The following is a 57,671-nucleotide window of genomic DNA, read 5'->3' on the forward strand; positions in this document are numbered from 1 at the left end:
GCCGGCATCGACAACCCGCTGTTCTACGCCGACCACACCTCCATGCTGTTCGGCGACGCCAAGAAGTCCGTCGGTGCGGTCACCGAGGAACTGAAGGCACTGTAAAGACGCACGACCAAAGGGGCCCTTGCCGTTCACCACGAACGGCAAGGGCCCCTTGCGTTGTGCCAGCGTCACTCCATGCGCAAGGTCCCCGACCGGCCTGGCCGCCATGCCGGAGGGCGCCCGCCGGAATGAGCTTCGCGATCCGCGATACGGCCTTCCGGGCGACCGGCGTGGCTGTCATCGATCCATGGGAATGACTGCGCTGTCACGGTGCCGCCGAAACGCGATCACCCCGCCCGCCGATTTCCGGCGAACGGGGTGATGGTGGTGCGTGCTTAGGTCACTTGAAGCGCTGTGCCAGCAGGTCGAGGGTGGCCATGGCCTCCCGGTAGTCCGGGCGCTTGGCGGTCGCGGGCAGCTCGTAGAGCTGGCCCTTCTGGAAGGCGGGCAGCATGGCCATCGCCGGATCCTGCTTCAGCTGGGCGATGTCGCGGCCGCCGTCGAGCTTGATCACGAACAGCACCGGAGCGTCGACGACGGTGCTCACCAGTTCGGGGCTGAAGGTTACCCAGTCGCCTGCCGCGGCCCGGGGCGGGTTGCCTGCCTTCGCTTCGATCTTGTCGTCGATGGTGATGCCGACGTCGGTGAGCAGCGTGGCCAGCGGGGTGTTCGGGGCGAGCAGGATGGGCTTGCCGTCCGCCTGTGACTGCCACACCGCCGCCGCGCCCTGCGGCAGCTTCAGACCGGACTTCACCTTCGCGACCTTGTCGGTGTACGCGGTGATCATGCCGTCCACCTTCTCGGGACGGTTCACGAAGTCGGCTACCGCCTTCAACTGGTCCTGCCAGTTGGCCAGGTCGGACGCCACCAGCGCGGTGGGGGCGACGGCGGCGAGCTTGTCGTAGTTCTTGATCGTCTGCTGTCCCGGCCAGCCAGGTCCGCCGCCGATGATCAGGTCCGGCTTCTGCGCGGCGATGAACTCCAGGTTCAGGTCGTCACCGGAGGGCACCGCCACGGTGCCCTGCTCCTTGGCGTCCGCGGCCCACGAGGCGGGGAACTCACCGGGCGCGAGCGTGACCCCGAGAATGCGCGGATCGGCGGCTTTCACCTTGGCGTCCAGGTCGAACAGGTAGCCGGCGAGCGCGCCGTTGAGGACCACGATGCGCTGCGGGTCGGCGGGGACGGTGACCGGGCCCTTGGCGGTTTCCACCTGGCGAGTGCCGGTGTCGGCCGCCTGATCGGAGGTGGCGGTGCCGCAGCCCACTGCCGTCGCGGTCACCGCGACGATCAGGAGTGCGACGGCGGCACGCATGCGTGCCGTCATTCGGTGCGCTGACATGGGAGTGTTTTCCTTCTTTCTATCCAGGTGGAAGTTCAGGTGCGGATCGCGGGATCCGCGTCGAGCAGCGCGGCGACCTCGATCCAGCCGGTCGGCATCGCGATGTCGTTGTGGGTGTAGGGAAGTCGCCGGACGACCAGCTGCGCGCCCGCGGCCTGCCAGCCGGTCAGCTGCGCGTGCACGCGTTCGGGTTCGAGGCCGTTGTCCGCGCAGTACAGGGCCATCGGGCCGCGGTAGCTGGGGGACTCGGACCGGGTGACCATGCGCAGCAGCTCGGTCGCGGCATTGCGTACCACCGCCGCCAATTCCGGTGCGTACTCGGCGATCTCGGGCAGCAGCGCGTCCATCCCGGACGGGTCGGCCAGGGTCGCGGCGGCCCGATCGGTCAGGTTCGACAGCGGATGCGAGTCGAGCAGACCCACATAGCCGACCTGCTCGCCCTCGGCCTCCAGGATGGCGGCCATCGCGTGGGCGAGGTTGCCGCCCAGCGAGTAGCCGAGCAGGTGGTACGGGCCTTGCGGCTGGATGCGGCGGACGGCGGCCAGGTAGAACCGGGCCAGATCGTCGAGCGTGCGTGTCTGCTTGTCCGGCTCGGTGAGCTGGGGCATCTGCAGGCCGATGATCGGTCGCTCGGCGCGCAGCAGCCGGGCCAGTGGAGCGTATTTCCAAGCGGTGCCGCCGATTTGGTGGATGCAGAACAGCGGTGGGACCGATCCCCCGGTGCGCAGCTCCAGCACCGGATCGAGGCGGCGGCCCAGACTGGCCAGACCGTCCGTCGGTCGCGGTGCGCTGGGATCGACCGCGCTGATGCGCGCCGCGAGCGCACGCGGCGTGGTCGCGGAGAAGACGTCGTCGAGGACCACCGGCAGGTCGACGCGGGTCAAGCGGCCGACCAGCCGCACCGCGAGCAGCGAATGCCCGCCCTTGTCGAAGAAGTCGTCGTCCGCGCCGATCTCGGCGACCGACAGGACGGCTGCCATGGCCTCGCGAATGATGTCGAGCAGCTCGCCGTCCAGCGCGGTGGCGCCGGGCTCGGCGTGCGCCGTGCCGACCGTCGCGGGTCCGGGAACAGTTCCCGGGCGCGCATCGACGGCGGTGATCGCCACGGATTCCGGCGCGGGCAGCTCCTGCCGGGCGATCTTCTCGGTCGCGGTGCGCGGAATGTGATCCAGCACCACGAAGGCGGCGGGAATCATGTACGCGGGCAACGCCGTTCGCAGCTGCTCGCGCACCGCGCCGGTGTCGAGCGTGATTCCGGACTTGGCGATGAGATAGGCGACCAGGCGCTGGTCACCGGGTGTGTCCTCGCGCAGCAGCACCACCGCGTGAGCCACACCGGCACACGTGAGCAGGGCCGATTCGATGTCGCCCAGTTCGATTCGCTGGCCGCGCAGCTTCACCTGGCTGTCGGTGCGGCCGACGTACTCGAGTTCACCGTGCGGATTCAGTGTCACCAGATCGCCGGTGCGGTACATCCTTTCGCCGTTCCCGAACGGGTCGGCGACGAAGGCAGCGGCGCTCAGATCGGGACGGGCCAGATAGCCGCGCGCCAGCCGGGCACCGGTCATGTAGAGCTCGCCGATGGTTCCCTCGGGGACCGGCCGCAGCTGGTCGTCGAGGATGCGGACGGCATCGGCGGGTGCGCCGACCGGGACCGACGCGGTGTCGGCATCGACGGTCTCGTGGAAGGTGAAGCCGATCGCGGCCTCGGTGGGGCCGTAGAAGTTGTAGACGGCGGTTCCGGTCAGTGCGCGCATGCGGTGCGCCGTCGCGGGCGGCAGCACCTCACCGCCGGTGAGTACGCAGCGCAGATCAGCGCACCCCGACAGGTCGGCCTCTTCAACGAGCACGGTCAGCATGGAGGTGGTCATCCACATCGCGGTCACCCGCTCAGCGCTCATGAGCCGCGCCTGATAGTAGGGATCGCGGTGACCGCCGGGCCGGGTCAGCACGATCCGGGCGCCGACATGCAGCGGCAGGAACATCTCCATGAGCGAGGCGTCGAAGATCGGCGGCGTGCGGAAGAGCATCGTGTCGCCAGGACCGAAGCGGCATTCGCGTTGCAGCCACTCGAACGTGGAGATGATCGCGGCGTGCGAGAGGCTCACGCCCTTGGGCACACCGGTGGAGCCGGAGGTGAACAGCAGGCACGCGGTGTTGGCGGGGCGCAGCGGCGCGCGCCGGTCAGCATCGGTGAGCTCCGCATCGGCGAATCCGCTGGTGTCCGCGTCGTCCAGCGAGTACAGAACCAGGGCGGGAGCGGCAGTGTCGAGTATCTTCTCGACGCGCTGCGCGGGCTGCTCCGGGTCCACCGGAAGGTATACGCCACCGGCTCGGCAGACGGCGTGTGCCGTGACGACCGAATCGATGGTGCGCGGCATGGCCACGGCCACCACGGTTTCGGGTCCGACCCCGCGCGAGATGAGCCATCGAGCCAGGCGATTCGCCCTGGCATCGAATTCCCGGAAGTCGATCGTGACGCCCTCGGCCGTAATAGCCGGTGCCGTGGGATCGACGGCGGTGCCCCACTCGGCCAAGGTCGCACCGCGCGGGTCCGGCTGTGCCGTGGTCGGCGCGGTAGTCGGCGTCGGCCAAACGGCAGTGGACGGCGCGAGCGGCTCGAGGAAGGCCTCGGGGCGGACTTCTGCCGTGGCGGTGATGGCTGCCAGGATCGCGCCGATTCGATCGGAGATCCGGGCGAGCGTGGTGTCGTGGACGGCGGCGCGGTCGTACCAGATCACCAGTTCCAGTCGGTCACCAGGCGGGGCGATCAAGGTCATCGGATAGTGCGTGTTGCCGTGGTTGTGGAACTCACCGCGGCGCAGCTCGTGCGACTCCGGCTGCCCGGCACCGGAATTCGGGAAATTCTCGAAGGCGACCAGGGTGTCGAAGAGGGTACCGATGCCCGCGATCCGTTCGATCTCCGCGAGTCCCGCGTAGTCGAACTCCTGCATGGCGAACTGGCTTTCCTGCAGATCGGCCCACTGTTCGAGCAGCGTGCGATCCGTGTCGAAGGCGCAGCGCACCGGCACGGTGTTGGCGAACAGTCCGACCATGCCCGCCACGCCAGGCAGTTCGGCGGGCCGACCGGAGACGGTCGCGCCGAACGCGACGTCGGCGCGTCCGGTGAGCGCGGCGAGCACCAGCGCCCAGGTGCCCTGCACGAGGGTGTTCATCGTCAGGCCACGACGGCGGCCGAGCTCGGCCAGCGCCGTGGACAGCGATTCGGGTAGCGGAACCTGCCACTGCCGGAACTCACGCTCGCGGGAGGTCTCGGTGCGTACCAGCGTCGGCACTGCGAATCCGGCCAGTCGCCGCGACCAGGCCGCGCGGACGGCCGCGCGGTCACGGGTGCCGATCCAGGCCAGGTAGTCGCTGTAGGAGGCGGGCGAGGGCAGCTCGTCGCCGTGGTAGGCGGCCAGCACCTCGCGCAACACGATCGGGGTCGACCAGCCGTCGATCACCAGGTGATGGGTATTGAGCACGAGGCGGTGCGCGTCACCCGGCATGCGAATCAACGTGGCGCGCAACATCGGTGACCGGTCCACCGTGAACCGGTGCCGGGTCGCCTCGGTTTCCAGCCGGTCGGCGGCGGCCCGCGCGGCGCGCAGCGGCAACCCGGACAGATCGACCTCACGCCACGGCATGCCGACTGCCCGGGGGACCGCCTGCACCGGCTGGTCGAGGCCCTCGTAGTGGAAGGCCGCGGCCATGGTCGGGTGCCTGCCGACGACGGTGTCGAAAGCCGCCGACAACCGTGGACCGTCCAGTGGCCCGTGCAGGTCGACGCGGGCGCTCAGGGTGTAGACATCGTCGGCGCCATCGCGAATCGCATGGAACAGCAGCCCCTCCTGCAAGGGCGACAGCGGCAGCAGCTCGGCCAGCGGGCCGTGCGCGGCTTCCAGCGCGTCGATGGTCTCCTGGGCGACGGAGATGCCGGGGGCGTCCGACGGCGTGAGCCCGCCGGGGAACAGCACCGCGTGCGCGGCGAACGCCTCCAGCGCGAATGCGAAGTGCCGCTGGATTTCCGCGACCTGGTGCGCACCGAGAATCCGGCTCGCCGCGGTCCACTCCACGGCGAGCCGGGGAGCACCCGGCTGCCCGGTGGTTGGTTCGTGCACGAAGACGTTGAGCGAAAGCACTTCCGTGAGCGCCTTTTCCGGCGGCTCCGTCACCGCGAACGGGTCGTGTTCGGGCAGGCTCCAGCCGAGGGCACTACCGCCGCCGAAGCGGCCGAGGTAGTTGAGCAGCACCTCGGGTGCGCGCCGCCCGGTGAATCGCGCCGCGGTCTCCGGATCGAGCCTGCGCAGCACGCCGTACCCGACCCCGTTGCCGGGGACGGCCCGCTTGGCTTCCTTGACCGCCCGCAACAGCCGTCCGGCCGCCGCACCACCGGCCATGGCGTCGGCGAGCCCGTCCGGGTCGTCGATGCCGGTCGCCGGTGTCCACACCGGGAACTCGCTGGTGAACCAGCCGACGGTGCCGGCGAAATCGGTATCGGCACGCAGGGCTTCGCGCCCGTGTCCCTCGACCGTGACAGGCCTGCCCGCCTCGAGCGCTTCGCCACGCTCGTGCCGCCAGGCGTTGAGGGCCAGCATGAGAGCCGCGAGCAACACCTCGTCGGTCTTGGCCCGATAGGCCGCGGGAAGTGTGGTGAGCAGCGCTTCGGAAACCGCCGCATCGGCGAAAGTCCGTGTCCGGTCCGCGCTCTCGACGAGATCAACGGCATGGTCGAGCGGTCGTTCCCCGAGGGTCGCGACCGCGCCGTCGCCGAGCGCGCCTTCCCAGTGCGCCAGTTCCGGGCGATGATCGCCCGCAGCGCCCGCCTCGGCGAGCAGGGTGGCGAACCGCCGCCACGAACTCCCCTTGGCCGACAGTCGCACCGGACGTCCGTCACGTGCCGCCGCGCACGCCGCGTACAGCTCGGGCACCAGGATGCGCCACGAAACACCGTCCACCACCAGGTGGTTGGCCACCAGGACCAACCGATCGGCAACCTCCGGTGCGGTGCGCACCAGCGCCGCGCGTATCTCGACACCCGCAGCGGGATCCAATTCCGCGGCCAGTCCGGTCGCCACCGACTCGATCAGCGCATGGCTCGGACGTGGCGCGTCGAACGACAGCTCGCGGACCAGGTCCGAGGCTCGCACCGTACCGGTGCCCGCGATTTCCAGCCGGTCCGATTCGTGGAGGATCAGGCGCAGGGCATCGTGGCGGTCGAGCAGGGTTTGCAGGCCGGTGGTCAGGTGGTCGAGTGTGAGGTCTTCGTTCAGGGTCAGGGCGGTCCATTGGGCGTAGCCGGCGATGGCCGAGCGGGTCGGGTTCGGCTCGAGCAGTGCGCCCACCATGGGCGGGGCCGGGACGGCGCCGGTCGCCTCGTCCGGGGCCGGGGTGTCGGCCTGTCGGTCGACGACCTGGGACGCGGCGGCGATGGAGGCCAGATCGCGTTGAGCCAGCAGTGTTTTCGGCTGAACTTCCCAGCCGAGTGCGCGCAGGCGGCTGCTCACGCCGATCGCGGTGATGCTGTCGCCGCCGAGTCCGAAGAAGTCGTCGGTGGCGTTGACCTGGGGCACGCCGAGGACGTCGGCGACCACACCGCACAGTGCCCGTTCCTGCTCGGTGCGGGGCGGCCGTCCGGTCGAGGTCAGCTGAGGTGCGGGTAAGGCCGCGCGGTCGAGTTTGCCGTTGACGGTGGTCGGCAGGGCGTCGAGCACTACGAGCGCCGAGGGCACCAGGTGATCGGGCACCAGGGTGGTCAACCGGTGGCGCAGCTGGTCGGCGTCGAGGGTGCGGCCCGCCTCGGGGACCAGGTAGCCGACCAATCGGGTGCTGTCGCCGGACCTGCGGATCGTGGCGGCCGCGGCGGCCACGCCGGGCAGTGCGCCGAGCGACGCTTCGACCTCGCCCAGCTCCACGCGATAGCCGCGCACCTTGATCTGCTGGTCGGCGCGGCCGAGGTAGTCGTAGCCGTGGCCGGGTAGCCAGCGCGCGCGGTCGCCGGTGCGGTACATGCGCTCGCCCGCCGCGAACGGATCGGCGACGAACCGCTCGGCGGTCACGGCGACGCGTCCGAGGTAGCCGCGGGCCAATTGCGGTCCGGCCAAATACAGTTCGCCGATCTCGCCATCGGGGACGAGTTGCAGCGCACCGTCGAGCAGATAGGCACGGGTACCGGCGAGCGGACCGCCCACGTGCGGTTGCGCGCCTGCCACCGGCGCGCTGAGCGCGTCGACGGTGGCCTCCGTCGGGCCGTACATATTGCGGGCGGCCACCTTCGACGCGACGATGACCGACCACAGGGCGGGCGGGGTCGCCTCGCCACCGAGCAGCAGCAGCTCGGGACGGTGCGCGCTGCCGAGCAGCCCGTTGTCGATCAGGGCGGTCGCCATCGACGGGGTGGTGTCGACGACATCGATGTGATCGGCGCCGAACGCGGCGACCTGCGCGGCGGCGTCCTTCTGAATGTCGGTGTCGTACAGATGGATCCGGTGCCCGCACCACAGCCACAGCAACTGGTCCAGTGCGGCGTCGAAGGAGAAGGAGTAGGTGTGCGCGATGTGCAGCTGCCGCCCGCCCGCGCGCTCGGCGGTGTCGGCGTAGACGGTCGACCGGTGGTGGTGCAGCAGCTGGGCCATCGCTCCGCAGGAGATCTGCACGCCCTTGGGCTTTCCGGTGGATCCCGAGGTGTACACGACGTAGGCCAGATGCGCGGCCGAGCGCGGGGCGGCGAGTTCGGCGGCGGTCAGTGGGCCGCTCGCGAAGCCGCCGATGGATTCCCGAATCCCGCTGTCCGACAGCCGGATCAACGCACAGGGTCGATGCGCACGCTCGGCGTCACTCGGCGTGGCCGACCGATCTGCGGACACCACGTCCGCAGGCTCGTCGGCGAGCGGGATCAACGCCTCGGATGAAGTGGCGGGCGCCTCGTTCGCGCCCTTGTCGGTGATCGGGTTCAGCGGACGATCGGTGGGCTCGACGTCCGTGGCATTGTCGGTGATCAGCGACTCGCATCGGTCGGCAAACACCGTGTTCGCGACCGCGTCGTCGGTGAGGATCACTATCGGTGCGGCGTCGTCGACGATGTCGGCGAGGCGCTGGGCTGGATACCCGATGTCGAGGATCAGATACGCCGCGCCCGCGTGCCGCACCGCGAGCAGGGCGACGACGAGGTCCACCGTGCGTGGCAGTGCGATGCCGACGATGTCTTCCGGGCCTACGCCCCGGCCGCGCAGGTACCGCGCCAACCGGTGCACCCGGGCGCCCAGGTCGGCGGCGGTGAGCTGGTTGGCTCCGTCGACGAGCACGATGTCGTCCGGCCGCGCCGCGACCATGCGGCCGAAGACCTCGACCGCGTCCTCGGGGCGACCGGGCAGTGCGGCACCGGCCCGATCGACAGCGATGTGGCCGCCGATCTCGGTGGGGTACAAGGTGATCGCGCCGATGGGCTTGTCCGCCGCGTCGACCAGTTCGGTGATCAGCGCGACCAGCGCGTCCATCCGCCGCCGTGCCGTCGCGGCGTCCAGCGATCGGGCGTCGACCTCGAAGCCGAGCTGGATCCGGTCCTCCGACAGCGGGGTGACGGTCAAGCCGAGATCTTCGGGCGGGCCACCGGCGACATTGCGCAGAGTGCCGGTGGCGCCGTCGAAATCGAGGGCGAAGTCGAAGGCCTTGAGGTTGATGCCGATGCCGTGCAGCAGCGCTCCGGTCTGCGCGCCGCCGAATTCGCGGGCCAGGTCCTCACCGCGGAATCGCTGGTGGGCGCGGACCTCCCGCAGTGCGTCGGCCACTCGTTTCCCGAGCTCGCCGAGGCGATCGGCGCTGGATACCGAAATCCGCAGCGGCAGCACGTTGACCGCCATGGACGGGGTGGTGAGGGCCGTCTTGCCGACGCGCGCCATCACCGGCAGCGCGATGACCACATCGGTCTCGCCGAGCAACCGGTGCACGAATCCCACGTATCCGGCGACGAGCACATCGGCCCAGGTGATGCCTGCCGCCGTGGCCGCCGCCTTGACGCGTGCCACGAGATCGGCGTCGAGGACGGCGCGCGCCTCGTGGGTCTGCTCGACCACGCCCTCGGGCGCGCGGCCGCGTCCGTCCAGCGGTGGCAGCGGCGTGAGCCGGTCCCGCCAGTAGTCGCGGTCGTGCTGATGTGCCTGGCTCGCACGGTATTCCAGGTCCTCGGCGACGAGCGTCTCGATCGAGCCCCACCGCAGGCGCGGCACTTCGCCGCCGCGACGGAGCGCGGTGTAGTGGGCGGCGACCCGGCGCGACACCATGGCCGCGCTGTAGCCGTCGATGATCAGGTGGTGGTAGAGCTGGATGCACCACACATCGTTGTCGGTGAGGCGCAGCAGGGTATAGGTGTAGAGCTGCCGGTCGACCATGGCCCGGCAATACGTGGCGGAGCGTTCCCGTTCGGCCGCGACCAGCCGGTGCGCGGCCGCGACCGGGTCGGTCGCGCCGCGCAGATCGACCAGCGGCCGCAGTTCGGGTTCCAGTTCGGTGATCCGCTGGCACGGTCCGTCGGCCGTGTCGTCGAAACGCAGTCGCATGGTGTCGGATTCGGCGATCGTGCGGCGAATCGCGATGTCCAGCAATGCCACATCGATGGGTTCGGGGCCGGAGATCTCGAGCACCTCGCCGACCATGTAGCTCAGCGAGTCGGGGTCGAGGCGCTGGGCGTTCCAGATGCCGAGTTGCGCTCCGGTGAGCGGCAATCCGGGATGTTCGGCGCCTACGTCGTCCCGTTCCACCGAGCCCACAGCAACTCCTCCACATCAACGTTCCCCGACGCCTCCCTCGTGCCGGCCGGGCTCGATGAGCCCCAGCAGGAGGGAGGCGAACGTAGGTGAGCCTAACTTTACTTTCAATGGCAGATTATGTCCCGCGTCACGCGGGCGGGTCAGGCGTCGGCTTCGATCCGGGCAGGGTCGAGCTGACGCAGCAGCTCGTCGGTGCCGGTGACCGCACCGCATCGCCGGGCGACATAGTTCAGCGCCATCACGTGTTCTTCGCGGCTGAAGTCCGCGGTCGCGTCGTGGACGAGGAACGGGCGCACGTCGCCCATGAACGCCTCGGCGGCACTGAGCATGCAGCCCATGTGCGTGTAGACCCCGGTGACCAGGAGCTGGTCACGCTGGTAGTAGCCGAGCAGCTCGCGCAGGTCGGTGCGCTGGAACGCCGAGTAGCGCCACTTGGTGACCTGGATGTCCTGCGATTCGGGGGAGAGGGCGTTGATGACCTGGGTGTCGGCGCCCTCGGCCATGCCGCTGCCCCAGAAGTCGGCGAGAATGCCGCGCCGGGACGGATGCTGGTTGCCGGGCTGCATCGTGTAGATCACCGGGATGTCGAGCTCGTGGCAGCGGTCGCGCAGCCGGGCGATGTTCGCGATCAGGGTGCGGGCTGGATCGCGATACAGGTCGTAGGCGTCGAGGAAGTACTGCTGCATGTCGTGGATCAGCAGCGCGCAGCGCCCGGGTTCGGCGGTCCAGTCGACCTGGTCGGCGGTGAACTCGTCGGCACCGGGCATCGGATAGGGCGCGATCGGGGGGATAGGCATGACGGTCTCTCGTTCGGGTGGAAAGTCGGCGTCAGCCGACGGTGACAGGCAGATCCGCGATACCGAGCGGACCGAGGATGCGCTGGAATTTGCCGGTGGTCTCGGCCAGTTCGGCGGCCGGATCGGAGGCGGCGACGATTCCGCCGCCCGCGTGCGCGAGCAGGGTGGTGCCGTCGGCGGACAGTTCGGCGCAGCGGATGCTGACCATCCACTCGCCGTTGCCGTCGGCATCGCACCAGCCGACCGCGCCCGCGTAGAAGCCGCGCTCGCCTTCGAGTTCGGCGATCAGGCGCGCCGCCGCGCCGGTCGGAGTGCCGCAGATCGCTGGCGTCGGGTGCAGTGCCACGGCGAGCTCCAGCGCGGACGGCCCGGCGAGGGGCACGGTCGCCGAGATCGGTGTGCCGAGGTGCCACATCGCGGGTGTTGAGGTGAGTTGCGGTGCGGGAGTGTCGACTTCGGCGCACCTGTCGCTCAGTACGGCGGCGACCTGGTCGACGACGTAGCGGTGTTCGGCGTGGTCCTTGGCCGAGGTGAGCAGGGTATCGGCGGCACGGCGGTCCGCCTCGGCATCATCGAGAACGCGGCGGGCGGAGCCTGCCAGCGGATGACTCAGTACCTCTTTGCCGATGCGGCGCACCAGGATCTCCGGGCTGGACCCGACGAGATGTCGACCGGGATAACGCCCACCGGCGGCGGAGAGGTCGACCAGGAAACCGTTCGACAGCGGGTCGGAGGCGACCATCAGGTCCAGGATGTCCAGCGCTCGAACAGGGTTCGCCGCGACCGCGCGCAGTGCCCTGGCCAGCACGACTTTGCGCACCGGATGCGTGGGACTGCCGAGCAGCTCGACGGCGGTGGCGACGCGACGCTGGTGTTCCTCCGGCGCGGGCACCGCTTCGTCGAGCTCGAACCGGGGCACCGTGACGTGCGGCCGGGGCGGGTGCGGCGAGTCGGTGACGGTCACCGAGTCCGGCGCCCACAGCGCCGTCGGCGCGCCGGGGGTGAAGGGCAGTGCGCCGACGATGTGGCTGATCCGCCCGCTGCGCAGCGCGGTCACCGCGTCGTGCGCCGACCGGAAGATCGTCCCGCCCGCGGACGCGGAGACGGTCCGTTGCGGACGGGACAGTACGAAAGCGGGGTCTGAACTGTCGGTACTGATGGTGATCACCCTTTCGGTCACATATCTAGCGTTGCGCCACCGTCGACCCGCAGGTCATGCATGGTGATGTGGCGGGCGCCGTCGGACGCCAGGAAGTGGACGGCCGACGCGATGTCGGCGGGAGCGGCGATGCGGCGCAACGGGATTCCGAGCCGGTAGGCGGCGGGATCGCCGTCGAGCAGCGCGGTCTCGGCGGCATCGTCGAGTGGTGTGCCGCCGAACATGTCGCGCAGCATGGCCGTGTCGGTGGAACCGGGGGACACCAGATTGACCCGCACGCCCAGCGGAGCGACCTGCAGGGCGAGCGATCGGGTGAACGCGGTGGCGGCGGCCTTGGCGGCGCCGTAGGCGGCCATCCCGACCCGGGGCGCGGCAGCGGCATTGGAGGAGACCACGACGATCGATCCGCTGCCCGCGGCGGCCATGTCGGTCGCGGCGCGCTGGGTGACGAGCATGGTTCCGGTGGCGTTCACGGTGAGGCAGCGGGTCCAGTCCGCCGGGGTGAGCTCGAGTGCGGTGCCGCCGACCATGACGCCCGCGGCGTGCACCAGCACCTCGACGGTGCCGTGCTCGGCGGTGAGCCGGTCGAAGGCCGCGCGCACGGCGTCGGCATCGGTGATGTCGACGGTCACCCCGTGCACGGCGGCACCGTGTCCGGATACTGTTGCCGCCCTGGCGCTTCCGCGGTGGACCGCATCGTCGAGTGCGCGGGGGTGCGCCGTAGTCGCGGCGATGGCCGCGGCGGTCTCGTGCACCGCCGGATCGAGGTCCCACAGCGAGACCACGCGGTCCTCGGCCACGAAACGCGCGGCGATCGCGGCCCCGATACCCCCGGCGGCGCCGGTGACGACGACGATCCGCGCACTGGAATCCCCATTCAACATGAGGTTAGCCTAACCTGAATCTGCCGCCATTTGGTTAGCTTCCCTCATAACCTCGGGCGGCGATACCGGAATGCCCGCTGGAAAGAGGTGCACGACTTGACCGAACCCGTACTCCCCGGCTACACGCGGTGGCCCGCTGACCTGGCGCAACGCTACCGAAGCCAAAACCTCTGGGCTGGTGAGACATTCGGCGATGTCCTCGCCGCGCGCGCCGCCGCCGCACCGGATCGGACCGCGGTCCTCGACACCGTGGGCCGCTGGACCTACGCCGAACTCCACCACCGGTCGCGCTCGCTCGCCACCGGCTTGGCGCGGCTCGGGATCACGCCCGGCGACCGGGTGCTGGTGCAGCTGCCCAACCGCGCCGAATTCGTCGAGGTGATCTTCGCGCTGTTCGAACTCGGCGCCCTGCCGGTGTTCTGCCTGCCCGCGCACCGCGCCGCCGAGCTGGTGCCGATCGCCAGGGCCGCCGCGGCGACCGCGATGATCACCAGCGCGACCCATCAGCGCTTCGACTACGCCGCACTGGCGGAGTCGGTGCGCGCCGAGGTGCCCAGCCTGCGGCACGTCCTGCTCGTCCTCGACGCGGGGCAGACGGCGCCGGACGGGACCCATGACATCGCCGAATTCCGTGACGAGCCAGCGGATTTGCCGGGCCCGAAGTCCGGCGATGTCGCGTTTCTGCAACTGTCGGGTGGCAGTACCGGCATCCCGAAGCTCATCGCCCGCACCCACGACGACTACCTCTACAGCGTGCGCCGCAGCGCCGAGATCTGCGCACTCGACAGCGACACGGTCTATCTCGCGACACTGCCGGTCGCCCACAACTTCCCGATGAGCTCGCCGGGGATTCTCGGCGCGCTGTGGGCCGGTGGCGCGGTGGCGATGACGCCCGATCCCACGCCGGCGACGGCCTTCCCGCTGATCGAGCGGTTCGGCGTCACCATCACCGGCCTGGTGCCGCCCCTGGCGCGACTGTGGACCGAGCGCGCGGAAGCGGGCGAGACGCCGGATCTGTCCAGCCTGCGGGTGCTCCAGGTGGGTGGCGCGCGCTGCCAGGACGAACTGGCCCGCCGGATCGGGCCCGCGCTCGGCGTCACCCTGCAGCAGGTGTTCGGGATGGCCGAGGGCCTGGTCTGCTACACGCGGCTCGACGATCCGATCGACGTGGTGGTGAGCACCCAGGGGCGGCCGATGTCGGAGTTCGACCAGATCGCCGTCGTCGACGACAACGGCGACGAGGTGGCTCCGGGCGCGCAGGGCAATCTGATCACCCAGGGCCCGTACACGATTCGCGGCTACTACGACAATCCCGAGGCCGATGCCCGCAGCTTCACCGCCGACGGCTGGTACCGCACCGGCGACATCGTCTCGGTGCGGCCCGACGGCAATCTGGTGGTCGCGGGCCGGGCCGGTGACTGGGTGAACCGCGGCGGGGAGAAGGTCTCGGCCGAGGAGCTCGAGGCGCACCTGCTCGAGCACCCCGATGTGCGCGACGCGGTGATCGTCGGCACTCCCGATCCCGTTCTCGGCCAGCGCATCTGCGCGTTCGTCCAGCCCGTCGACCCGGCGCAGCGGCCCACCCTGACCGCGGTGCGCTCGTTCGTGCGCGGTCGCGGGGTCGCGGCCTGGAAGATGCCCGACGCGGTGGTCGTGGTCGACCAGTTCCCCGAGACCGGCGTCGGCAAGACCAGCCGCAAGGAGCTGCGGCAGCTGCTGGCCGACGGCGCGCACGGGAACTGAACCAGCCGGGGGTGGCGTGCCTGGCACGCCACCCCGCGGCTCAGGCCAGCAGTTCGATCCAGGACCCGAGGACGGGATCGCCCGCGAGCGTGGGGAAGTCGATATCCGCATGTCCCGCCGACCGCCATTTCTCCACCAGCGACATGATGCGCACCGAATCGAGCCCGGCATCGAGCAGATCGGTCTGCGCGGTCAGTTCGGCCGGGTCGACACCCAGCGCTGTGGCCACGTCACCGATCACCTGTTCGTCGGTCATCTGTCAATCCTCTCGATCGAAGTCGGCGACGCCGCGCTTCCAGTAGCCGGCGATGAAAGAATCCTTGGGGCCGATGCCCAGGTCGTTGCGGATGATCTTGCGGACCCCGCGCAGGCAGCCCGCCTCGCCCGCCACCCACGCGTAGACGCGGTGTCCGGCGGGCACTTCCACCTCGCGCACGGCCTGCTCGAGGATGTCGCTGGTGCCCGGCTCCAGCTCGCCGCGGTGCAGCCAGCGCACGGTGACGCCGACGGGTCGGTCGAGCGGGATCTCCTCCGCGGGCCCTGCTACCTCGATGAACGCCCAGCCGGTGGTCTCGCGCGGCATGCGCTCGAGCCAGCGGGCGATGGCGGGCAGCGCGGTGATGTCACCGGCGAGCAGATAGTCGTCGTAGGTCTCCGGGATGACGACGCCGCCGGGCGGACCGGCGATGTGCACCTTGGTGCCCGGGGTGACCGAAGCCGCCCAATCGGAGGCGAGGCCACCGGGATGGATGACGAAATCGATGTCGAGTTCGCCGTCTTCGACGCTGTGGCGGCGCACGGTGTACTCACGCGAGATCGGTCGCGGGTTACCCCACTCGAGCATCGTGCCCTCGAGCTTGGGCAGCCGGATCACGCCGTCCTCGCCAGGGAAGATCAGGCGCACATGCTCATCCGGCACATAGCTGTGGAACTCGGCGATGTCCGGGCCGCCGAAGGTGATCCGCCGCAGCGCCGCGCCGACGGGGACGACCCGCAACACCTCCACTTCCTGCAGGCCGATCGGGTACGGAACCTTGGCGTAGTGCTCGCCGGCGAGCACCTCGGCGATGTTGTCGGCGTAGGCACTGCGATCCTTCACCCTTGTTCCTTTCTGTGCAGCGGCCCGGCGACGAGCGCCATCAGGCCGGTGAGTACCAGAACCGCGACGCCGTAGAGCACGAGCGCGCTTCCGGGAGCGAACATCTGGCCGACGACACCGGCCACCATCGAACCGACCGCGGTACCCGCGACCGACTGCACCATCAGCAGACCCGACATGCGCCCACGCATGTGGTCGGGCGCCGCCTGCTGCAGCATGGCGTAGCGCAGCACCATGTTCACCGCCCTGGCCAGGCCGAACCCGGCCAGTCCGAGGAACACCAGCGCCGCGTGCGACCACAGCCCGGCCGCGATGACGCCGATCGGCATCAGCGCCAGCGAGACCAGCAGTGCCAGACCGGTATTGACGCGGCTCATCCAGCCGCTGGTCAGCGTGCCGAGCACCGCACCGGCACCGGGCGCCGCGTAGAGCAGGCCGAGGGTGCCCGGCCCCGCGTCGAGTTCGACATCGGCGAAGGCGGGGAGCAGCACCAGTGGTCCGCTGACGAGCATCCCGATCAGGCCGGTCAGCAGGATGAGCCGGATGGATTCGTGGCGCACCGCGAAGGCGATGCCCGCCGCCAGCTCGCGCACCGGATTCTGCAGGTCGCGCTGCGGTGGCGGCGACGGTCCGATCGCGGTGATCAGCCCCACGGTCGCGGTGGTCGCGAGAGCGCAGAGGAAATAGGCCGTGGCCACACCGGTTTTCGCGACGAGCAGACCGGCGATCGCCGGGGTGAGCATCGTGCCGAGATCGGTGGTCAGCGAGACCAGTGCGCCCGCGGCCGCCACCTTCTCGCGGCCGACCAGCACCGGAACCATGGCCATCAGCGCCGAACCGCTCACCCCGCCCGCGAGGCCGTCGATGACGGCGGCGAGATAGATGGCGGACAGGAACGGATCCGGCAGTACGGCGTTCACCCCGAGCAGCAGGAATCCGATACCCGCTGCGCTGCGCGACCATTGGATCACCGTGCGGCGGTCGTACCGGTCGGCGACCACACCGCCGGCGAGACTGCCGACGAACAGGGCCGCCGCGGTCGTGGTGGCGACCCCGGCGACCTGCACACTCGAGCCGGTCAGCTGATAGACCTGCAGCGGCAGAGCCACCATGAGCAGCCCGATGCCGAGCACCGACACCAGCCGCGCCGCGAACGCGCACCGGAACGGGCGCGAGGCCCGCAGCGGGCTGAGGTCGATGAGCAGTCCGCCTGGGGCGCTCACTGGAAGCGTTCCACGAGCAGATCGAGGGTGGTCATGACGGTGCGGTAGTCGGGCCGCGAGCTGGTGGCGGGCAGTTCGAAGACCTTGTTCCCCACGAACGCAGGCAGCGTCGCGTACATCGGGTCGGCGCGCAGTTCCTCGAGCGAACGACCGCCGCTGAGCGGAATGGTGAACAGCACGGGCGCATCGATCACGGTGTTCAGCAGTTCGGGGCTGAAGCTGATGAAGTCGGCGCTCTGCTCCTTGGCGGGGTTGCCCGCCTTGGCCTCCACCGCGGTGTCCAGGGTGAAACCGACCTCGGCGAGCAGGGTGGGCAGCGCGGCGCTCGGCACGAAGAGGGTCGGCTTCTGGCTCTTGATCGACTGCATGACCGCGGTCGCGCCGGCGGGCGCCTTGATCTTGCTCTTGGCCTCGGCCAGCTTGGCCTGGTAGTTCGCGATCAGGGTGTCGACCTTGGCGGGCTTGTCGACCGTGGTGGCGATGAACCGCAGCTGGTCCTGCCAGTAGGTGGTCTCGGTCGGCAACAGCACCGTCGGGGCGATCGCGCTGAGCTGGTCGTAGGCGTTGACCGACTGCTGGCCCGGATAGCCCTGGCCGCCGCCGATGATCAGATCGGGGCGCTGCGCGGCGATGAACTCGAGGTTGATGTTCTCGCCGGACGGCACGGCCTGCGTGCCCTGCTTCTTCGCGTCCTCGGCCCAGCCGGTGGGGAACTCGCCCGGCTTGTTCGGGACACCGAGCAGGCGCGGATCCGCCGCGACGACCGTGGCCTCGAGGTCGTAGAGATAGCCGGCCAGATTGCCGTTGAGCACGACGATGCGCTGCGGGGCGGCGGGCACCTTGACGGGGCCCTTCGCCGAGGCCACCTCACGCGGGCCGGTGCCGGCGGCGTCGGAGGACGAGTCGCCGCACGCGGTGAGCACCGCGACCAGCGCGAGAACCAGCAGGGCGAGGGCGGCGCGGAGCCTGCCCGAAGATCGGTTGGTGAACATGGACGGGGAATTCCTCATTTCTTGCGACGGTGGCGCCGGGCCACCTCAGTGCACCTGTGCGGCGTTCTCCGCCAGCGGAATCACCAGTGGCGTACCGGTTTCCGGGTCGTCGACGATGCGGCACCGCAGCGAGAACACCTCGTTGACCAGTTCCGCGGTGACGATCTCGGCGGGTTCCCCGCAGGCGACGACCCGCCCGTCGCGCATGGCGATCAGGTGGTCGGCGTAGCGGAAGGCATGGTTGAGGTCGTGCAGGACCGCGACGACCGTTCGCCCCGAATCGCGATGGAGCGAGCGGCACAGATCCAGCAGCTGGATCTGGTAGGCGATATCGAGATAGGTGGTCGGCTCGTCGAGCAGGATGATGGGCGTCTGCTGGGCGAGCACCATCGAGATCCACACCCGCTGCCGCTGACCACCCGACAGTTCCTCGACCGGACGCGCCGACAACTCGGCGACGCCGGTGGCTTCCATCGCCGCCGCGACCGCCTCCTCATCGGTGCGCGACCACTGTCGCAGCAGCGTCTGATGCGGATAGCGGCCGCGTGCGACGAGATCCGCGACGCGGATGCCGTCGGGCGCGGTCGAAGCCTGCGGCAGCAGGCCGATCTGGCGGGCCAACTCCTTGGCCGGATAGTCGGTCACCGGCTTGCCGTCGAGCAGCACCGTGCCGGATTCGGGGGCGAGCAGCCGGGCCAGCGCGCGCAGCAGCGTCGACTTGCCGCAGGCGTTCGGGCCGATGATCACGGTGAACTTGCCGTCCGGGATGTCCACGGAGAGTTGATCACTGATCGTGCGGCCCTTGTAGCCGAGCCGGACCTGGTCGGCGCGCAACCGCGCGTCGTGAGAGTCGTTCATATCGCTTCCCTATTTCCGTCGCGCTTCGGCGACGAGCAGATACGCCAGGTACAGGCCGCCGATCGAGCCGGTGACGATGCCGACCGGGATGGTGGTCGGCGCGAAGGCGTGCTGGGCGACCCAGTCGCAGGTGATCAGCAAGGTCGCGCCCATCGCCGCGGCGGGGACCAGCGCGATCGACGGGGTGCGGGTGAGCTTGCGCGCCAAGTGCGGCGCGGCCAGCGCGACGAAGGCGATCGGCCCGGCGACAGCCGTTGCCAGCGAGGTGAATCCGACGCTGAGCGCGATCAGCCAGCCGGTCGCCTTGCTCGCGTCGAGCCCGAGGGCGCGCGCGGTGTCGTCACCGAGTTCGAGGATCTGCAGGCGGGGCGCGGCCGGGATCAGCGCCAGCGCCAGCACGGCCAGGATGATCATCGTCGGTGCGACCTGTGGCCATGACAGCCCGTTGAGCGAGCCCGCACCCCAGGCCGCCGCCGACATCGCCGCGTCCAGGTCGGCCCGCATGATGAGCCAGGTGTTGACCGAGGCGAGCATCGCGCTCACGCCGATGCCGACGATGATCAGCCGGAAGCCGGTCACGTTGTGCCGGAAGGCCAGCAGGTGGATCACCAGGGCGGCGCCGAGGCCACCGATCATCGCGCCCGCCGCGGTCTGGAAGCTGCCGCCGCCGAGGATCAGGATGACCAGCAGCGCACCGGTGTAGGCGCCGGTGCTGAACCCGATGATGTCGGGGCTGCCCAGCGGATTCCGGGTGACCGACTGCAGGATCGCGCCGCTGACGCCGAGCGCCGCACCGAGCGCCAGCGCCATCAGGATGCGTGGCAGCCGCCAGTCCCACACCACCAGCCGGTCGAACCGCTCGTCGCCGACGAACAACGCGCGAAGCACGCGCGGCGCCGGAATCGGGAAATCGCCGCTGCCCAGGGCGAATACGGCGGTGGCGAGGGCGATCGCCAGCAGGATCGCGCACACCACCACGGTGCGCACGCCGATCCTGGTGGTCAGACCGAGACGCCGCCGGCGCACAACGAGCATGCTGCGCCCGAAATCAATTCTGGTACTCATGCCGCCGCCCCCACTCGTGAACGGCGCGCCAGCCAGATCAGCATCGGCGCGCCGAGGAACGCCGTGACCAGGCCCGCGGGCACCTCGTCGGGACGAATGACGATGCGGCCTAGCACATCCGCGGTGAGGACCAGCAGTGGCGCGAGCACCAGCGAGTAGGCGAAGATCCAGCGCTGATCGGGGCCGACCAGCCAGCGGGCGATATGTGGCACCGCGAGACCGACGAAGGCGATCGGGCCGACGGCCGCGGTCGCGGTGCCGCACAGCAGCACCAGCGCCAGCGCGGTGAGCAGCCGCGTTCGGGTGACGTGCACGCCCAGCGAACGGGCCAGATCGTCGCCGAGGGCAACGGCATTGAGCGACCGCGCGCAGACCGCGGCGATCAGGAGCCCGGCCACGATGAACGGCGCGGCGCCAGCGATGATGTCGAACCCGCGGCCGGTGAGCGAACCGGCGTCCCAGCGCCGCATCTCGTCGAAAGCCTTGGGGTCGAGCAGGATCAGGCCCCGGGTGAGTCCGCCGAGCACCGCGGTGGCGGCGACCCCGGCCAGGGTCAGGCGGATCGGATCGGTGCCGGTGTGGCCCGCGGTGCCGAGGCGGTACACGATCACCGAGACCAGCGCGGCGCCGGCGAAGCCGAACCAGACGTAGGACGTGATCTCACTCACGCCGAGCACCCCGACCGCGACCGTGATCGCGAAGGCGGCGCCCGCGTTGACACCCAGTAATCCGGGGTCGGCGAGGGGGTTTCGGGTCAGGCCCTGCATCAGGCAGCCCGCGACCCCGAGGGCCAGTCCGGCGAGCAGTCCCAGCACCGTTCTCGGCAGCCGGTATTCGGTGACGGTGACGTGGTCGGGCGTGGTCGCCGGCTCGGTCAGTGCCAGCCAAACCTCGCCGACGGGAATCGATTTCGTGCCGACCAGCAGGCTCAGCAAACAGGCCGCGATCAGCAACGCGACTGTCAGCAACCAGCCGCACCAGCGCGGACTTCTCATCAGGGAAATCTCTCTCGAGTCGAACTACGTCGCTTGGGAGGTTAGCCTAAGAAACGGTTAGATAGGTGAGCCTTGCCTGACTTGCAAAGAGTTTAGCTAGGGCAAGGTCTTGATAGGTGAGGCTTACCTAGCTATGGTTCCGCTTCGTTCGGTCCGCAGCTTCTGCGCCGCGCAGTTCACCACGAGGAACACGAAAGGTTCACCCCCGTGAAAATCACCAAGTTCGCCCTGCTGGCCTCGACCGTCAGCGTTGCCCTCGGCATCGCGGCCGGTACCAGCCACGCAGCGCCCGCCGCGGACCCGAACGCGCCGATCAACTACACCGCGAGCACCACCGAGGATGCCACGATCATCGGCACCGACGCGGGCTCGATGGTTGTCGAGGACGGTGTGTTCAAGATCAAGGCGGCCGACGGCACCACCGTCGCCGGCACCGAACTGTCTTTCCGCGTGGACGAATTCGTCTTCCCGATCGCCGCCGAGATCTCCGGCCGCACCGCCACCCTGACCCCGAAGTTCGACCTCGCGCACGCCACCTACAAGCCGGTCGCGCTGCCCTTCGAGAGCCAGGCGCCCTGGAAGAGCGAGTACGACCGTGAGGTCGCGGCATGGGGCCGGATGACCGGCACCATCTCGCTGGGCGCCAGCATCGCCACCCTCGTCGGCGGTCTCGGCGGCGCGGCCGTCGGTTGCGTCCTCGGCGGCATCCTGTCGGCCACCGTCATCATGGCGACGATCGTCGGCCTGTTCGGTCCGTTCCTGCCCGCCGCCGCGGTCGGCTGCATCGCGGGTGCGCTCGTCGCGGGCCCGGTCGGCACCCTCGCCGGCCAGATCTTCATCACCGCGCCGATCGCGATCATGGCCGCCGCCCAGTACTTCACCACCATCAACTCCCCGATGCCGAACACCCCCGCGCCCGCCAAGTAGGCCGCACACCAAGAACTCTCGTGGAGGGGACAACTCGACGAGATGACGAATCCCGCCCGATCCGCATCGGGCGGGATTTCGCCGTATCTTTGCCCACTCGTTGATAACTCGACAGACTTCGCGGGTTCTATCGTCTCGGCGCAGACACGCCTTGGGGGTATTCAATGGATCCGCAGCAACAGCCCTACTCGCAGCAGTCGAGTTTCCCGCAGCAGCAGGGCGTTCCCGGGCAGCAACCGGTGGTCGAGACGATCGACGTCTCGTATGTGTGTGACGAGCACACCGCCCGCCGTCTGAGTCGTGTCAGGGCGCTCGTGATCTGGCGCAGGCCGAGCGATTGGGCATCGATGGCGTTCGGTGTCTGGGGTCTGGCGATTTGCACGGCGGAGCTCCTGTCCGTCGTGGGTGGAGTCGAGGGCGGCGCGTTCCTTATCGGGCTGGCTATCGCTCTACCCGTGTTCGGACTGTTCTTCTACGCCATGCCGGCCCGGGTGAATCGGGGTCTCCGGGTGGTCGCTGGGCCCGGTTGCCGGATGGTGGCCCACTACACCGCCGACGCGGTGAAACTCGAGCAGACCAGTGGCCGGTTCTTCCTCCGCTATAGCGGTATCAAGAAGGTCATCGTCCGCGGCGATGTGGTCTTCCTGCAGCCCACAGGTTTCCACTTCGAGTCCATATACGACTACGGCATCTTCCTGCCCCGCGAAATCGTCCCCGACGAGGCCGTCGCCCGCATCCGCGCCGCGCGCGGCTGAGCATGCCGCCGGTGACGAATCCCGCCCGATGCGTATCGAGCGGGATGCCGACGTGTCCTGACAGCCGTCAGCTCGGGTCGGTGTCCGCGGCGTTGGGCGTTTCGTTCGGGGCGGGGATGTGGCGCAGGAGGACCATCACCAGGGCGGCTGCGACGGCGGTGAGGCCGATGGCGACGAAGGAATTCACCTGGAGCGCATGGGTGTAGGACTGGCGGGCGAGTGTGCTGAGTTCGGCACCCAGCGCTTCGGGCAGTGCGGCGGCGACGTGTAGCGCGCCGGCCAGGGTGTCTTCGGCGGCGCGGGTGACTTCCGGGGGGAGGCCGTCGGGCAGGGCTTCGGCCATGCGGTCGCGGTAGACGGCGGTGCCGATGCTGCCGATGACTGCAACACCAAGGGCGGCCGAGAGTTCCTGGCCGGTTTCGGAGATCGCCGAGGCCGCACCGGCTCTGGCCGGGTCGACCGCGCCGACGATCAGGTCGAGGCCCAGGACGAACATCGGGCTGAGGCCGAGGGAGAAGACCACCATGCCGGTGACGATCAGGGCGAGGTCGTCGGCGCCGGAGAGCTGGGTGAAGATCGCGTAGCCCGCCATGGCGATCACCAGGCCGACCGCCATCAGATACGCGGGGCGTACCCGGGGCGCGAGGGCGCTCACCACGCCGGCGGCCACGACCATCGCCGCGGCCTGCGGCACGGTCCACAGTCCGGCTTCGAACGCCGACAGGCCGAGCACCAGCTGCAGATACTGGGCCAGCAGCAGGAACAACCCGCCCATCGCCAGCATGGCGACCATCAGCGCGACCAGCGATCCGCTGAATCGCACATTGCCGAACAGCCGCAGGTCGATCAACGGATCGGTGAGCCGTTGCTGGCGCAGCACGAACACCGTGCCGAGCACGAAACCGGCGACCAGCACGGCGACGGCATCGATCGCCCAGCCGTCCTTGGCTAGCTCCTTGATGCCGTAGATGACGGCCATCACCGACAGCAGCGACAGCAGCGCGCTGAGAATATCGAGCTTGCCGGGGTTCGGGTCCTTGTATTCGGGCAGCAGGATCGGACCGCTCACCAGCAGCAGCACCATCGCGGGCACCGCGACCAGGAACACCGAACCCCACCAGAAGTTCTCCAGCATCGCGCCGCCGACCAGCGGACCGATCACCATGCCGATCATGAAGCTGGTCATCCACACGCTGATCGCGGTGGTGCGCTGGCGATCGTCGTGGAACATGTTGCGGATGAGCGCCAGCGTGGACGGCATCAGCGTCGCGCCCGCGATGCCGAGCAGTGCGCGCGTGCCGATCAGCATGCTCGCGCTGGTGGAGTACGCGGCGACGATCGAGGCGAGACCGAAGGCGAGCGCGCCGATCATCAGCAGCTTGCGCCTGCCGATCCGGTCACCGAGGGTGCCCATGGTGATGAGGAATCCGGCGACCAGGAAGCCGTAGATGTCCAGAATCCACAGCAGCTGTGAGCTGCTCGGCTGCAGTGCTTCGCTGATGTGCGGGATCGCCAGGTAGAGGACGCTGAGGTCCATCGAGATCAGCAGGGTCGGCAGCGCGAGCACCGCCAGCCCGATCCACTCCTTGAGCCCGGCCGTCGCGATAGATTCGCCGGTGGCCTGTTCGCTCTGTGTGGACGTCACCGTGCCGACGTTACCGACGGATCGGTGGCACGTGCCAGGCATTTTTCGGCGTCGCGCCCGGTGCGCGGACACAGAAGTCATTGGACATTACCGGGCAGGTCCCACGAGGATGGGCGCGGTGTCCACACGTAATGAACAGCTCAGGCTCGTCGATCCGCCGCGTCAGCCGGAGGATCCGGGTGAGCGTTTTCCGTGGTCGGCGGCCATCGATTCCACCTATTCGACCCGCGACGCCATCGACGCGCTGGCGCTCGCGCCGTTCCTGCGCGGTGACCAGTCCTTCGCCCGCCAGGCCCACCTGGACCGGGTCCGACCCGACGCGCCGCTGCGGCCAGCCGACTCGCGGATCGTGCGCTCGGTGGCCGACGACGACAGCAGCGCGATGCTCGCCGAAGGCGAGGGCTGGTCGCTGCGGGCGGTGCGCTGGGCGGGCGGTTCGGCCACCGTCGAGGTGACCGCCGTCAGCGACGAACTCGCCGTCGACGTGCTGGCCATGGCCACGGCCGAAGCCGTGCAACCGCCGGGCGCCGGCTCCACCGTGGAAATGGGGTTCTGGCACATGGATGTCCGGCGGCCGCTGCGTAGGCGCCGCCAGATCAGCGCGCCCGCCTGGCCGGAGATCCGCGGCAACTACGCCGCGGCGGTGTCGGCGAGCATGGATCGGCTGATGGCGCTCGAGGTCGCCGAGATCAGGGGCAGGCTGGTGCTGCTGCACGGCGAGCCCGGCACCGGCAAGACCACCGCGCTGCGTGCGCTGGCGCGGGCGTGGTCGTCGTGGTGTCAGGTCGACTGCGTCGTCGATCCGGAGGAACTGTTCAGCAATCCCGGCTATCTCATGGAGGTGGCCGCGGGCGCCGATGGCGACGACGGCAGCCGCTGGCGCCTGCTGGTGCTGGAGGACTGCGACGAACTCATCCGCGGTGAGGCGAAAGAGGCTGCGGGACAGAAACTCTCGCGACTGCTCAACCTCACCGACGGCATGCTCGGCCAGGGCCGCAATGTGCTGATCGCGGTCACCACCAACGAGGATCTGTCCCGCCTGCACCCCGCCGTGGTGCGGCCCGGCCGCTGCCTGGCCCAGATCGAGGTCGGCCGGTTGTCGCCGCCCGAGGCGCGGGATTGGCTGGCCGCGCAGGACTGCCCGCCGGGCGAGTCGATCGGCCGGGAGGGCGCGACGCTGGCCGAACTGGTCGCCCGCCGCGACGGCGAGATCCAGATCCAATCGGTCACCCAGGACGCGACCGAGGTCGGCATGTACCTGTGATCACGCCGGGATATGCGCCTTGACCAGCTCGGTGAGGTGACGGCCGACGCGGTCCAGCGGCTCGGTGCTGTGCTTGGCGAGCGACATCACCACCGCGCCCTCGATCGTGGCGATGACCGTCGTCGCCAGGGAACGGGCGGTGTCGGGCGCGATGTTCTCCGCGCACAGCCGCGCCTCGAGCGCCTGCTCCCAGTTGCCGAACGCCTCGCCCGCGGCGTCGGCGGCCGCGGGTGACTCCGAGCGCCCGAGCGCGGCGGCCACGACCGGGCAGCCGTCGAGGAAATCGCTGGACTCGACGACCTGTTTCCATGCCTCGGCGAAGGCGGCGATGGTCTCCTCCGGCTTGGCACTCTGGCTGAAGGTCTCGATCAGCGTCGTCATCGCCCGCCCCGCGACCCGGGTGGCCTCGGTGATCAGCTCGGATTTGCCGCCGGGGAAGTTCAGGTAGATCGTCCGGCGGGAGAGCCCGCTGTGGTCGAGCAGCTGCGCGACACCGGTCCCGGTCACGCCGTTGCGGCGCACCAGGTCGATCGCGCTCTGCACGAGTCCGTCGCGTGCTGCCATCGGCGTCCTTTCGGTCGGTCCCATTGAAGTATACCGATCGGTGTACTACCGTCGGGTAAGTACACCGATCGGTGTACTCGACGCGATCCGCGGAGGAGCCGACCGATGACAGCCCTGAGCGATCAGCTCGCCCTGCCCTGCGGCCAAGTGCTGCCCAACCGGCTGATGAAGGCCGCGTTGAGCGAGGGTCTCGGCACCGCTGCCGGCGCGCCGGACGAACGCCTGGAGCGGCTCTACAGCCGGTGGGGCACCGGCGGTTTCGGCCTGGTGGTCACCGGCAATGTGATGGTCGATCACGATCATCTCGGCGAGCCGGGCAATGTCGTCATCGCCGACGAACGCCACCTCGACGACCTGTCCCGCTGGGCACTGACCGCCAAGTCCGGCGGCGCCCGGCTCTGGATGCAGATCAATCACCCTGGCCGACAGGCGAATCCGCTCGCGACCCGGACCCAGCCGGTGGCGCCGTCGCCGATCGGTCTCGGCCTGCCCGGTATCCCGGCGCCGCGCGCGCTCACCGATGCCGAGATCGTCGACATCGTGGAACGCTTCGCCACCACCGCGCGGATCGCGGAGCGCGCGGGCTTCGACGGCGTGCAGATCCATGGCGCGCACGGCTATCTCGTCTCCCAGTTCCTCTCGCCACTGGCCAACCAGCGTGACGACCGCTGGGGCGGCGATCCGGACCGGCGGGCGCGTTTCGTGCTCGAGGTGGTCCGCGCGATCAGGGCCGAGGTGTCGGCGTCGTTCGCCGTAGCGATCAAGCTCAACTCCGCGGACTTCCAGCGTGGCGGCTTCACCGAGGACGAGTCGCGTGCGGTGGTGCGGCGGCTCGCCGCCGAGCGGCTCGATCTGATCGAGATCAGCGGTGGCAGTTACGAATCGCCCGCGATGATGGGCAGGCCGGTCGCCCGTTCGGCGAGCACCGTCGCGCGGGAGGCGTATTTCCTCGAGTACGCCCAGTCGGTGCGGGCGGCCGCCGGGTCGGTGCCGCTGGCGGTCACGGGCGGGTTCCGGTCTCGCGTGGCCATGGTCGACGCGGTCGAGTCGGGGGAGTGCGATGTGGTCGGCCTCGGCCGTCCCAGTGCCGTCGCCCCCGGCGCGGCCGGTGACATCTCGCACCGCCGAACCGAGCGGCTGCATTCGCCGAGCATCTCGCTCGGCCTGCCCGCGCGGGTGTCGACGCTGCCCAATGTCAAGAGCCTCGAGGGCGCGCTCGACCTGCAATGGCACACCGACCAGCTGCACCGCATCGGTGCGGGCGCCGACCCCGATCCCGCGCGCACGCCGTGGCTCACCGCGGCGGCCATGCTGAAGCACCACGGTGTCGACGCGTTCCGGAGCAGAAGGAGTTCCACCGTGAAGGATCCAACGCTGCGCAAGTTCGAGGTCGAACGCGCGGTCGGGCGCTATCTCGCCAATCCGGCGGTGCGCGCGCTGAGCCGGCTCGGCATCCGCACCTCGTTCGCGACCGAGCTGGAGACGACCGGCCGCAAATCCGGGCTGGCCAGGACGGTCCCGGTGTCGGTGGCCTTCGACGACACCGGCGCGTGGGTGATCAGCCAGCACGGGACCAGGTCGGGCTGGGCGGCCAATATCGGCGCCGAGCCGAAAGTCCGGGTGCGCCAAGGCAATCGGTGGCGGGCCGGAATTGCGGAGCTGCGCCCGGCCGACGATGTCGTCGCGCGGGCTCGCAGCTTCGCGCCCAATCCGGTGCTCGCCGGGCTGACGGCGGCGACCTTCCGCGCGTTGCAGAGCACCCCGGTCTCGGTCCGGATCACCTTCACCGACTGACGACCTTCGCCGCGGCCGCGCAGGCCAGGGTGAGCGCCAGCGGAACGGCCAGCGCCGCGGTGAGCGGGATGACGGCGGTCAGCCACCCGATCGCCGCGGGGCCGGCCAGTAGTCCCAGATAGCCGATGGTGAACACCCGGGACATGTCGGTTGCCGCGGTCGTGCCGCCGAGATTGCCTGCGGCGGTGAAGATCTGGGGAACACCACCGGCGAGACCGAGGCCGCACATAGCCCAGCCGACGAGGGTGAGCGGCAGCCATGGTGACGCGATGACCACGCCGAGCCCGGCGGCGGCGAGCAGACTGCCGAACCGCAAGATGGCGACCGGCCCGATCGCCCCGCTGACCCGGTCGGCGAGGAACCGGCCGAGCGTCATGGTGGCGGAGAAGGCGCCGAACGCGAGGGCGGCGTCGGATTCGGACGCGCCGAGATGCTCACGGACCTGCAGGGCACTCCAGTCGGCTGCCACACCCTCGGCGAGCAGCAGGACGAAGGCGATCATGCCGAGCGAGAGGACTTCGCGGGTGCGCTCGTGGTCGCCGCGCTGCGTCTTCGACAGTTCCTCGGTCACCAGTGGGGACGGCTCGGCGGCGTTGTCGCGGGAGGCTCGCGGACCCGTCAGTGGATCCCGGCCGGTCGTCGGTACGGAGTCAGCGTCGGTCGTGGGACGGCCCTGAGGCGCGCCTTCCGTCTCGAGCTCTGTCAGGCCCGCGTCGTAATGCTCGGGCCGCGAACCTGTTTCGGGGTGGTGGCGCCGGATCAGGTGGGGGACGAGCACGGCGGTGACGACGAGTCCGGCGATGCCGGCGCAGGTCAGGGTCAGCTGTGGCGACCAGCCCGCGCGCTGGGTAGCGGCGCCGACCAGTGCGCCGACGAAGCCGCCGCAGGAGAACATCGCGTGGAAGGCCGACATGATCGGGCGGTGGTAGGCGCGTTCGACGTGCACCGCCTGGGTGTTCATCGAGACGTCGAGCGCGCCGTTGCCGAGACCGAAACAGGCCAGTGCGATCGCCAGGGTGACCGGATTCGTCGCCAGTGCGGGGCCGACCACCGTCACCGAGATCGTGGTGGCGGCCAGGGCGACGAGCGTCCGGCTGCCGAACCGGTCGGCAGCCGGACCCGCGAGCCGCATTCCGATGAGCGCGGCCCCGGCCAGCAGCAGCACGAACATCCCGAGCAGCGAGGACGACACCCCGGCCCGATCGGTGATCGCCGGAATGTGCACCACCCACATGGCCAGCAGGAACCCGTTGAGCGTGAACGCGGCGAAGACCGCGGCCCTGGCCAATCGAAGTTCGCGGTCGATCGTCGCTGGGGTCACCAATTCGACGGTACCGGCACCGACCCCACTGCACGACGAACCGGGATCACCGCGCTCCGGTGACGGTCGGCTCGCGCGCGATGCCGCCATCGGAGCGTGGTGATCCGATCACGCCTGGGGTGTCCACACGCCGGTCGCCGCGACCTCCTTCACGTACTCGCTGAAGTCCCGCGGTGCGCGGCCGAGCGCGCGCTGCACACCATCGGCGGTCGCGACGTTGCGGCCGTCGAGGATGGTGCCGAACAGGTAGTCGAGCAGGCTGATCACATCGCCGGGCAGCTGGTATTCGGTCAGTGCCGCAACGAATTCCGGGCGCGAGACCGGGATGAAGGCGATCTCGCGGCCGGTGGCCGTTGCGATCTCGCCCACCGCCTCGGCGAAGGTCAGCGCCCGCGCACCGGTGATCTCGTAGATCTCGCCCGCGTGGCGCGGATCGGTGAGCGCGGCCGCGGCCACCTCGGCGATGTCGTCGGCGTGCGCGAACGGTTCGGGCACATCACCGTTGGGCAGGGCGACGGCGCCGGCCAGCACGTCGCCGAGGAAGGCGCCCTCGCTGAAGTTCTGGGCGAAGAAGCTGCACCGCACGACGGTCCAAGCCAGGCCCGAATCCTCCACGATCAGTTCGCATTCGCGCGCCTCGGGCTCGCCGCGACCCGACACCAGCACCACCGATCGCACGCCGGCCGCCCGTGCGGCCGCGGTGAACGCGCGGATGACGTCCGGTGCGCCGGGGACAGCGAGATCCGGCTGGTAGGAGAGGTAGATCGAGTCGACGCCTGCCAGCGCGGGGCCCCAGGTCTCCCGATCGGTCCAGTCGAACGGGATGGGGGCGGTGCGCGAGCCGAGCCGGACCGGGTGGCCCGCCGCCTCGAGGAGGCCCGCGACGCGGCTTCCGGTCTTGCCGGTGCCGCCGGTGACGAGGGAAAGCTGCTGGTGAGAAGCGGTGTTTGTCATGAGATAAGTACATCGGTTCGCGGCCTCGCGCGACATCGTCGTGCCGCTCGCGAACATGCGCGGTCGTCTACGGTGGATGTGTGGATGCGTTAGCCGGATTGCTCGAAGGTCCGCGTGCCCGTGGTGCGTTCCTGATGTGCTCGCTGCTGAACCCGCCGTGGTCGCTGCGGATCCAGGACGAGGCGCCGCTGACGGTGCTCGCGATGATCCGTGGAAAGGCCTGGGTCAGTACCGATTCCGCGCCGCCGCGGCAGCTCGGTGCGGGCGATGTCGCGGTATTCCGTGGCCCGCAGCCGTATACGGTGGCCGACGATCCGGCGACCGAACCGCAGATCGTCATCCATCCCGGTGAGGTGACCACCACGCCCGACGGCGAGATCCTGTGCGAGACACTGAGTCTCGGCGTTCGGCAGTGGGGGACCGATCCCGACGGCGAGACGCTGATGGTCACCGGCACCTACGAATCGGCGGGGGCGGTGAGCCGGCGGCTGTTGCGGGCGCTGCCGCAGGTCGCGGTCCTGCCGCGCGGTGACCTCGACACCCGTCTGCTCGACCTGCTCGTCGACGAGGCGACCAAGGACCTGCCCGCGCAGACCGTGGTGCTCGACCGCCTGCTCGACCTGCTGCTCATCGCCGCCCTGCGCGCCTGGTTCGCCCGCGACGACGCCCCCGCCTGGTACCACGCCTACAGCGATCCGCTGGTCGGCAAGGCCCTGCGCCTGCTCCAGCACAATCCGGCCCATCCCTGGACGGTGGTCGCGCTGGCCGAGGCGGTCGGCATGTCCAGGGCCGCGCTGGCCCGCCGGTTCACCGAGCTGGTCGGCGAACCCCCGATGACGTTCCTGACCGAATGGCGGCTGTCCATGGCCGCCGACCTGCTCGCCGAATCCGATGCCACGGTCGAGACCATCGCCCGCCAGGTCGGTTACGGCAGCGCCTTCGCCCTCAGCACCGCGTTCAAACGGCACTTCGGGGTGAGTCCACGCGACCACCGGCAGGGGAGTGTCGCTGCGCTATCGTCAGCCGGGTGAGCTATCCCGTCATGTGGCCGATGCCGACCCGGTGGGCCGACAACGACCAGTACGGCCACGTGAACAACGTGACCTACTACTCCTACTTCGACACCGCGGTGAACGCCTGGCTGATGCGGGCCACCGGCATGGACATCACCGCGCTGCCCGCGCTCGGCGTCGTCGCCCAGACCTCGTGCCGCTTCCAGGGTTCGGTCAGCTTCCCCGACCAGCTCCAGGTCGGGCTGCGCATCGCCCGCCTCGGGAACTCGAGCATCACCTACGACCTGGCGATCTTCAAGGAGACCGAGGCGGGTCTCGAACTCGCCGCGACCGGCGATTTCGTGCACGTCTACGTCGATGCCGAGACCCGCAAGCCGGTGGCGATCCCCGAGGTGGTCCGGACGGCCGCCGCCGAACTCGTCACCGGCTAGCGGTCTGCTCTCACCCGCGCAGCATCGCCTGGAACCGGCGCATCCCGGCAATCCACCGGTCGTAGTCGGCGCCCTTGTTCCGGTACATCTGCAACACCTCCGGGTGCGGCAGGATCAAGAAGTGTTCGGCGGCCATCGCCTCGACCACGGTGTCGGCGACCTCCTCGGGCGAGAGCACCGCGCCCGCGGTCGTGACCGCCTTGATCGCGAGCGCCGCCGCCTCAGGCGAGCCGGGAATCAGATCGCCGCTGAGCAATCTCGTGTCCACACCCATCGGGCACAGGCAGCTCACCCGAACGCCCTTGTCGCCGTAGGTGACCGCGAGCCATTCGGCGAAACCGACGGCCGCGTGCTTGGTCACCGAATAGGGCGCCGAACCGATTTGAGTGAGCAGCCCTGCCGCCGACGCGGTGGACACGAAGTAGCCGCCGCCGCGCTCCACCCAGCCGGGGACGAGCAGTTTCGCGGCGCGAACGTGCGCCATCACGTTCACATCGAAGGCGGCTGCCCACTGGTCCTCGGTGCTGTCCAGCCCGGGCCCGCCACCGATCCCCGCGTTCGCGAAGTACAGATCGACCGGCCCGAACGCACTCTCGGCGGCCTCGATCAGCGCGGCGACCACCTGCTCGTCACCGACATCACCCCCGACCGCGACCGCGCTGTCGCCCAGCTCACCGGCGACCTTCGCGGCGGTGTCCGTATCGAGATCGGCGACCACCACCCGCGCTCCACCAGCGACGAGACGGTGGGCGAGCGCGGCGCCGATACCCGCCCCGGCACCGGTGACGATGGCGACTTTTCCTGCTATCTCCATGGCCGCACCCTAACGGCGACCAAGTCGCGTCGCACCCGATCGCCAGGCGCGCAGCCGCCCGGTGTGCCGACGCCGCGCCGGCGTGCCGATGCTCGCCACCCGTGCGGTGAGGGATCGGCGAGAGCGCTCAGACGCGGCTGAGCAGCGTCAACGGATCCTCCAGGAAGCCCGCGGTGGTCGCGAGGAAGCGCGCGCCGAGCTCGCCGTCGATCATCCGGTGATCGAAGCTGAGCCCTAGCGTTGTCACCCAGCGCACGGCCAGCTCGTCGCGAAATACCCACGGCCGCTTGCGGATCGAGCCGAGGCACAGGATCGCGGCCTCGCCCGGGTTCACCAGCGGTACCCCGGTGTCGACGCCGAACACCCCGACATTGGTGATGGTGAACGTGCCGCCGCGCAGATCGGCGGTGGTGGCATTGCCCGAGCGGGCCAACTCGGCCGCATAGGCGATCTCCCGGCACAGCTCGCGCAGGTTCAGCGACTGCGCGTCCTTGAGGTTGGGGACCAGCAGCCCGCGATCCGAGGCGACCGCGATCCCCAGGTTCACGTAGTGCCTGGTGACGATCTCCTGGTTCGGTTCGTCCCAGGCGGTATTGATCCCCGGATACTCCGCGACTGCCGCCAGCGCGGCCTTGGCGACCAGGGCCAGCGGGGTGAGGGTGAGTCCCTCGAAGGATTTCGTCGTGCGCAGGTGGTCGAGCAGTTCCATCGAGGCCGTGCAGTCGACCGTGACGAACGTGCTGGCCTGCGGGATCGTGCGGGCGCTGGCCAGCATCGCGGCGGCGGTGCGCTTGCGGATGCCGGTGATCGGCGTGCGTTCCTCGCGGGCGGTCGGCTCGATCAGGCCGCCGTCGGCATCGCCGGAATGCCCGTTCGCCCGTGCGGGCGCCGCGTCACCGAGCCGGGCCGGTGTGCGCGGCGCCGTCACCGGAACGGCCGAGCGCACGTCCTCGACGGTGACCGCGCCCTCGGGGCCCGAGCCGGCGACGAACCACAGATCGATGCCGAGTTCCTTCGCCAGCTTGCGCGCCGCAGGCGTCGCCGCCGCCCGGTGGGTGCTCGGCGTGTTCGCCGCCATCGCGGCGGCCGGGACGGACTTACCTCTGCGCGAAGTGGATTCGGCTTCCGGGCCGTAGCCGACCAGCACGTCGTTGCGGGCGACGGATTCCGCGGTCGGCGGTGCGGTGACCTCGAGATCGTTGCGCACTCGGATCAGCGGCGCGCCGACCGGCACGGTGTCACCCGGCTGGGCCAGCAGTTCGACGACAACGCCGGAGAACGGCGACGGCAGCGCGACGACCGCCTTCGCGGTCTCCACCTCCGCGATGGTCTGGTTCAGTTCCACCGTGTCGCCGACCGCGACGGCCCACGACACCAGGTCGCCGTCGGCGAGGCCCTCGCCCAGGTCGGGGAGGCGGAATTCGAGAACATGACCGTCGTCGTCGGCGGCTTGTTCCGGCACGGTGGCACCTTTCGTCACGCGGCTAGACAGCGGTCGACCGCCGCCAGAATGCGGTCGGGGTCGGGAATGTGGTGCTTTTCGAGCTTAGCCGGGGGGTAGGGGATGTCGTAGCCACCGACGCGCAGCACCGGCGCCTCGAGGTGATAGAAGCAGCGTTCGGTGACGCGGGCCGCGATCTCGGCGCCGAGCCCGGCGAAGACCGGCGCCTCGTGCACGATGATCAGCCTGCCGGTCTTGTCGACCGATTCCGCGATCGTGTCGACATCGATCGGCGAGAGACTGCGCAGATCGATCACCTCCAGCGAATGCCCTTCCTCGGCCGCGATCTTCGCCGCCGTCAGCGCGGTGGCGACGGTGCCGCCGTAGGCGACCACGGTGGCGTCGGCGCCGCGGGTGCACACCCTGGCGTGGTGCAGCGGCAGATCCGGTTCGCCTTCGAAATCTACGTCGGCTTTGTCCCAATAGCGACGTTTCGGTTCGAAGAAGACCACCGGATCGTCGAGGGAGATCGCCTGGCGGATCATCGAATACGCGTCGGCCGGGGTGCTCGGGGAGACGACACGCAGTCCGGCGGTGTGCGCGAAATACACCTCGGGCGATTCCGAATGGTGCTCGACCGCGCCGATGCCGCCGCCGAACGGGATGCGAATCGTCAACGGCGCCTTCACCTTGCCACCGGACCGGTAGTGGATCTTGGCGACCTGGGAGACGATCTGATCGAAGGCGGGATAGACGAAGCCGTCGAACTGGATCTCCACCACCGGCCGGTAGCCGCGCAAGGCCATGCCGAAAGCCGTTCCGACGATGCCGGATTCGGCGAGCGGGGTGTCGATGACGCGGTTGTCGCCGAAGTCCTTCTGCAGCGTGTCGGTCACCCGGAACACGCCGCCGAGCCTGCCGATGTCCTCACCGAGCAGCACGACTTTGGCGTCGTCTTCCATCGCCCTGCGCAGGCCGGTGTTGAGGGCGGCGGCGAAGGTGGTGATCATGACTGCGCTCCTTCGGCGAGGTAGGCCGAGAACTGGTGCGCCTCTTCGGTGATCAGTGGGTGCTCGGTCGCGTAGACGTTGTCGAACATGCGCACCGGGTCGGGGTCGGGCATCTCCATCGTCGCGGTGCGCACGCGGCGGGCGATGTCGTCGGCGGTGTCGGCGACGCGGCGGGCGAACTCGGGGTCGAGGTGGCCTTCGCGGTCGAGCAGCAGCCGGATGCGCTCGATCGGGTCGCGGTGTTCCCAGTACTCGGTGTCGGCGGCGGTGCGGTATCTGCTTGGGTCGTCGGCGGTGGTGTGCGGGCCCATCCGGTAGGTCATCGCCTCGATGAACGTCGGGCCGCCGCCGGTGCGTGCCCGTTCCACCGCCTGGCGGGTGACGGCCAGGACGGCGAGCACATCGTTGCCGTCGACCTGCACGCCCGGGATGCCGTAGCCGTCGGCCCTGCGTACCAGCGGCACATGACTCTGCACCGTGACCGGTTCGCTGATCGCCCACTGGTTGTTCTGGCAGAAGAACACCACCGGCGCGCTCCACGCGGCCGCGAAACCGAGCGCCTCGGCGATGTCGCCCTCGCTGGTCGCGCCGTCGCCGAAGTAGGTGATGGTGGCGATATCGGCGCCGTCGAGGTGGGCGGCGTAGGCGTAGCCGGTGGCGTGCAGGCCCTGGGAGCCGACCACGATGTTGGCGTTGGTCATGTTCACCGCCGCCGGGTCCCAGCAGTGGTGGGCGACGCCGCGCCACAGGGTGGTCAGCTGCTCGGGCGGTACGCCGCGGCAGTAGGCCACCGCGGTCTCGCGGTAGGAGCAGAAGACGTAGTCGTCGGGGTGCAGGGCATGCGCCGAGCCGACCTGGGCGGCTTCCTGGCCGAGCAGCGGCGGCCACAAGCCGAGCTGGCCCTGACGTTGCAGCGCGGTCGCCTCGACATCGATCCGGCGGGTCACGACCAGGTCCTGATAGAGCTGCCGCAACCGTTCGGCATCGATGTCGGCCACCAGCGCCGCGTGCTCGCGATCGAACACGCGCTTGCCGTCCGGCTGCACCAACTGGACCGGGTAGGTCTGTTTCTCCGACATCGAGATCGCCTCCTCGGCACCGCGCCTTGTGGGCCCGATGCAGGTACGACAAACGCTGAGTGCGATGTGTATCACTCAGCATCCACGATAACGCCGACTGCGCAAGCGATCGACATGGGAATGAGCAGAGTGCATGGTCTGGACCGCTCGAACACTGTCATACTGCGTTGTATGACAAGTCGCGAACCCGACGCCGTGACTCTGGACGCCACCGACGCGCGGCTCCTGCGCGAGTTGATCGCCAACCCGCGGGCCACCGGCGTTGAACTGGCCGCCCGGCTCGGCTTGTCACGCAACACCGTGCAGGCGCGGCTGGCCCGCTGGGACAGCGGTGGAGTGCTCGGCAGCTTCGAGCGCAGGGTGGAACCGCGCGCACTCGGCTATCCGCTGGCAGCCTTCGTCGCGGTGGTCGTGGATCAGCATCAACTCGATGCCGTCGTCGACGAGTTGGCAGGCGTCCCCGAGGTCACCGAGGTCTGCGGCATGACCGGTTCCACCGACCTGACGGTCCGCATCGTCGCCCGCGACGCCGACGACCTCTACCGCATCGCAGGCCAGATCCTCAAGATCCCCGGCGTCGAACGCACCAACATGGCCCTGGTCATGCGCGAACTCGTCGGCCCGCGCACCGGCCCGCTGCTGGACCGGCTCGCGGGCCCGAGCTGAGTCGCGACAGGGGTGTCGACCATCGAGCAGTCGTCGGCAGACCGGTTGGCGTTCTTGTCGGGGGACCGCGATACTGTTGTCCGAGAGTCGGTTCGGTAGGTCCGGGCCTGAAGACGGGGTGGGAATTTATGTCGAAGCGCAGTGTTTTCGTCGTGTCCGTGGCCGCGCTGGCGGTGACGGTTGCCGGTTGCGCGAGTTCGGATCTGTCGAGCGGTTCGGCGGGCACGTCGAAGAGTTCGGCCTTGGCCGCGCCGGTGGTGCCGTCGATGCCTGCTCTGCCGCTGCTGGATCGGCGTGCGGGCAACGGTGAGATCGTCCAGCAGGCCGGCTTGAACGGCGCCGGGACCTTGCAAATCGACAACGGCAACAGCGACGACGTCGCCGTGGTGGTGGCGAACGGCAATCCCGCATCGCCACAGGCGACCATCTACGTGCGGGGTAACTCGAAGGCCACCCTCAGCGGCATCGCCGGAACCTATTACGTCTATCTGAAGACCGGTGCCGACTGGGACCAGGCCACGCTCAGCTTCACCCGCGACCGCCAGTTCCAGAAGTTCGACGACTCCTTCGACGCGGGCTCCGACTGGGAGATCACCCTGCAGCCCTCGATCGGCGGAAACGCCAGCACGAGCGACGTTCCCGCGTTCTGATCCAGCCCACCTGACGGTTCGGGCACTCAGGTGCCGTTGGGCAGGAAGCGGCGGACGATCAGGCCTGCGATCAGGGCCCAGAAGGCGCCGCCGATGCCGAACAGGGTGGTGCCGGAGGCGGCGACGAGGAAGGTGACCAGGCCTGCCATGCGGTGGTCGGGGTCGCTGAGGGCGCCGGTGAGGGCTGCGGCGAGGGTGGCCAGGAGGGCTAGGCCCGCGACGGTTTCGAGGGTGCCGGCGGGGGCCGCCGCGATGAGGGTGACCAGGGCGGCCGAGGCGAGGCCGAGGATCAGATAGGCGGCGCCCGCGGTGGCGGCGGCGATCCAGCGGCGTTTGGGGTCGGGGCTCGCGCTGGGGGCGGCGGAGAGGGCCGCGCTGATCGCGGCGAGATTGATCGCGTGGCCCCCCGCGGTGGCGCCTGCGATGGTGCCGATTCCGGTGACGAGCATGGACGCGCGCCACGGCACCTGGAAGTCGAACGAGCGCATCACCGCGACGCCGGGGATGTTCTGTGAGGCCATGGTGACGATGTAGAGCGGCACCGCGATGCCGACGATCGCCTGCCAATGCCAGTGCGGCGCAGTCCATTCCACGGTCGGGACCATGGCGGGCAGATCCAGGTGCCGGTCGCGGACCGCGATGTCGATCCCGGTGCCGATCGCCGCCGTGGCGAAGGCGACCAGTACCGCCCACTTCGGCGCGTACCGTTGCAGCACCAGCCAGACCACGATGACCGGCACCACCACGGCGGGCGAGGTGGTCAGCGCCCGCACCGGCGCCAGGCACAGCGGGACGAGCACACCGGCCAGCATCGCCTGCGCGATCGGCACCGGGATCGCCGCGACCAGCGAGCCGAGCCGCTGCCACAGTCCGGTGATCACGATCAGCACCCCCGTCACCGCGAATGCCGCGACCGCGCCCGGCCAGCCGCCCGCGACCAGCCCGGTGCTCGCCAGCAGCGCCGCACCCGGTGTCGACCAGGCCAGCGTGATCGGAATCCGGTACCGGAAATTGAGCAACAGGATGCCGATGCCCTGGGTGAAACACAGGATCATCAGCCCGGATGCCGCCTGGGCCGGGCTCGCACCCACCGCCCGCAAGCCGCTCAGCACCACCGCGAACGAACTGGTGAACCCGACCAGCGCCGTAATCGCGCCCGCTCCGAGCGGCTGGGCAATGCCCGCCGGCTGCTCGGCGACAACATCGGGCGGGGTGGTGGTGACCTGCGACATTGTGCCGATATTGCCCGCAGGTCGGGCCGGTGTCGCCTGCCAGTACCGCGAAAGTGGACTGATCTGCGTCCGCTGCGATCGGTCCAGTTTGCCGCGCGCGCCAACTCGGAGCAGGGCCGGTTCGGGTCAGCGCCTGTTTCGAAGCGTGGGCCGACCGAGGCGCTGGTGCGTCGCACGCCGGGGAGGCCGCGGGCTAGGTCGTCGAAGCGGTGGTGCCGAGGTAGGGGTCGCGCACGGGCCGGGTCGCTGTCGACGAACGTTCACTATCGCGCTGATCGGTCGAAATCGGGACCATCGCAGGGTGGCGTGAATGCTCAGCGAATCCCCGCAGTCCGCCGGTGTGGGCCACTCGCGGGTGGCGAGCGAGCGCGCCGTGGTCGAGGGGTGCGTTCGGTTCGGTACCGGTGGGCCGGTCCTACTGCGTAGGGTGGCGACATCGGGGGCTTCGGCAGGTGCGACGGTGGTGAGGAGCGGGCGTGAGTGCGGTATTGATCTCCCAGGAGGAACTCCGGGAAGAACTGGCGGACAAGAAGATCCATCTGCTCGATGTGCGGTGGGCGCTGGGTGATCCGGATGGCCCGCAGCACTATCTGGACGGGCACATTCCGGGCGCGGTGTTCGTCGATCTGGAGACCGAGCTGGCCGCCGCGCCCGCGCCCGCGCGGGGCAGGCATCCGCTGCCCGATGCCGGCACCTTCGAGAAGTGCGCGCGCAGCTGGGGCCTCGGCACAGGCGAGCCGGTCGTCGTCTACGACGCGACCAGCGGTATGGCCGCGGCGCGAGCCTGGTGGCTGTTGCGCTGGGCAGGCGTCGATGATGTCCGGATCCTCGACGGTGGGCTGCCCGCGTGGATCGCGGCGGGCGGCGAGCTCGCCACCGGCGCCGAAGCGGACCCGGTATCCGGCGACTTGATGATCCGCCCCGGCTCGCTGCCGGTGATCGACGCCGACGCGGCCGCGAACTGGTCGGGCGTGCTCCTCGACGCCAGAGCGGGTGAGCGGTATCGCGGTGAGGTCGAACCGGTCGATCCCCAAGCCGGCCACATCCCCGGCGCGACAAGCGCCCCGACCACCGAGAATCTGGACGCCACCGGACACTTCCGTACCCCCGAGGAACTGCGCGCGCGGTTCGCCGAATTCGGCACGGGCCCGGTGGCGGTGTATTGCGGCTCCGGCGTGACGGCCGCCCACCAGATCGCGGCCCTCGCTATCGCGGGTATCCCGGCCACGCTGTACCCGGGTTCATGGTCGCAGTGGTCGAACGATCCGAAGCGACCGGTCGCCACCGGCGCCTGACGAGGCGTCGCCTACCGGGAAATCCGGCATGCCGCGCGGTTGACGAGGCGTCGCCTACCGGGTCCGGCATGCCGCGCGGTTGACGAGGCGTCGCCTGCACAGAAATCCGGCATGCCGCGCTGAACGGTGTCGCTGCGATCGGTGGCCACTGGCGGCTAGCCGGGCGTCGCCTGCCGCAGCGGACGGGTACCGCCCGGGTTGGGTGCGCCGAGCGCTTGCCGAACTGGTGGTCGATCACGGACACCCGCGCGCGACCTGGTGGAGTGCGGCGTTGTCGGCGGCGGTGATCGGCAGGTCGTAGTCGAGGGCGACGGTGAGGTATTTGGCCGCGTAGAAGCAGTGGTTCGGGCGGGCGGGCGGTAGCCAGTCGCCGGGGGTGTCGTCGCCTTTGGACTGGTTGGTGGACGCGCCCGTGGCGAGCAGGTTCACCGACAGGTCGTTGGCGAAGCGCAGCCTGCGGTCGGGTGGCCAGTGGGCGGCGCCCATGTCCCAGGCCGCGGCCAGCGGGTAGACGTGGTCGATCTGGATGCGGCCGCCGTCGGACTTGCGGAAGGTGAGGTCGGTGCCGGTATACGGGTCGGTGAGCACGCCCTCGACGACCACGCACCGGCCGCGCCGCACCACCTCCCGCAGCTGGGCGGCGAGCACGTTGTTGCGGGTGTCGCAGCCGTCATGGCCGCCCGGCGCGTCGGTGTCGTCGGACCAGGCGGTGCCGAACACACACGCCTGGCCCGACTTGCAGCCGCGTTCATAGCCGCCGGGGCGTGGCCGGGCGGCGATCACCCGCACCCGGTCGAGCAGCGCGCTCACCTCGGCGTGCGTCGGACTGCCGGGCGCGGGCAGCACCGGATCGTCCGGTGTGAGCACAGCGCAACCGGAGACCGCGAGCACCGTGCCGAGCAGCCAAGCCCATTTCCGCATACCCGCAGGTTGTAGCCGGTGGTACCGACAGATATGCCGACCGGGCTACAACCAGGCGCGGGCCAGGATGTCGTCGGCGGCCACTTCACTGGCATGGGGTGGGAACCGCGTCGCCGCGATCGAGGAGATGTGCGTGCCGTCGTGGCCGACCAGCCACGAACCGCCACGGTCCTCGCACTCGGCGATCTTGGCGAAGACGGTGAGCAGGAAAGTGATCGAATCGCGCGGATCGACGGTGTGCGCCAGCCGCTGGGATTCGCCGGGTCTGGACAGGTCGAGCCACACGCCGGACTGGCCGTCCAGACGCATGCCAACGATCTTTCCGGTATCGATGAACGTGAATTTGCGCCGTTCCCACGGGGTTGTCGGGGTATAGCTCTGCTCGAGAACCTGGAGCAGAATCGTCATCACTGCCCTCCGCACGCATACAAGGGGTTCATCGGCCGAGCCGGAGCGAGCCCGGTTCGCCTGGGTCGGTATGTAGTTGTCGCCGGTGGGTGGTCCGGCCCGTGACCAGGGGATACCCCAGTATGTTCCGGGATCGGCGAGAAATCCAGGGGAGGCGGGCCGCGCCGGGTGTCGGTGCCGCCTGCTTGGATGGTCCCCATGCTGCACGGTCTGTGGTCCCCCGGGGCAGGCCTGCTGCTGTGGCACGACGGGGAACCGGTCGCCGTCGGTTCGGTGCTCGGCGACATCCTGGAACGGGCCAGGTTCCGGCACCGCGCCCAGGTGCTCGTCGTCGATGCCGCAGGGCACGCCGACACCGCCGAGGTACGCGCGCACGCGCTCGCGCCGCCCACGGCGGCCGTTGTGCTGCGCAGCAGATTGCCCCGCGAGAACATCTCCGGTGATCTGCGCTTCCTCGGGCACGTCGCTCGCGGCGTGGAACGGTGGGTGCGGGCGGGCCGGGTGGTGCCGCAGGTCGAGCGGGCCGACGGTCAGTGGTGGGTGCGCTGGCGGCTGGTCGGCGGCCAGCGACAGCGGGCGTGGCTGGCCGAGCTGGCCGCCGCGATGCCGGCGGCGCTGCGGGTCGCCGGGTCGCCCGCCGCCGTGCTCGACGACCTGGTCGCCGAGCTCACCGACCCGATCGCCCGCGAATACCTCGCGCACCGCACGATGACGCACCCGATCCTGCAGGCCCTCGTCGGTGACACCGCGCTCGACGTCGGCTCCTACCGGCTGGCCGAGACCCTGGGGCAGTGGCGGGCAGGCTACGCCGCCGACGAACCCGAACTCGTCCTGCGCCTGTGCGAACCCGACGGCGAATTCGGCACCGCCGACGACTCGGTGGCGCTGTGGCGGTTGCAGGTCTGTCTGCGCCCCGTCGACGACGCGCCGAAACCCATTGCGCTCGACGATGATCCGGTCCTTGTTCGCACCGCTGCAGAAAAGCTCGGCCATGCGCGCAAGGCCTACCCGCGCCTGCGTGATCTGCCCACCGACCCGCGCGGTCTCGACCTGCTGCTGCCCACCGAGGTCGTCGCCGACCTGGTCGCCCACGGTGCGCACGCGCTGCGGGAGGCGGGAATCCGGCTGCTGCTGCCGCGCGCCTGGAATATCGCCGAACCGAGCATGCGGCTGCGGGTGAGCAGCCCGGCCGCCGCCGAATCCACCGTCGGACTGAGTGGATTGCTGTCCTACCGCTGGGAATTGGCGCTCGGTGACCTCGTGCTCACCAAGCCCGAGATGGAACGGCTGATCCGCAGCAAGTCGGACCTGGTGCAGCTGCGCGGCGAATGGGTGCAGGCCGACCACCGGGTGCTGGCCGCGGCCGCCCGCTATGTCGCGATGCACGCCGACGACACCCCGATCACCCTGGCCGACATGATCGGTGAACTCGCCGCCGAACGCGTCGACAATGTGCCGGTCACCGAGGTCACCGCCGATGGCTGGGCGGCCGAATTGTTCGCCAGGGAGGGCGAACCCGAGCCTGTTCCGGTGCCGATCGGCCTGAAGGCCGAGCTCCGCCCCTACCAGGAGCGTGGGCTGAGCTGGCTGGCCACGATGAGCAGGCTGAACTGCGGCGCGATCCTCGCTGATGACATGGGCCTGGGCAAAACGGTGCAGGTGCTGGCGCTGCTGGCGCACGAACGGGAGTCGGCGGCTCAGGTCGGCCCGACATTGCTGGTGTGCCCGATGTCGGTGGTCGGCAACTGGCAGCGCGAAGCGCAACGGTTCACCCCGGATCTGCGGGTGCTGGTCCACCACGGGCCAGGACGGCTGACCGGTGCGGAATTCGCTGCGGCGGTGGCGGATTCGGATCTCGTTGTCACCACCTATTCGCTGCTGGCCCGCGACGCGACGCTGCTCAGCGAGCAGCAGTGGGAGCGGATCGTGCTGGACGAGGCCCAGCACATCAAGAACGCCGCCACCCGGCAGTCGCGGGCCGCGCGCGCACTGCCCGCACGACATCGGCTGGCGCTCACCGGAACTCCGGTGGAGAACCGCCTGGAGGAACTACGGGCGCTGTTCGACTTCGCGATGCCGAAACTGCTCGGCAGCCCGCAATCCTTCCGGGCGAAGTTCGCGGTGCCGATCGAACGCGAACGTGACCAGCAGGCCGTCGACCGGCTGCGGCTGATCACCGATCCGTTCGTGCTGCGCAGGCTCAAGACCGATCCGGCGGTCATCAGCGACCTGCCGGAGAAGCTGGAGATGACGGTGCGGGCCAACCTCACCGTCGAACAGGCCGCCCTCTATCAAGCCGTGGTCGACGACATGCTCGCGAAACTGAAGGACGCGAAAGGCATGGCGCGCAAGGGCGCCGTGCTCGGCGCGCTGACCCGGCTCAAGCAGGTCTGCAACCATCCCGCGCACTTCCTCGGCGACGGCTCGCCGATCCTGCGGCGCGGCAGTCACCGCTCCGGCAAGCTGGCCCTGGTCGAGGATGTGCTCGACGCGGTGATCGCCGACGGCGAGAAAGCCCTGCTGTTCACCCAGTTCCGCGAATTCGGCGACCTGGTGCTGCCGTACCTCACCGAGCGCTTCGGCACCCCGATCCCGTTCCTGCACGGCGGCGTCACCAAGCAGCGCCGCGACGACATGGTGACCGGATTCCAAAGCGAGAACGGCCCGCCGCTGATGCTGCTCTCGCTCAAGGCGGGCGGCACCGGCCTCAACCTGACCGCCGCCAATCACGTGATCCACCTGGACCGCTGGTGGAATCCGGCGGTGGAGAACCAGGCCACCGACCGGGCGTTCCGGATCGGCCAGCAGCGCGCGGTGCAGGTCCGCAAGCTGGTCTGCGTCGACACCATCGAGGAGCGGATCGACGAGATGATCAGCGGCAAGAAGCAATTGGCCGAGCTGGCGGTCGGCGCGGGGGAGAACTGGATCACCGAACTGAGCACCGACGAGCTGCGCGAACTGTTCACCCTCGGCGCCGAGGCGGTGGGTGACTAGTGGCCGATTTCAGTCAGTTCGGTCCGCGCAGGCCGGTCACCGGCGGTGCCAAGGCCCGCGGCGGCTTCGGCCGGACCTGGTGGGGCAGGTCGCTGCTGGAGGCGGTGGAGAAGGTCGCCGACGCGGGCAGGCTCTCGCGCGGGCGCACCTACGCCAGGGTCGGCCAGGTGGTGAACTACCGGATCGAACGCGGCGCCGTCACCGCGGAGGTGCAGGGCAGCCAGCCCAGCCCGTTCACCTCGGTGCTGGCGATGCGTCCACTGCGTGACGAAGAGGTCGAGCTGCTGCTCGCCGAGATCAGGGAGGCGCCGGGCATGCTCGCCGAGATCGCCTCCGGCGCACTGCCACCCGCCCTCGGCCCGCACCTGCTGCCGACCACCGCCGCCGAACTCGACTTCTCGTGCAGCTGCCCGGACATGGGCTGGCCGTGCAAGCACGTCGCCGCGGTCTGCTACCTGCTCGCCGAACGACTCGACGAGCAACCGAGCGAGATCCTCACCCTGCGCGGCCTCGACCTCGACACCCTCATCGGCGGCGTCGAGAAGTCCACCCGCACCACCGAAGCCGGCGACCCCTACGGCGACGAGCTCACGCTCCCGGAACTACCCCGCGTCGAATTCCACGCCGTCATCGAGGATCTCGACCCGGTCCCGCTGCGCCGCGCCCTGCGCATGTCGGCCGAGGACGAGCAGACAGCGGCCATCGGCCTGCGCGAATTACGTTCGCTCTACCCCGAATTCGACAGCTGAGGTCAGGGGAGTTCGTACTCGAACCAGATATGGTGGCCGCCGGTGGCATCGACGTAGAGCGCGCCGGTGCCGGTGATGCCGGTGAGCTCGCCGGTGCCGCTGGCGGGCGCGATGTGGAAGAACTCGTCGGTGCGATCGGTGCCGCCGGTGGTGGCCGAGTGGACGAAGTTGAAGGCTCCGGTCTTCCCGTGCAGCGCGCCGTCGAACGACTCCATCGCGATGTAGGTGCCCGCACCGGTGGACATGTCGAACGCCGCGGTGAACAGCGTCGCCGAGGTACCCGTGATCTCCCCGGCGTAGACCTTCGTCATGAGGGTCACGCCGACCGGCAGCCCGGTGCTGATGGGTGGCTGCGGTTGCAGGTCGGTGGGGTCGAACGCGGTGACTTCGAATGTGCCGGTTGCCTTCATGGGGCGATGCTAAACCGGGCCACCGACACACATCGGGACGCTCGACCGCGGCGATTCACGATGCGGTATCCACCCGGTACACACGGGTGGCATTGCCGCCGAACACCTTCCGCAGCGTGTCCCGGTCGGCGCCCGCCTCGGTGAGCGCGGTGGCCACGGTCTCGACCGCGCCGGTGATGCTGGTGATCGGCTTGTCGACCGGGAAGTTCGAACCCCAGATCAACCGGTCGGGACCGAACACGGCCAGCGCGTGGGCGAGCAACGGCCGCACCCGCTCGACCAGCTCGGGCACCGGCGTCGGGGCGCCGCGCGGTGGCACCGGATGACCGAGCACCGGCATCATCAGCCCGCTCACCTTGGCCACCACGGCGGGCTGCGCGGCCAGATCGGTCAGGTCGTCGCGCCAGCGCTCGAACAGCGCCTGCCGCTGGGCGGGGGTGTGCCCGGTGTGCTTGCCGACCGGCCCGAAGATGCCCGCGGGTGTCCCCAGATGGTCGAGCACGATCGGCACCTCGGGGAAGCGCTCGGCCAGCGCCGTCACGTCGGGGAGCTGCACCGAGTACACCCAGGCGTCGAAGGACAGGCCGCGCTGGGCGAGCTCGGGGAAACCGTTCAGGAAGGCGGGGGTGGTGAGTGCGCTGTCGTTGGGCGCGAACGATTTCACGGCCGGATCGGGATGGTGGGCGACCATGGTCCTGATCCCGCGCAGCAGCGGCGAGGCCGACTGATGCGCGTCGAGGACGGCGCCGAAGTCGGCGGCGGCGGGATCGGCCGACGCGATGATCGCGGCGAGGGCAGGGGTGTCGACGCCGAACGGCAGGCTGGCCACCCAGCGGGTTTCGTCGGGCTTCCAGCCGGTCCATTCCACTTCGATGTGCGCGATCGCGTCCACCCGGGTGCTCCCGAGGTCGGCGCGGTAATCGGCGGGCAGATAGGGACCGAGGTAGGCGGACGGGTCGCCGACGAATTCGCGGTCGCCCCGCGGAGCCAGTTTCGCCGCGATATCGACCGGTAGCGGGAGATACCGCAGCAGGGCGGCGAGCTTGCTGAATTGGCGAGGTGTCGTGCGCGGATCCCACTGGTGGATGTGCGCATCGATGATGTCGAGGTCGGTCAGGTCCATGCTGTGCGTCCCATCGCCGCCGCTGCTTTGTGCTGGCGGCAATTGTCACACGCGGGCGCGGGGTGTGCCTGGATTCGCGCTCGCGGCGATCGCTTCAGACGGTCCGTCGATACTGTCCACCGACAGCGAAGAATGTGTCGGTGACCTGCTGTAAGCTGCACACCCGCGCCGCGTCCATCAGCACGTCGAAAATATTGCCGTCGGTATGGGCGACCTCGGCCAGCCGGGCCAGCGCGCGATGGGATTCCTCGGCGTTCTCGTCCTGGAATGCGCGCAACCGCTCCAGTTGGGAACGGCGTTCCGCTTCGGTGCCGCGAGCCAGTTCGAGCGGGCCGTGCGCGGCGCCGTCGTCGCGGCCGCGGAAGGTGTTCACACCGACGATCGGCAGCGATCCGTCGTGTTTGCGCTGCTCATAGCGCAGGGACTCGTCCTGGATGCGGCCGCGCTGATAGCCGGTCTCCATCGCGCCGAGCACGCCGCCGCGTTCGCTGATCCGCTCGAATTCGAGCAGTACCGCCTCCTCGACCAGGTCGGTGAGTTCGTCGATGATGAAACTGCCCTGCAGCGGATTCTCGTTCATCGCCAGGCCCCATTCCTTGGCGATGATGAGCTGGATCGCCAGCGCGCGCCGCACCGAATCCTCGGTCGGGGTGGTCACCGCCTCGTCGAAGGCATTGGTGTGCAGGCTGTTGCAATTGTCGTAGACGGCGATCAGCGCCTGCAACGTGGTGCGGATGTCGTTGAACTGCATTTCCTGGGCATGCAGCGAACGACCCGAGGTTTGCACGTGATACTTGAGCTTCTGCGCGCGTTCGCCGCCGCCATAGCAGTCGCGCATCGCGACCGCCCAGATGCGGCGGGCGACGCGGCCGATCACCGTGTATTCGGGGTCCATGCCGTTGGAGAAGAAGAACGACAGATTCGGCGCGAAGTCGTCGATCGCCAGGCCACGGGCCAGATAGGTTTCCACATAGGTGAATCCGTTGGCCAGGGTGAAGGCCAGTTGGCTGATCGGGTTCGCGCCCGCCTCGGCGATGTGATAGCCCGAGATCGAGACCGAATAGAAATTGCGCACGTCGTTGCGCACGAACCATTCCTGGATGTCGGCCATCATCCGCAGGCTGAATTCGGTGGAGAACAGGCAGGTGTTCTGGCCCTGGTCCTCCTTGAGGATGTCGGCCTGCACGGTGCCGCGCACGGTGGACAGGGTCGTTGCCCGCACCTCGGCCGTCTCCGCGGGACTCGGCTCGCGGCCCGCCGACTCGGTGAAGCGTCGCAGCGCTTGATCTATCGCGGCATTGAGGAAGAACGCGAGGATGGTTGGCGCGGGGCCGTTGATCGTCATCGACACCGACGTGGTCGGCGCGCACAGGTCGAAACCGTCGAACAGGGTGCGCATGTCGTCGATGGTGGCCACTGAGACACCCGAGGTGCCGACCTTGCCGTAGATGTCGGGACGTTCGGCCGGGTCGTGGCCGTAGAGGGTGACCGAGTCGAACGCGGTGGACAGGCGGGTCGCCTCGGCGTGCGCGCTGAGGACCTTGAACCGGCGATTGGTGCGCGCCGGATCGCCCTCGCCCGCGAACATCCTGGCCGGGTCCTCGTTGTCCCGCTTGAACGGGAAAACGCCTGCGGTGAACGGGAATCGGCCCGGCAGGTTCTCGGCGCGCAGGAAGCGCAGCAGCTCGCCGTCGTCGGTGTAGCGGGGCAGGGCGACGCGCGCGATGCTGGAACCGGACAGCGATTCGCGCCGCAGCGGGGTGCGGATTTCGCGGTCGCGCACCCGGACCACCTGCTCGTCACCACGATAGCTCTCGGCGACGGCGGGCCATGCGGCCAGCAGCGCGGACGACTCGGGGGAGAGCGCGGTGCGGGCGGTGGCCAGCAGTTCGGCGACCGCCGCGTCGTCGGGCAGTTCGTCGCTGACCAGGCTGAGTCGTCGAATGCGTTGCGCCGCCGCGCATTCCCGCGCGGTGTCGGCGTGGTAGGCGCGGACCGCCTCGGCGATCTCGGCCAGGTAGCGCACGCGCGCGGGCGGCACCAGCTGGGCGAACCGGGTGGAGACCTTGGTGTCGACGTGCGGCAGAGCGCCCGGCTCGACGGTGAGTCCGTGCTCGGTGAGCAGGCCGATGAGATGGTGGTAGAGGGCGGTGACGCCGTCGTCGTCGAAGGTGGCGGCGCTGGTGCCGAAGACCGGCATGTCCGCCGGTGCCGCGCCGAATTCGGCACGGTTGCGGATCAATTGGCGGGCGACGTCGCGGATCGCGTCCGCCGCGCCACGGCGCTCGTACTTGTTGACCGCGACCACGTCGGCGTAGTCGAGCATGTCGATCTTCTCGAGCTGGGAGGCGGCGCCGAACTCCGGCGTCATCACATACAGCGCCACGTCGACGTGATCGACGATGCCCGCGTCGCCCTGCCCGATGCCGGGCGTCTCCAGGATCACCAGGTCATGGCCCGCGGCCCGGCAGGCGGCGATCATGGTGTCGATGTCGTCGGGCAGTTCGTGATTGCCGCGGGTGGCCAGCGAACGGAAGTACACGTGCTCGCCGTCGAGCGCGTTCATCCGGATGCGGTCACCGAGCAGCGCGCCGCCGGCCCGGCGCCGGGTCGGGTCGATCGCGAGGACCGCGACGCGCAGCTTGTCCTGCTGGTCGGTGCGCAGCCTGCGCACCAATTCGTCGGTGAGCGAGGACTTTCCGGACCCACCGGTGCCGGTGATGCCGAGGACCGGCACCCGGCGCTTGTCCGCCGCCGCCAGTATCGCGGCCCGGTCGGCTTCGGGCAGTGCGCCCTGCTGCAAACAGGTGATGGTGCGCGCCAGGGCATTTCGATCGCCGGTGTAGAGCGCGTCGAGGTCGGGCAGTGTCTCGGCGGGGTCGACATCGCAGACCCGGATCAGTTCGTTGATCATGCCGGGCAGGCCGAGCCGCTGACCGTCCTCGGGGGAGAAGATCCGCACGCCGCCGCGCGCGAGCCGCTCGATCTCCTCGGCGACGATCACGCCGCCGCCACCGCCGAAGATCCGCACGTCACCCGCGCCGGCCTCGCGCAACGCCTGGGCGAGGTACTCGAAGAACTCGATGTGCCCGCCCTGATACGAGCTGACCGCGACGCCCTGTACATCCTCCTCGACGACCGCGTCGACGATCTCGCGGACCGACCGGTTGTGGCCGAGATGGATCACCTCGGCCCCCTGGGCCTGCAGGATCCGCCGCATGATGTTGATCGCCGCGTCGTGCCCGTCGAACAACGCCGCCGAGGTCACGAACCGCACGGGATGGACCGGTGCGTGCAGTGCGCTGGACTCGCTCATGACCGCCTCCGCAAGTGATGGGCGCCCGATACTAGGACGTCCAACTAATTCTAGTATGAACTGGGTCACCATGGCGCGAAACGCGGTATGCGTGATTCGGTCGAAACATCACCGCAGGTCGACATACTCGACGGATGGTTCGCGAACATCGGGTGGGTGTGGCGCTGGAGCGGCTGGTGGCGGCGGGGGTGATCAGCGGGGAGCAGCGCGGGGCGGTGTTGCGGGCCGTTGATGCCGAGGAGCACGCGGAGCGGGCGAGTGCGGGCCGGGTGATCGCGGAGATCGTCGCCTACCTCGGTGCGGGTCTGGTGGCCGCCGGGGTGGTGCTGTTCCTCGGGCGGGCGTGGACCGAGGTGGCGCAGACCGGGCGGGTGGTGCTGCTGCTGGTCGTCGCCGGATGCGCGGCCGGGGGCGCGGTGGTGCTGGCCGGCGGCTGCGACGGGGTGTTCCGGCGGGTGCCGATCGCCTCGGCGGGGCGAAGCAGGCTCGCGGCGGTGCTGCTCGTGCTGGCCGCCGGCGCGGTGTGCGGTGCGGTGGCCACGGCCTTCGGCGACGGCGGTGGGAACGCCGCGGAGATCGCGGCATCGATGGCGGGGCTGCTGGTGGCGGTGCTCGGTTATCTGCTGGTGCCGAGCGTCCTCGGGATGGTCGCGATGGGCGGGTTCGGTCTCGCGAGTGTCGTGACCGCGACGTCGGAGCTGTTCGACTACCGGTCCGTCTGGCCCGGGGTGCTGTTGCTGCTGTTCGGTGGGCTGTGGTTCGTGCTCGCCTGGGCGCGGCTGTTCGTCGCGGAGTGGGCCGGGTACCTGATCGGCGGGCTGATCGCGGTGGGCGGCGCGCAATCGGTGACGATCGGCGAATCGCCGTGGCGGCCGGTGCTGACCGCGCTGGTCGGGGTGCTGTGTCTGATGCTGTACACGATCCGACGGGAACCGATCCTTGTGCTCGGTGGCGCCGCGGCGGTGGCGGGCGCGGTCGCCCAGGCGGTCGCCGACTACACCGACGGCGGGCCCGCCGCCGCGAGCATGGTGCTGGCGATCGGCGCGGTCGTGCTCACCGTCGGCCTGGTCGTGCTGCTCGTCGGGCCGAAACAGCTGGACTGAGTCAGCGGATCAGGGTGGTCTCCTGCGCGCGGATCGTGCGGAAGAACCGCGGGCCCACATCGGCGCCGTCGTGGTTGTAGCTGTCGATGATCTCGGCCAGCTCGTCGGCCAGTCTGCGCAGGTCCGCGGTCGCCGTGGTGCGGTCGAACTCGTCGGACTCCCAGCCCCACGCGGGCGGGATGCCGTCGATGGTGACGACGATCTGATCGGCGAACGGTGTGGTGACCGCCACCGTGAGTTCGGCGGGCGCGGCCGCGAGCGGGCTGTGCACCGTCAGCTCGCTCGGTCCGCCGACGACGGCGAAATCGCGGGCGAAGGCGATGTCGTCGCGGACCGACTCGACGATCGACGCGGTGCTCGCGTGCCTGCCGGGGCGATCATGCCGCGCGCCGTACACGCGGTCCGATGACGCGGAAGAAGCGTTGTGGTCGTGGGACTTCCGCAGAATCCGATCGAGCATGCGCTGCGCGGTGGCTCGCTCGCCCGCGCCGGTGTTCTCGTGCTCGATCAGTGCGCGCAGGCGGGTGATCCGCACGAAATGGTCGGTGCCCATGTCCCGATTGTGCCCCAGCGGGCCGGGGTGGAATGCGTCACATCGCGTACGCCGGAGTTTCGGATGCGCGGATGGTTATCTTTATCGTGACCAGCATGAGTGAAGCGGAAGTGCTGTTCGAGGTACGCGACGGGCTCGGTCTGATCACCCTGAACCGCCCGCGCGCGATCAACGCGCTCAACCACTCGATGAGCCTCGCGATCACCGCGGCGCTGCGCACCTGGGCCGCCGATCCGGTGATCCGGACCGTGGCGATCGTCGGAGCGGGCGAGCGTGGCCTGTGCGCGGGCGGCGACATCGTCGCCATCCACCGCGACGCCAAGGCGATCAACGACGGCGGTCCCGCGGCACCGGTGCCCCTGCAGACCGCGACCGCGGCGTTCTGGCGCGACGAATACCTGCTCAACGACCTGATCGGCAGCTACCCCAAGCCGTATGTGGCGATCATGGACGGCATCGTGATGGGTGGCGGTGTCGGCGTGTCCGCGCACGGCAGCCATCGCATCGTCACCGAGCGCTCACAGATCGGCATGCCGGAGGTGGGCATCGGTTTCGTTCCCGACGTCGGCGGCACCTACCTGCTCTCGCACACGCCCGGTGAGCTGGGCACCCACGTCGCGCTCACCACCGCCCGGATGGGTGCGGGCGACGCCATCACGGCTGGCTTCGCCGACACCTTCGTGCCCTCGGCGGATCTGCCCGCCCTGCTCGACACGCTGCGCACCACCCCTGCCGACGAGGCCATCGCCCGATTCGCCACGCCCGCACCGGAATCCGAGCTGGCGGCGCAGCGCGACTGGATCGACGCCTGCTACGCCGCAGGCACCGTCGAGGAGATCGTCGAGGCATTGCGCACCGCCGACTCGCCCGAGGCGACCAAGGCCGCCGAGGATCTTCTGGCCAAGTCGCCGGTAGCGGTCAAGGCCACCCTGCGCGCGCTGCGCATTGCCCGCACGCTGCCGTCGCTGGCCGCCGCGCTGAATGTCGAATTCCGGATCACCGTGGCCGCGTTGAGCACTCACGATCTGGCCGAGGGCATCCGCGCCCAGGTGATCGACAAGGACCGCGCGCCGCGCTGGTCGCCCGCCACGCTCGCCGAGGTCACCGCGGCCCAGGTCGACGCCTACTTCGCCCCGCTCGGCGCGGGCGAACTGGGATTGCCCGCGTAGCCGGTGGGTGATCGGGCTCGGTATCGTCTGCACCATCCGTGACCGCTGATGAACAAGAGGGTGCCTGGTGACCGATTTCGAGACGATTCTGCTGGAGCGCAAGGGCGGCAGCGAGGGTAAGGGCGGGGTCGGCTGGATCACGCTGAACCGGCCCAAGGCGCTCAACGCACTCAACGCGCAGGTCCTCGACGACGTCATCGCCGCGCTCGACGAGCTCGAGGCCGACGACTCCATCGGCGCCGTGGTCATCACCGGCTCGGAGAAGGCCTTCGCGGCAGGCGCCGACATCAAGGAGATGGCGCCCAAGTCGTACATGGACATGTACATGTCCGACTTCTTCGCCCGCTGGGACCGGCTGGCCAACTTCCGCAAGCCGACCATCGCCGCGGTGGCGGGCTACGCCCTCGGCGGCGGCTGTGAGCTGGCGATGCTGTGCGACATCCTGATCGCCGCCGACACCGCCAAGTTCGGCCAGCCCGAGATCAAGCTCGGCGTGATCCCCGGCATCGGCGGCTCGCAGCGGCTGACCCGCGCGATCGGCAAGCCCAAGGCGATGGATCTCATCCTGACCGGCCGCAACATGGGTGTGGAGGAAGCCGAGCGCGCCGGTCTGGTGTCGCGGATCGTGCCCGCCGACCAGCTGCTCGACACCGCGCTCGAGACCGCCCAGACCATCGCCTCGATGTCGCTGCCGGTCGCGATGATCGCCAAGGAAGCGGTCAACCGCGCCTTCGAGACCACGCTCGCCGAGGGACTGCTGTTCGAGCGCCGGGTGTTCCATTCGCTGTTCGCGACCGACGATCAGAAGGAAGGCATGGCCGCCTTCGTCGAGAAGCGGCCGCCGAACTTCACCAACAGCTAGTTCTGTTTCAGCCGCAGCGAACCGTCGGTGAGCTGGGCAGGAGCCGGCGCGGTGCCCTGCTCGGGTACCCGCGCCGACGAATTCTCGGTGCCGAGCAACCCGGCGATCGTGCCGCCCAAGGTTGCCGTCACCGCCACCGCGGCGAGGAGTTTCCTGCGACCGGGCCGCTGCGCTCCGTCGCGCGTCGACAGCGCCGCCCCCGCCCGCAGGCGCGGCATGCGCAGGCGGGACGGGCGCTGGGCGGCCAGCAGGACCGCGCCGCGCGCCGACACGTAGTCGGGCTCGGGGTCGTAGACGATCGGCAGCCCGATGCGCTGGGCCAGATCGGCGCGCAGGGTCGGGTTGCGGGTGCAGCCGCCGAGCAGGACCAGCGCACCCGGCTGCACGCCGGTCTCCTCGATCAGCTGACGCACGAACGAGGCCGAATGGTGCAGCCCGGCCTCGCACAGTTCGGCCAGATCGCTGCGGGTCACCACCGCGCGGCCGCCGGTGTCGGCGTCGGCCGCGGTCACCACGCGCGCCCGGCTCAGCGACTCGCGGTGCGCGCGGCTGGTGCGCGCGTCGGCCAGTACCCCGCCGCGGGCCAGTTGCCAGCGCAGCAGGGCGTCGTAGCCGTCGCCGCTGAGCACGGTGCTGCGCTTGCTCGCCAGAATCGTGTCGGTGCGGCAATCGGCATGGGTGACAGTCAAACCCGAGCAGCCGAGGTCGTAGAGGATCACCGAGGCGGTGGTGGGCAGCATGCCGGTGAAACGCAGATAGCGCAATTGCGCCAGCGGTTCGTCGACGATGCCGACGCCGGCGCCGACCACCGCTCGGATCGCCTCGGCATGCAGCTCGTTACGGCAGGTGACCGCGGCGGCCGTGACGCACGCGTCGCGCGCGAGCGCCGCGACGCGCATCCGGCGGATCGCCGACAACACCGCTTCTTCGACCGAGCCGCCCGCCCTGCGCGGTAGCCGGACGTGGTCCACCGGCGGCAGGTGCGGCTGATCGGAGTGGGTCAGCACGGCGCGAGCACCGCCCGCGCCCGCCGATACCCCCAGGACCAGCACCATGGGCTACATGGTGGACCAATTTCCGCTAGCTGCCAAGCGAGTCGGCCGGTGATTCGCCTGTCGGTTGCTATGTCGCGTGGAATGCGAGGTTTTGCTCGCCGGAATCCTCGTAGTCGCCCGCCTCGTGGCGGAACTCGGCGAGCAACGTCAGCAGTTCGCGGATCCGGTCCGGTGGCAGGCCCGGCTCGGCGAACACCCGCGCGTTCAGGGATGCGGTGGCCTCGGCGACCAATTCCCTTCCCGCGTCGGTGATTTCGATGAGCGTGGCGCGCCGGTCGGTCGGATGTGGGACCCGGACGACCAGTCCGGCCTTCTCGAGCCGGTCGACGGTGTTGGTCACGCTTGTCGGATGCACCTGCAATCGCGCACTGGCCTTGGCCATCGGCAGGGCGCCGGTCTTGCTGAAACTGAGCAGTTGCAGCAGTTCGTAGCGGGAGAAGGTCAGGCCCGTCGGTTTGAGCGCCTCGTCCACCCTGGCCATCACGATCTGCTGTGCCCGCACCAGCGAGGTCACCGCGGCCATCCCGTCGGCCACCGCACCCCAGCCGTGCCCGGTCCACTGCCGATGAGCTTCGGCGATCGGGTCATGCGGAAGCGGGCGTGGCCGAGACATGGCATTGATCATCGCATAGTGCCAGGTCGCCACCGCTCAGATGCGTCGCGCGGACCGGGCCGCGTGCGTCGCCCGAATTACGCTCACGCTGAGCGCAACCATGGTCAGCCGGGCCAGGCCACGGCAATCTCTAGGGCGAGGCGGGCGTGGCTGAGTGGTTGAGGCAACGGTCTGCAAAGCCGTTTACGCGGGTTCAATTCCCGCCGCTCGCTCGATGGACCGGCTGAACACGGTGTTCAGCCGGTCCGCGGCTTCACGACTTGGGGTAGGCCATCGCGGTGCCCTGGATTGTCAGGCGAACGTTGTCGCCTCGGGCGGGGGCTTGCGTGCCTGTCCGCCGGACCTTGACCGTGCCTGCGCCTTCGGCGAGGTCGATCGTGAGAATGACGTCGGGGCCGCGGAAGTCCACCTCCGTCACGGTGCCGCTGTGCGGATGGTCGGTGGTGACGACCTGCGCGGTCAGCTGTTCGGGGCGCAGCATCAGCGTGGTCTGGCCGGTGGGGGCGTGCCGCTGCACCGGGACCGGACCGAGCGCGGACTTGGCGATGTCGGCCTCGCAGAGGGCGTCGAGCAGGACGCAGTCGCCCAGGAAGCGGGCCGTGAACAGGTCGGCGGGGTGGTGGTAGACGTGCTGCGGCGGGCCGACCTGGGTGAACCGTCCGTCGCGCATGACGGCGACCTGTCCGGCGAAGCTCAGCGCCTCTTCCTGGTCGTGGGTGACGAGGATGCTGGTCATCCCCGCGGCGCGCAGGGTCTCGGCGACGGCCTGCCTGGTGGTGGCGCGCAAGCCGGTGTCGAGGGCGCTGAAGGGCTCGTCGAGCAGCATCAGGGCGGGTTTGCGGGCCAGCGCGCGTGCCAGTGCCACGCGCTGTTGCTGGCCGCCGGAGAGCTCGTGGGGCAGGCGGTCGGCGAAGCCGGGGTCGAGCGACACCATCGCCAGCAGTTCGGTGACGCGGTCGCGGTCGTGGTGCCTGCGCAGCCTGGCGGCAGCTCCCCGCAGGCCGGTGTGCAGACCGTAGGCGATATTGTCGGCGACGCTCAGGTGCGGGAACAGCGCGCCGTCCTGGGCGACGTAGCCGATCCGCCTGCGCTGTGGCGGCAGGCAGAGGTTCTGCCGGACAACGGTTTCCGTGCCCAGCTGGACCGACCCGCTATCGGGCGCCTCGAAGCCGGCGATGACACGCAGCAGTGTCGTCTTGCCGCAGCCCGACGCGCCGACGACGGCGGCCGCGGTGCCGTCGGGGACATCGAGATCGATGTGGTCCAGCACCCGGGTGGCGCCGAAGCTCTTCGAAATTCCGCTGACGACAAGCCGGCTCATACCCCCGCCGCCTTTCTGGACTGGGTGAACAGCACATATGTCACCGGCACCGCGGCGACGATCATGATCAGCGCGTACGGCGCGGCGCCGGCATAGTCGAGTTCGCCGGACAGGCCCCAGAACTGCATGGCCAGGGTGCGAGTTCCGTTGGGCGCCAACAGCAGTGTCGCGGTGAGCTCGGTGGACACGGCGACGAAGACGAGCGCGGCGGCCGACGCGGCGGCGGGGGCTGTCATCCGCAGCGTCACCCGGAAGAAGGTGGCCGGGGCCGACTCGCCCAGCGACCGTGACACCTCCTCCAGCCCGACCGGCACCTGCGCCAGCCCGGCCCGCACGCTCACCAGCGCGCGGGGCAGGAACATCAGGACGTAGGCGAGCACGACCAGCGTCACGGTCTGATAGAGCGGCGGTGCCCACCGGATGGTGACCGTCACCAGGGCCAGGGCGATCACGATGCCGGGCAGCGAACTGGTGATGTAGTTCGCGCCCTCGACAACCCGGGCGAACCTGCCTGCCGAACGCACCGCGATCCAGGCGACAGGGAACGCGCACAGCGTGGTGACCAGCGCGGCGGCCGCGGCCAAGCCGATCGTCTGGCCCAGTGCCGTGCCGATCGTGGTCATGTCCCACACGGCCGGGCCGCCGAGCCACAGCCAGCGCCCGATCGTCCACAGCGGCACGCCGAGCGCCGCGACGATCACCGCGACCAGCACGCCGAACAGCGGAATCCGCCACCAGCCGAGGGCAATCGGCGCAACCGCGCGTGGCGCGCCGCTGCCGAGCCTGGCGTAGCGGGCGTTCCCGCGCAGCAGCGCCTCGCCGCCGAGCAGCGCCAGACAGCACAGGACCAGGACACCGGCGAGCATGCTCCCGGCCGGACCGGCGAAACTGCTCTGATACTGCTCGAAGATGGCGGTGGTGAACGTGTCGTAGCGCAGCATCACGAACGCGCCGTACTCGGCGAGCAGATGCAGGCCGATCAACAGCCCGCCGCCGAGGATCGCCAACCGCAACTGCGGCACCACGACACGCCAGAACACTTCCACCGGGCCGGAGCAGAGCGCGCGCGCCGACTCCTCGATCGCCGGATCGAGCCTGCGCAGTGTCGCGGCGACCGGCAGATACACCAGCGGGAAATACGACAGTGTGCAGACGAGGACCGCGGCGGAGCGCCCGTGCATCGAGGGGAACACGCTCACCCAGCCGTAGCTGTTGACGAACGCGGGCACCGCCAGCGGTGCGACGAGCACCGGAC

Annotated in this window: 47 protein-coding genes and 1 tRNA gene (1 of these 48 running past the window's edge); 17 read left to right on the forward strand and 31 right to left on the reverse strand. The window is 69.8% G+C overall.

Annotation, left to right across the window (positions count from 1 at the left end; all coding sequences use genetic code 11):
* On the forward strand, positions 1-105 hold a 105-nt coding region (locus ACWF9G_RS25775), incomplete at its 5' end, for an NAD(P)(+) transhydrogenase (Re/Si-specific) subunit beta (protein WP_449871014.1).
* A gap of 280 nt (positions 106-385) precedes the next feature.
* On the opposite strand, the gene ACWF9G_RS25780 is transcribed toward ACWF9G_RS25775, so the two are convergent.
* The 5 genes from ACWF9G_RS25780 to ACWF9G_RS25800 all read right to left on the reverse strand — a co-directional run bounded on the left by ACWF9G_RS25780 (position 386) and on the right by ACWF9G_RS25800 (position 12,989).
* Positions 386-1,384: an ABC transporter substrate-binding protein gene (locus tag ACWF9G_RS25780; protein WP_379309354.1), complete on the reverse strand. Its 999-nt coding sequence runs from the start codon at positions 1,382-1,384 to the stop codon at positions 386-388.
* A gap of 35 nt (positions 1,385-1,419) precedes the next feature.
* On the reverse strand, positions 1,420-10,149 hold the full coding sequence (locus tag ACWF9G_RS25785) for an amino acid adenylation domain-containing protein (protein ID WP_452518428.1): 8,730 nt from the start codon (positions 10,147-10,149) through the stop codon (positions 1,420-1,422).
* Positions 10,150-10,289: 140 nt separating this feature from the next.
* Positions 10,290-10,946, reverse strand: coding sequence for an isochorismatase family protein (locus ACWF9G_RS25790; protein ID WP_379309352.1), 657 nt, complete (start codon positions 10,944-10,946; stop codon positions 10,290-10,292).
* A 31-nt stretch (positions 10,947-10,977) separates the two neighbouring features.
* Complete coding sequence (locus ACWF9G_RS25795; RefSeq protein WP_452518430.1) at positions 10,978-12,126, reverse strand: isochorismate synthase; 1,149 nt, start codon at positions 12,124-12,126, stop codon at positions 10,978-10,980.
* On the reverse strand, positions 12,123-12,989 hold the full coding sequence (locus ACWF9G_RS25800) for an SDR family oxidoreductase (RefSeq protein ID WP_452518432.1): 867 nt from the start codon (positions 12,987-12,989) through the stop codon (positions 12,123-12,125). The genes ACWF9G_RS25795 and ACWF9G_RS25800 overlap by 4 nt, the downstream gene beginning before the upstream one ends.
* An 87-nt stretch (positions 12,990-13,076) precedes the next feature.
* Between ACWF9G_RS25800 and ACWF9G_RS25805 the strand changes: the two genes are divergently transcribed.
* Positions 13,077-14,732, forward strand: a complete 1,656-nt coding sequence (locus ACWF9G_RS25805) for a (2,3-dihydroxybenzoyl)adenylate synthase (RefSeq protein ID WP_452518434.1) — start codon at positions 13,077-13,079, stop codon at positions 14,730-14,732.
* Between the two features lie 40 nt (positions 14,733-14,772).
* Here ACWF9G_RS25805 and ACWF9G_RS25810 read toward each other — a convergent pair whose 3' ends face one another.
* The 7 genes from ACWF9G_RS25810 to ACWF9G_RS25840 are packed head-to-tail and all read right to left on the reverse strand — an operon-like array spanning position 14,773 to position 20,964.
* Positions 14,773-14,988 carry a phosphopantetheine-binding protein gene (locus tag ACWF9G_RS25810; protein ID WP_379308885.1) on the reverse strand — a complete coding sequence of 72 codons (216 nt, stop codon included), beginning with the start codon at positions 14,986-14,988 and terminating at the stop codon, positions 14,773-14,775.
* A gap of 3 nt (positions 14,989-14,991) precedes the next feature.
* Positions 14,992-15,831, reverse strand: a complete 840-nt coding sequence (locus ACWF9G_RS25815) for a siderophore-interacting protein (RefSeq protein WP_452518436.1) — start codon at positions 15,829-15,831, stop codon at positions 14,992-14,994.
* A complete protein-coding gene (gene entS, locus ACWF9G_RS25820; RefSeq protein WP_452518438.1) occupies positions 15,828-17,054 on the reverse strand; it encodes an enterobactin transporter EntS in 1,227 nt (408 codons plus the stop codon). Before entS ends, ACWF9G_RS25815 begins: the two co-directional genes overlap by 4 nt.
* Positions 17,051-18,064 (reverse strand): ABC transporter substrate-binding protein, encoded by a 1,014-nt coding sequence (locus ACWF9G_RS25825; protein WP_452518439.1) that lies wholly within the window; start codon positions 18,062-18,064, stop codon positions 17,051-17,053. Before ACWF9G_RS25825 ends, entS begins: the two co-directional genes overlap by 4 nt.
* Before the next feature lie 27 nt (positions 18,065-18,091).
* Complete coding sequence (locus tag ACWF9G_RS25830) at positions 18,092-18,904, reverse strand: ABC transporter ATP-binding protein (RefSeq protein WP_452518441.1); 813 nt, start codon at positions 18,902-18,904, stop codon at positions 18,092-18,094.
* Between the two features lie 9 nt (positions 18,905-18,913).
* Positions 18,914-19,969 (reverse strand): FecCD family ABC transporter permease, encoded by a 1,056-nt coding sequence (locus ACWF9G_RS25835; protein WP_452518443.1) that lies wholly within the window; start codon positions 19,967-19,969, stop codon positions 18,914-18,916.
* Positions 19,966-20,964, reverse strand: coding sequence for an iron chelate uptake ABC transporter family permease subunit (locus ACWF9G_RS25840; RefSeq protein WP_379308891.1), 999 nt, complete (start codon positions 20,962-20,964; stop codon positions 19,966-19,968). The genes ACWF9G_RS25835 and ACWF9G_RS25840 overlap by 4 nt, the downstream gene beginning before the upstream one ends.
* 207 nt (positions 20,965-21,171) lie before the next feature.
* Here ACWF9G_RS25840 and ACWF9G_RS25845 point away from each other — a divergent pair, with 207 nt between their 5' ends.
* Both ACWF9G_RS25845 and ACWF9G_RS25850 read left to right on the forward strand, forming a co-directional pair.
* Positions 21,172-21,891: a hypothetical protein gene (locus ACWF9G_RS25845; RefSeq protein ID WP_379308892.1), complete on the forward strand. Its 720-nt coding sequence runs from the start codon at positions 21,172-21,174 to the stop codon at positions 21,889-21,891.
* Positions 21,892-22,055: 164 nt separating this feature from the next.
* Entirely contained in the window at positions 22,056-22,646 is a 591-nt protein-coding gene (locus ACWF9G_RS25850) for a hypothetical protein (RefSeq protein ID WP_452518445.1), read from the forward strand.
* 67 nt (positions 22,647-22,713) lie between these two features.
* Here ACWF9G_RS25850 and ACWF9G_RS25855 read toward each other — a convergent pair whose 3' ends face one another.
* Entirely contained in the window at positions 22,714-24,291 is a 1,578-nt protein-coding gene (locus ACWF9G_RS25855) for an MFS transporter (RefSeq protein ID WP_452518446.1), read from the reverse strand.
* A 109-nt stretch (positions 24,292-24,400) separates the two neighbouring features.
* Here ACWF9G_RS25855 and ACWF9G_RS25860 point away from each other — a divergent pair, with 109 nt between their 5' ends.
* Positions 24,401-25,555, forward strand: a complete 1,155-nt coding sequence (locus ACWF9G_RS25860) for a DUF5925 domain-containing protein (protein ID WP_452518448.1) — start codon at positions 24,401-24,403, stop codon at positions 25,553-25,555.
* Here the strand turns inward: ACWF9G_RS25860 and ACWF9G_RS25865 are convergent, their stop codons facing one another.
* Entirely contained in the window at positions 25,556-26,119 is a 564-nt protein-coding gene (locus ACWF9G_RS25865; RefSeq protein WP_379308896.1) for a TetR/AcrR family transcriptional regulator, read from the reverse strand.
* Between the two features lie 105 nt (positions 26,120-26,224).
* Here ACWF9G_RS25865 and ACWF9G_RS25870 point away from each other — a divergent pair, with 105 nt between their 5' ends.
* The gene (locus ACWF9G_RS25870; protein ID WP_452518450.1) at positions 26,225-27,913 is read left to right on the forward strand and encodes a nitroreductase family deazaflavin-dependent oxidoreductase; all 1,689 of its coding nucleotides are present in this window, start codon (positions 26,225-26,227) and stop codon (positions 27,911-27,913) included.
* On the opposite strand, the gene ACWF9G_RS25875 is transcribed toward ACWF9G_RS25870, so the two are convergent.
* Together ACWF9G_RS25875 and ACWF9G_RS25880 are read right to left on the reverse strand one after the other, a co-directional pair.
* Positions 27,903-29,234 carry an MFS transporter gene (locus ACWF9G_RS25875; protein ID WP_452518452.1) on the reverse strand — a complete coding sequence of 444 codons (1,332 nt, stop codon included), beginning with the start codon at positions 29,232-29,234 and terminating at the stop codon, positions 27,903-27,905. The two genes, ACWF9G_RS25870 and ACWF9G_RS25875, sit on opposite strands and share 11 nt — an antisense overlap.
* Positions 29,235-29,342: 108 nt before the next feature.
* Positions 29,343-30,188 carry an NAD(P)H-binding protein gene (locus tag ACWF9G_RS25880; RefSeq protein ID WP_452518454.1) on the reverse strand — a complete coding sequence of 282 codons (846 nt, stop codon included), beginning with the start codon at positions 30,186-30,188 and terminating at the stop codon, positions 29,343-29,345.
* Positions 30,189-30,268: 80 nt separating this feature from the next.
* Here ACWF9G_RS25880 and ACWF9G_RS25885 point away from each other — a divergent pair, with 80 nt between their 5' ends.
* Positions 30,269-31,219: an AraC family transcriptional regulator gene (locus ACWF9G_RS25885; RefSeq protein ID WP_452518456.1), complete on the forward strand. Its 951-nt coding sequence runs from the start codon at positions 30,269-30,271 to the stop codon at positions 31,217-31,219.
* A gap of 11 nt (positions 31,220-31,230) precedes the next feature.
* Positions 31,231-31,632, forward strand: a complete 402-nt coding sequence (locus ACWF9G_RS25890) for an acyl-CoA thioesterase (RefSeq protein WP_452503882.1) — start codon at positions 31,231-31,233, stop codon at positions 31,630-31,632.
* A gap of 10 nt (positions 31,633-31,642) precedes the next feature.
* Here ACWF9G_RS25890 and ACWF9G_RS25895 read toward each other — a convergent pair whose 3' ends face one another.
* From ACWF9G_RS25895 to pdhA, 4 genes are all read right to left on the reverse strand, one after another.
* The gene (locus ACWF9G_RS25895; protein WP_452518458.1) at positions 31,643-32,446 is read right to left on the reverse strand and encodes an SDR family oxidoreductase; all 804 of its coding nucleotides are present in this window, start codon (positions 32,444-32,446) and stop codon (positions 31,643-31,645) included.
* A gap of 127 nt (positions 32,447-32,573) precedes the next feature.
* A complete protein-coding gene (locus tag ACWF9G_RS25900) occupies positions 32,574-33,908 on the reverse strand; it encodes a dihydrolipoamide acetyltransferase family protein (protein WP_452518459.1) in 1,335 nt (444 codons plus the stop codon).
* Positions 33,909-33,922: 14 nt separating this feature from the next.
* Positions 33,923-34,897, reverse strand: coding sequence for an alpha-ketoacid dehydrogenase subunit beta (locus tag ACWF9G_RS25905; RefSeq protein ID WP_379308903.1), 975 nt, complete (start codon positions 34,895-34,897; stop codon positions 33,923-33,925).
* Positions 34,894-35,976, reverse strand: coding sequence for a pyruvate dehydrogenase (acetyl-transferring) E1 component subunit alpha (pdhA, locus tag ACWF9G_RS25910; protein WP_452518461.1), 1,083 nt, complete (start codon positions 35,974-35,976; stop codon positions 34,894-34,896). The genes ACWF9G_RS25905 and pdhA overlap by 4 nt, the downstream gene beginning before the upstream one ends.
* 171 nt (positions 35,977-36,147) lie before the next feature.
* Between pdhA and ACWF9G_RS25915 the strand changes: the two genes are divergently transcribed.
* Positions 36,148-36,642 carry an Lrp/AsnC family transcriptional regulator gene (locus tag ACWF9G_RS25915; RefSeq protein ID WP_379308905.1) on the forward strand — a complete coding sequence of 165 codons (495 nt, stop codon included), beginning with the start codon at positions 36,148-36,150 and terminating at the stop codon, positions 36,640-36,642.
* A gap of 128 nt (positions 36,643-36,770) precedes the next feature.
* Complete coding sequence (locus ACWF9G_RS25920) at positions 36,771-37,292, forward strand: hypothetical protein (RefSeq protein ID WP_452518462.1); 522 nt, start codon at positions 36,771-36,773, stop codon at positions 37,290-37,292.
* Between the two features lie 26 nt (positions 37,293-37,318).
* Here ACWF9G_RS25920 and ACWF9G_RS25925 read toward each other — a convergent pair whose 3' ends face one another.
* A complete protein-coding gene (locus tag ACWF9G_RS25925) occupies positions 37,319-38,524 on the reverse strand; it encodes a benzoate/H(+) symporter BenE family transporter (RefSeq protein ID WP_452518464.1) in 1,206 nt (401 codons plus the stop codon).
* A 476-nt stretch (positions 38,525-39,000) separates the two neighbouring features.
* Here ACWF9G_RS25925 and ACWF9G_RS25930 point away from each other — a divergent pair, with 476 nt between their 5' ends.
* The gene (locus tag ACWF9G_RS25930; protein ID WP_452518466.1) at positions 39,001-39,819 is read left to right on the forward strand and encodes a sulfurtransferase; all 819 of its coding nucleotides are present in this window, start codon (positions 39,001-39,003) and stop codon (positions 39,817-39,819) included.
* Between the two features lie 234 nt (positions 39,820-40,053).
* On the opposite strand, the gene ACWF9G_RS25935 is transcribed toward ACWF9G_RS25930, so the two are convergent.
* A complete protein-coding gene (locus ACWF9G_RS25935) occupies positions 40,054-40,740 on the reverse strand; it encodes an HNH endonuclease family protein (protein WP_452518468.1) in 687 nt (228 codons plus the stop codon).
* Between the two features lie 45 nt (positions 40,741-40,785).
* Positions 40,786-41,148, reverse strand: coding sequence for a hypothetical protein (locus ACWF9G_RS25940; RefSeq protein ID WP_189031061.1), 363 nt, complete (start codon positions 41,146-41,148; stop codon positions 40,786-40,788).
* A gap of 198 nt (positions 41,149-41,346) precedes the next feature.
* Here ACWF9G_RS25940 and ACWF9G_RS25945 point away from each other — a divergent pair, with 198 nt between their 5' ends.
* Positions 41,347-44,142, forward strand: a complete 2,796-nt coding sequence (locus ACWF9G_RS25945) for a DEAD/DEAH box helicase (protein WP_452518470.1) — start codon at positions 41,347-41,349, stop codon at positions 44,140-44,142.
* Positions 44,142-44,891: an SWIM zinc finger family protein gene (locus ACWF9G_RS25950; RefSeq protein ID WP_379308911.1), complete on the forward strand. Its 750-nt coding sequence runs from the start codon at positions 44,142-44,144 to the stop codon at positions 44,889-44,891. Before ACWF9G_RS25945 ends, ACWF9G_RS25950 begins: the two co-directional genes overlap by 1 nt.
* A gap of 2 nt (positions 44,892-44,893) precedes the next feature.
* Here the strand turns inward: ACWF9G_RS25950 and ACWF9G_RS25955 are convergent, their stop codons facing one another.
* The 3 genes from ACWF9G_RS25955 to icmF form a co-directional block, all read right to left on the reverse strand.
* Positions 44,894-45,301, reverse strand: coding sequence for a DUF3224 domain-containing protein (locus tag ACWF9G_RS25955; RefSeq protein ID WP_452518472.1), 408 nt, complete (start codon positions 45,299-45,301; stop codon positions 44,894-44,896).
* Positions 45,302-45,356: 55 nt separating this feature from the next.
* Positions 45,357-46,424 (reverse strand): amidohydrolase family protein, encoded by a 1,068-nt coding sequence (locus ACWF9G_RS25960; RefSeq protein WP_452518474.1) that lies wholly within the window; start codon positions 46,422-46,424, stop codon positions 45,357-45,359.
* Between the two features lie 94 nt (positions 46,425-46,518).
* Positions 46,519-49,740, reverse strand: a complete 3,222-nt coding sequence (gene icmF, locus ACWF9G_RS25965; RefSeq protein ID WP_452518475.1) for a fused isobutyryl-CoA mutase/GTPase IcmF — start codon at positions 49,738-49,740, stop codon at positions 46,519-46,521.
* 134 nt (positions 49,741-49,874) lie between these two features.
* On the opposite strand from icmF, the gene ACWF9G_RS25970 reads away from it, so the two are divergent.
* The gene (locus tag ACWF9G_RS25970; protein WP_452518477.1) at positions 49,875-50,843 is read left to right on the forward strand and encodes a DUF2157 domain-containing protein; all 969 of its coding nucleotides are present in this window, start codon (positions 49,875-49,877) and stop codon (positions 50,841-50,843) included.
* 1 nt (position 50,844) lies between these two features.
* Here the strand turns inward: ACWF9G_RS25970 and ACWF9G_RS25975 are convergent, their stop codons facing one another.
* Positions 50,845-51,396 (reverse strand): hypothetical protein, encoded by a 552-nt coding sequence (locus tag ACWF9G_RS25975; protein ID WP_379308916.1) that lies wholly within the window; start codon positions 51,394-51,396, stop codon positions 50,845-50,847.
* A gap of 95 nt (positions 51,397-51,491) precedes the next feature.
* On the opposite strand from ACWF9G_RS25975, the gene ACWF9G_RS25980 reads away from it, so the two are divergent.
* Positions 51,492-52,565 carry an enoyl-CoA hydratase/isomerase family protein gene (locus ACWF9G_RS25980; protein WP_452518479.1) on the forward strand — a complete coding sequence of 358 codons (1,074 nt, stop codon included), beginning with the start codon at positions 51,492-51,494 and terminating at the stop codon, positions 52,563-52,565.
* Between the two features lie 67 nt (positions 52,566-52,632).
* Positions 52,633-53,427: an enoyl-CoA hydratase gene (locus tag ACWF9G_RS25985; RefSeq protein ID WP_379308918.1), complete on the forward strand. Its 795-nt coding sequence runs from the start codon at positions 52,633-52,635 to the stop codon at positions 53,425-53,427.
* Here the strand turns inward: ACWF9G_RS25985 and ACWF9G_RS25990 are convergent.
* Positions 53,424-54,482 (reverse strand): Hsp70 family protein, encoded by a 1,059-nt coding sequence (locus tag ACWF9G_RS25990; protein ID WP_452518481.1) that lies wholly within the window; start codon positions 54,480-54,482, stop codon positions 53,424-53,426. The genes ACWF9G_RS25985 and ACWF9G_RS25990 overlap by 4 nt on opposite strands.
* A 67-nt stretch (positions 54,483-54,549) precedes the next feature.
* Entirely contained in the window at positions 54,550-55,095 is a 546-nt protein-coding gene (locus ACWF9G_RS25995; RefSeq protein ID WP_379308920.1) for a MarR family winged helix-turn-helix transcriptional regulator, read from the reverse strand.
* Between the two features lie 140 nt (positions 55,096-55,235).
* On the opposite strand from ACWF9G_RS25995, the gene ACWF9G_RS26000 reads away from it, so the two are divergent.
* Positions 55,236-55,307: transfer RNA gene (locus tag ACWF9G_RS26000), tRNA-Cys, on the forward strand.
* Between the two features lie 41 nt (positions 55,308-55,348).
* Here the strand turns inward: ACWF9G_RS26000 and ACWF9G_RS26005 are convergent.
* Together ACWF9G_RS26005 and ACWF9G_RS26010 are read right to left on the reverse strand one after the other, a co-directional pair.
* Positions 55,349-56,416: an ABC transporter ATP-binding protein gene (locus ACWF9G_RS26005; RefSeq protein ID WP_452518483.1), complete on the reverse strand. Its 1,068-nt coding sequence runs from the start codon at positions 56,414-56,416 to the stop codon at positions 55,349-55,351.
* Positions 56,413-57,671 carry the 3' portion of an ABC transporter permease gene (locus ACWF9G_RS26010; protein WP_452518485.1) on the reverse strand. It continues 307 nt past the right edge of the window, so only the last 1,259 of its 1,566 coding nucleotides appear in the window; the start codon falls outside the window, past its right edge; its stop codon occupies positions 56,413-56,415. Before ACWF9G_RS26010 ends, ACWF9G_RS26005 begins: the two co-directional genes overlap by 4 nt.

It is taken from the genome of Nocardia sp. NPDC055029 (genome assembly GCF_053608525.1).

Bases quoted from the DNA above. Each gene is read 5' to 3' on its own strand.
- ACWF9G_RS25840 (WP_379308891.1), bottom strand. From the start codon at position 20,964: ATGAGAAGTCCGCGCTGGTGCGGCTGGTTGCTGACAGTCGCGTTGCTG.
- ACWF9G_RS25940 (WP_189031061.1), bottom strand. From the start codon at position 41,148: ATGACGATTCTGCTCCAGGTTCTCGAGCAGAGCTATACCCCGACAACC.
- ACWF9G_RS25995 (WP_379308920.1), bottom strand. From the start codon at position 55,095: ATGTCTCGGCCACGCCCGCTTCCGCATGACCCGATCGCCGAAGCTCAT.
- ACWF9G_RS25915 (WP_379308905.1), top strand. From the start codon at position 36,148: ATGACAAGTCGCGAACCCGACGCCGTGACTCTGGACGCCACCGACGCG.
- ACWF9G_RS25895 (WP_452518458.1), bottom strand. From the start codon at position 32,446: ATGGAGATAGCAGGAAAAGTCGCCATCGTCACCGGTGCCGGGGCGGGT.
- ACWF9G_RS25860 (WP_452518448.1), top strand. From the start codon at position 24,401: ATGGGCGCGGTGTCCACACGTAATGAACAGCTCAGGCTCGTCGATCCG.
- ACWF9G_RS25835 (WP_452518443.1), bottom strand. From the start codon at position 19,969: ATGAGTACCAGAATTGATTTCGGGCGCAGCATGCTCGTTGTGCGCCGG.
- ACWF9G_RS25925 (WP_452518464.1), bottom strand. From the start codon at position 38,524: ATGTCGCAGGTCACCACCACCCCGCCCGATGTTGTCGCCGAGCAGCCG.
- ACWF9G_RS25980 (WP_452518479.1), top strand. From the start codon at position 51,492: ATGAGTGAAGCGGAAGTGCTGTTCGAGGTACGCGACGGGCTCGGTCTG.
- ACWF9G_RS25865 (WP_379308896.1), bottom strand. From the start codon at position 26,119: ATGGCAGCACGCGACGGACTCGTGCAGAGCGCGATCGACCTGGTGCGC.
- ACWF9G_RS25890 (WP_452503882.1), top strand. From the start codon at position 31,231: ATGTGGCCGATGCCGACCCGGTGGGCCGACAACGACCAGTACGGCCAC.
- icmF (WP_452518475.1), bottom strand. From the start codon at position 49,740: ATGAGCGAGTCCAGCGCACTGCACGCACCGGTCCATCCCGTGCGGTTC.
- ACWF9G_RS25880 (WP_452518454.1), bottom strand. From the start codon at position 30,188: ATGACAAACACCGCTTCTCACCAGCAGCTTTCCCTCGTCACCGGCGGC.
- ACWF9G_RS25970 (WP_452518477.1), top strand. From the start codon at position 49,875: ATGGTTCGCGAACATCGGGTGGGTGTGGCGCTGGAGCGGCTGGTGGCG.
- ACWF9G_RS25975 (WP_379308916.1), bottom strand. From the start codon at position 51,396: ATGGGCACCGACCATTTCGTGCGGATCACCCGCCTGCGCGCACTGATC.
- ACWF9G_RS25800 (WP_452518432.1), bottom strand. From the start codon at position 12,989: ATGTTGAATGGGGATTCCAGTGCGCGGATCGTCGTCGTCACCGGCGCC.
- ACWF9G_RS25905 (WP_379308903.1), bottom strand. From the start codon at position 34,897: ATGATCACCACCTTCGCCGCCGCCCTCAACACCGGCCTGCGCAGGGCG.
- ACWF9G_RS25990 (WP_452518481.1), bottom strand. From the start codon at position 54,482: ATGGTGCTGGTCCTGGGGGTATCGGCGGGCGCGGGCGGTGCTCGCGCC.
- ACWF9G_RS25870 (WP_452518450.1), top strand. From the start codon at position 26,225: ATGACAGCCCTGAGCGATCAGCTCGCCCTGCCCTGCGGCCAAGTGCTG.
- ACWF9G_RS25790 (WP_379309352.1), bottom strand. From the start codon at position 10,946: ATGCCTATCCCCCCGATCGCGCCCTATCCGATGCCCGGTGCCGACGAG.
- ACWF9G_RS25920 (WP_452518462.1), top strand. From the start codon at position 36,771: ATGTCGAAGCGCAGTGTTTTCGTCGTGTCCGTGGCCGCGCTGGCGGTG.
- pdhA (WP_452518461.1), bottom strand. From the start codon at position 35,976: ATGTCGGAGAAACAGACCTACCCGGTCCAGTTGGTGCAGCCGGACGGC.
- ACWF9G_RS25960 (WP_452518474.1), bottom strand. From the start codon at position 46,424: ATGGACCTGACCGACCTCGACATCATCGATGCGCACATCCACCAGTGG.
- ACWF9G_RS26005 (WP_452518483.1), bottom strand. From the start codon at position 56,416: ATGAGCCGGCTTGTCGTCAGCGGAATTTCGAAGAGCTTCGGCGCCACC.
- ACWF9G_RS25850 (WP_452518445.1), top strand. From the start codon at position 22,056: ATGGATCCGCAGCAACAGCCCTACTCGCAGCAGTCGAGTTTCCCGCAG.
- ACWF9G_RS25780 (WP_379309354.1), bottom strand. From the start codon at position 1,384: ATGTCAGCGCACCGAATGACGGCACGCATGCGTGCCGCCGTCGCACTC.
- ACWF9G_RS25935 (WP_452518468.1), bottom strand. From the start codon at position 40,740: ATGCGGAAATGGGCTTGGCTGCTCGGCACGGTGCTCGCGGTCTCCGGT.
- ACWF9G_RS25810 (WP_379308885.1), bottom strand. From the start codon at position 14,988: ATGACCGACGAACAGGTGATCGGTGACGTGGCCACAGCGCTGGGTGTC.
- ACWF9G_RS25945 (WP_452518470.1), top strand. From the start codon at position 41,347: ATGCTGCACGGTCTGTGGTCCCCCGGGGCAGGCCTGCTGCTGTGGCAC.
- ACWF9G_RS25830 (WP_452518441.1), bottom strand. From the start codon at position 18,904: ATGAACGACTCTCACGACGCGCGGTTGCGCGCCGACCAGGTCCGGCTC.
- ACWF9G_RS25825 (WP_452518439.1), bottom strand. From the start codon at position 18,064: ATGAGGAATTCCCCGTCCATGTTCACCAACCGATCTTCGGGCAGGCTC.
- ACWF9G_RS25955 (WP_452518472.1), bottom strand. From the start codon at position 45,301: ATGAAGGCAACCGGCACATTCGAAGTCACCGCGTTCGACCCCACCGAC.